This window comes from Nocardia sputi (assembly GCF_023501985.1).
The window spans coordinates 55,756-113,426 of sequence record NZ_JAMFLC010000006.1 but is presented as its reverse complement, the minus strand read 5'-3'; the positions used below and the strand labels follow the sequence as shown (position 1 = coordinate 113,426).

50 protein-coding genes, 1 tRNA gene and 8 pseudogenes (2 of these 59 only partly in view) are annotated in these 57,671 nt (G+C 66.3%); 23 read left to right on the top strand and 36 right to left on the bottom strand.

What is annotated here, in order from left to right; translation table 11 throughout:
* From M8859_RS11690 to M8859_RS11670, 5 genes are all read right to left on the bottom strand, one after another.
* Positions 1–748 carry the 5' portion of a TauD/TfdA dioxygenase family protein gene (locus M8859_RS11690; protein ID WP_159926700.1) on the bottom strand. Its footprint begins 56 nt before the window's first position, so the window shows 748 of its 804 coding nt (coding positions 1–748); the start codon lies at positions 746–748; the stop codon falls past the left edge of the window.
* A gap of 25 nt (positions 749–773) precedes the next feature.
* Entirely contained in the window at positions 774–1,799 is a 1,026-nt protein-coding gene (locus M8859_RS11685) for an L-tyrosine/L-tryptophan isonitrile synthase family protein (RefSeq protein WP_195070688.1), read from the bottom strand.
* 392 nt (positions 1,800–2,191) lie between these two features.
* Entirely contained in the window at positions 2,192–3,337 is a 1,146-nt protein-coding gene (locus tag M8859_RS11680) for an acyltransferase family protein (RefSeq protein ID WP_195070689.1), read from the bottom strand.
* Between the two features lie 4 nt (positions 3,338–3,341).
* On the bottom strand, positions 3,342–4,520 hold the full coding sequence (locus tag M8859_RS11675; RefSeq protein WP_249644210.1) for an acyl-CoA dehydrogenase family protein: 1,179 nt from the start codon (positions 4,518–4,520) through the stop codon (positions 3,342–3,344).
* An 11-nt stretch (positions 4,521–4,531) separates the two neighbouring features.
* Positions 4,532–5,347, bottom strand: coding sequence for an SDR family oxidoreductase (locus M8859_RS11670; RefSeq protein ID WP_159926692.1), 816 nt, complete (start codon positions 5,345–5,347; stop codon positions 4,532–4,534).
* A gap of 289 nt (positions 5,348–5,636) precedes the next feature.
* Between M8859_RS11670 and M8859_RS11665 the strand changes: the two genes are divergently transcribed.
* Positions 5,637–6,926, top strand: a complete 1,290-nt coding sequence (locus tag M8859_RS11665; RefSeq protein WP_195070692.1) for a cation:proton antiporter — start codon at positions 5,637–5,639, stop codon at positions 6,924–6,926.
* Positions 6,923–7,630 (top strand): HAD family hydrolase, encoded by a 708-nt coding sequence (locus tag M8859_RS11660; RefSeq protein ID WP_249644209.1) that lies wholly within the window; start codon positions 6,923–6,925, stop codon positions 7,628–7,630. Before M8859_RS11665 ends, M8859_RS11660 begins: the two co-directional genes overlap by 4 nt.
* Positions 7,631–7,671: 41 nt before the next feature.
* Here M8859_RS11660 and M8859_RS11655 read toward each other — a convergent pair whose 3' ends face one another.
* The gene (locus tag M8859_RS11655; protein ID WP_249644208.1) at positions 7,672–8,676 is read right to left on the bottom strand and encodes a GlxA family transcriptional regulator; all 1,005 of its coding nucleotides are present in this window, start codon (positions 8,674–8,676) and stop codon (positions 7,672–7,674) included.
* A gap of 52 nt (positions 8,677–8,728) precedes the next feature.
* Between M8859_RS11655 and M8859_RS11650 the strand changes: the two genes are divergently transcribed.
* Positions 8,729–9,988 (top strand): KasA/KasB family beta-ketoacyl-ACP synthase, encoded by a 1,260-nt coding sequence (locus M8859_RS11650; RefSeq protein ID WP_159926684.1) that lies wholly within the window; start codon positions 8,729–8,731, stop codon positions 9,986–9,988.
* Between the two features lie 18 nt (positions 9,989–10,006).
* Here M8859_RS11650 and M8859_RS11645 read toward each other — a convergent pair whose 3' ends face one another.
* The 3 genes from M8859_RS11645 to M8859_RS11635 form a co-directional block, all read right to left on the bottom strand.
* A complete protein-coding gene (locus tag M8859_RS11645) occupies positions 10,007–10,414 on the bottom strand; it encodes an ArsR/SmtB family transcription factor (protein ID WP_195070695.1) in 408 nt (135 codons plus the stop codon).
* Positions 10,414–11,070: an SRPBCC family protein gene (locus tag M8859_RS11640; protein WP_159926680.1), complete on the bottom strand. Its 657-nt coding sequence runs from the start codon at positions 11,068–11,070 to the stop codon at positions 10,414–10,416. Before M8859_RS11640 ends, M8859_RS11645 begins: the two co-directional genes overlap by 1 nt.
* 117 nt (positions 11,071–11,187) lie before the next feature.
* Positions 11,188–11,925, bottom strand: a complete 738-nt coding sequence (locus M8859_RS11635; RefSeq protein WP_249644207.1) for a TetR/AcrR family transcriptional regulator — start codon at positions 11,923–11,925, stop codon at positions 11,188–11,190.
* Here M8859_RS11635 and M8859_RS11630 point away from each other — a divergent pair.
* Positions 11,918–13,219: a lipase family protein gene (locus M8859_RS11630; RefSeq protein WP_159926678.1), complete on the top strand. Its 1,302-nt coding sequence runs from the start codon at positions 11,918–11,920 to the stop codon at positions 13,217–13,219. The two genes, M8859_RS11635 and M8859_RS11630, sit on opposite strands and share 8 nt — an antisense overlap.
* Before the next feature lie 752 nt (positions 13,220–13,971).
* A complete protein-coding gene (locus M8859_RS11625; RefSeq protein WP_159926676.1) occupies positions 13,972–15,195 on the top strand; it encodes an alkane 1-monooxygenase in 1,224 nt (407 codons plus the stop codon).
* Positions 15,196–15,218: 23 nt separating this feature from the next.
* Here the strand turns inward: M8859_RS11625 and M8859_RS11620 are convergent, their stop codons facing one another.
* Positions 15,219–15,971 carry an MBL fold metallo-hydrolase gene (locus M8859_RS11620; protein WP_255466225.1) on the bottom strand — a complete coding sequence of 251 codons (753 nt, stop codon included), beginning with the start codon at positions 15,969–15,971 and terminating at the stop codon, positions 15,219–15,221.
* An 864-nt stretch (positions 15,972–16,835) separates the two neighbouring features.
* Here M8859_RS11620 and M8859_RS11615 point away from each other — a divergent pair.
* Together M8859_RS11615 and M8859_RS11610 are read left to right on the top strand one after the other, a co-directional pair.
* Positions 16,836–18,020 carry a cytochrome P450 family protein gene (locus tag M8859_RS11615; protein WP_236565548.1) on the top strand — a complete coding sequence of 395 codons (1,185 nt, stop codon included), beginning with the start codon at positions 16,836–16,838 and terminating at the stop codon, positions 18,018–18,020.
* Positions 18,021–18,193: 173 nt separating this feature from the next.
* Positions 18,194–18,267: transfer RNA gene (locus tag M8859_RS11610), tRNA-Pro, on the top strand.
* An 85-nt stretch (positions 18,268–18,352) separates the two neighbouring features.
* Here M8859_RS11610 and M8859_RS11605 read toward each other — a convergent pair.
* Entirely contained in the window at positions 18,353–19,168 is an 816-nt protein-coding gene (locus M8859_RS11605; RefSeq protein WP_249644206.1) for a site-specific integrase, read from the bottom strand.
* 61 nt (positions 19,169–19,229) lie between these two features.
* Here M8859_RS11605 and M8859_RS11600 point away from each other — a divergent pair, with 61 nt between their 5' ends.
* Positions 19,230–19,640, top strand: coding sequence for a hypothetical protein (locus tag M8859_RS11600; RefSeq protein ID WP_159929450.1), 411 nt, complete (start codon positions 19,230–19,232; stop codon positions 19,638–19,640).
* A 202-nt stretch (positions 19,641–19,842) separates the two neighbouring features.
* Here M8859_RS11600 and M8859_RS11595 read toward each other — a convergent pair whose 3' ends face one another.
* Positions 19,843–20,133: a helix-turn-helix domain-containing protein gene (locus tag M8859_RS11595; RefSeq protein WP_236565692.1), complete on the bottom strand. Its 291-nt coding sequence runs from the start codon at positions 20,131–20,133 to the stop codon at positions 19,843–19,845.
* Between the two features lie 1,617 nt (positions 20,134–21,750).
* Between M8859_RS11595 and M8859_RS37625 the strand changes: the two genes are divergently transcribed.
* On the top strand, positions 21,751–21,846 hold the full coding sequence (locus tag M8859_RS37625) for a tetratricopeptide repeat protein (protein ID WP_159929448.1): 96 nt from the start codon (positions 21,751–21,753) through the stop codon (positions 21,844–21,846).
* A 343-nt stretch (positions 21,847–22,189) separates the two neighbouring features.
* Here the strand turns inward: M8859_RS37625 and M8859_RS37620 are convergent.
* The 4 genes and pseudogenes from M8859_RS37620 to M8859_RS11575 all read right to left on the bottom strand — a co-directional run.
* Positions 22,190–22,312 (bottom strand): annotated as a pseudogene (locus M8859_RS37620) (transposase); the annotation flags it as partial.
* 256 nt (positions 22,313–22,568) lie between these two features.
* Entirely contained in the window at positions 22,569–23,030 is a 462-nt protein-coding gene (locus tag M8859_RS11585; protein WP_321209866.1) for an Rv1443c family protein, read from the bottom strand.
* A gap of 598 nt (positions 23,031–23,628) precedes the next feature.
* Complete coding sequence (locus M8859_RS11580; RefSeq protein WP_159929444.1) at positions 23,629–25,356, bottom strand: ABC transporter ATP-binding protein; 1,728 nt, start codon at positions 25,354–25,356, stop codon at positions 23,629–23,631.
* Complete coding sequence (locus M8859_RS11575) at positions 25,353–27,092, bottom strand: ABC transporter ATP-binding protein (protein ID WP_308221188.1); 1,740 nt, start codon at positions 27,090–27,092, stop codon at positions 25,353–25,355. The genes M8859_RS11580 and M8859_RS11575 overlap by 4 nt, the downstream gene beginning before the upstream one ends.
* 160 nt (positions 27,093–27,252) lie before the next feature.
* Between M8859_RS11575 and M8859_RS11570 the strand changes: the two genes are divergently transcribed.
* Positions 27,253–27,849 carry a TetR/AcrR family transcriptional regulator gene (locus tag M8859_RS11570; RefSeq protein ID WP_159929442.1) on the top strand — a complete coding sequence of 199 codons (597 nt, stop codon included), beginning with the start codon at positions 27,253–27,255 and terminating at the stop codon, positions 27,847–27,849.
* 276 nt (positions 27,850–28,125) lie between these two features.
* Here M8859_RS11570 and M8859_RS11565 read toward each other — a convergent pair.
* Positions 28,126–28,356 (bottom strand): annotated as a pseudogene (locus M8859_RS11565) (leucine zipper domain-containing protein); the annotation flags it as partial.
* Between the two features lie 654 nt (positions 28,357–29,010).
* On the opposite strand from M8859_RS11565, the gene M8859_RS11560 reads away from it, so the two are divergent.
* Entirely contained in the window at positions 29,011–30,237 is a 1,227-nt protein-coding gene (locus M8859_RS11560) for an MFS transporter (protein ID WP_249644204.1), read from the top strand.
* A 207-nt stretch (positions 30,238–30,444) separates the two neighbouring features.
* On the opposite strand, the pseudogene M8859_RS11555 reads toward M8859_RS11560, so the two are convergent.
* The 4 genes and pseudogenes from M8859_RS11555 to M8859_RS11540 all read right to left on the bottom strand — a co-directional run bounded on the left by M8859_RS11555 (position 30,445) and on the right by M8859_RS11540 (position 34,028).
* Positions 30,445–31,976 (bottom strand): annotated as a pseudogene (locus tag M8859_RS11555) (ISL3 family transposase).
* Positions 31,977–32,054: 78 nt separating this feature from the next.
* Positions 32,055–32,191 (bottom strand): annotated as a pseudogene (locus M8859_RS37880) (IS256 family transposase); the annotation flags it as partial.
* Positions 32,192–32,733: pseudogene (locus M8859_RS11545) on the bottom strand (DEAD/DEAH box helicase); the annotation flags it as partial. It abuts the pseudogene before it with no gap.
* 212 nt (positions 32,734–32,945) lie between these two features.
* The gene (locus tag M8859_RS11540) at positions 32,946–34,028 is read right to left on the bottom strand and encodes a hypothetical protein (protein ID WP_195070708.1); all 1,083 of its coding nucleotides are present in this window, start codon (positions 34,026–34,028) and stop codon (positions 32,946–32,948) included.
* Positions 34,029–34,040: 12 nt separating this feature from the next.
* On the opposite strand from M8859_RS11540, the gene M8859_RS11535 reads away from it, so the two are divergent.
* Positions 34,041–34,355, top strand: coding sequence for a hypothetical protein (locus M8859_RS11535; protein WP_195070709.1), 315 nt, complete (start codon positions 34,041–34,043; stop codon positions 34,353–34,355).
* Positions 34,356–35,076: 721 nt separating this feature from the next.
* Here the strand turns inward: M8859_RS11535 and M8859_RS11530 are convergent.
* Positions 35,077–35,937: an alpha/beta fold hydrolase gene (locus tag M8859_RS11530; protein WP_249644203.1), complete on the bottom strand. Its 861-nt coding sequence runs from the start codon at positions 35,935–35,937 to the stop codon at positions 35,077–35,079.
* 155 nt (positions 35,938–36,092) lie between these two features.
* Here M8859_RS11530 and M8859_RS11525 point away from each other — a divergent pair, with 155 nt between their 5' ends.
* Positions 36,093–36,575, top strand: a complete 483-nt coding sequence (locus M8859_RS11525) for a hypothetical protein (RefSeq protein ID WP_159929432.1) — start codon at positions 36,093–36,095, stop codon at positions 36,573–36,575.
* A 201-nt stretch (positions 36,576–36,776) separates the two neighbouring features.
* On the opposite strand, the gene M8859_RS11520 is transcribed toward M8859_RS11525, so the two are convergent.
* The 3 genes and pseudogenes from M8859_RS11520 to M8859_RS11510 all read right to left on the bottom strand — a co-directional run bounded on the left by M8859_RS11520 (position 36,777) and on the right by M8859_RS11510 (position 39,430).
* Entirely contained in the window at positions 36,777–37,157 is a 381-nt protein-coding gene (locus M8859_RS11520) for an IS630 family transposase (RefSeq protein WP_249644202.1), read from the bottom strand.
* Between the two features lie 187 nt (positions 37,158–37,344).
* Positions 37,345–37,569, bottom strand: a pseudogene (locus M8859_RS11515) (helix-turn-helix domain-containing protein); the annotation flags it as partial.
* A gap of 169 nt (positions 37,570–37,738) precedes the next feature.
* Positions 37,739–39,430 carry a hypothetical protein gene (locus M8859_RS11510; protein ID WP_159929430.1) on the bottom strand — a complete coding sequence of 564 codons (1,692 nt, stop codon included), beginning with the start codon at positions 39,428–39,430 and terminating at the stop codon, positions 37,739–37,741.
* 278 nt (positions 39,431–39,708) lie between these two features.
* On the opposite strand from M8859_RS11510, the pseudogene M8859_RS11505 reads away from it, so the two are divergent.
* A pseudogene (locus M8859_RS11505) lies at positions 39,709–40,704 on the top strand (ISL3 family transposase); the annotation flags it as partial.
* Between the two features lie 74 nt (positions 40,705–40,778).
* The gene (locus M8859_RS37240) at positions 40,779–40,877 is read left to right on the top strand and encodes a hypothetical protein (protein ID WP_249644201.1); all 99 of its coding nucleotides are present in this window, start codon (positions 40,779–40,781) and stop codon (positions 40,875–40,877) included.
* A gap of 254 nt (positions 40,878–41,131) precedes the next feature.
* Here the strand turns inward: M8859_RS37240 and M8859_RS11495 are convergent, their stop codons facing one another.
* The 3 genes from M8859_RS11495 to M8859_RS11485 form a co-directional block, all read right to left on the bottom strand.
* Positions 41,132–41,644 carry a nitroreductase/quinone reductase family protein gene (locus tag M8859_RS11495; protein ID WP_249644200.1) on the bottom strand — a complete coding sequence of 171 codons (513 nt, stop codon included), beginning with the start codon at positions 41,642–41,644 and terminating at the stop codon, positions 41,132–41,134.
* 169 nt (positions 41,645–41,813) lie between these two features.
* Complete coding sequence (locus M8859_RS11490) at positions 41,814–42,128, bottom strand: putative antibiotic biosynthesis monooxygenase (protein ID WP_249644199.1); 315 nt, start codon at positions 42,126–42,128, stop codon at positions 41,814–41,816.
* Positions 42,129–42,209: 81 nt separating this feature from the next.
* On the bottom strand, positions 42,210–43,574 hold the full coding sequence (locus M8859_RS11485) for an amidase family protein (RefSeq protein WP_249644198.1): 1,365 nt from the start codon (positions 43,572–43,574) through the stop codon (positions 42,210–42,212).
* Positions 43,575–43,692: 118 nt separating this feature from the next.
* Between M8859_RS11485 and M8859_RS11480 the strand changes: the two genes are divergently transcribed.
* Positions 43,693–45,441, top strand: coding sequence for an oxidoreductase (locus M8859_RS11480; RefSeq protein WP_159929411.1), 1,749 nt, complete (start codon positions 43,693–43,695; stop codon positions 45,439–45,441).
* Complete coding sequence (locus M8859_RS11475) at positions 45,438–46,307, top strand: polysaccharide deacetylase family protein (RefSeq protein WP_195139826.1); 870 nt, start codon at positions 45,438–45,440, stop codon at positions 46,305–46,307. The genes M8859_RS11480 and M8859_RS11475 overlap by 4 nt, the downstream gene beginning before the upstream one ends.
* Positions 46,308–46,323: 16 nt before the next feature.
* Here M8859_RS11475 and M8859_RS11470 read toward each other — a convergent pair whose 3' ends face one another.
* Both M8859_RS11470 and M8859_RS11465 read right to left on the bottom strand, forming a co-directional pair.
* Positions 46,324–47,922 (bottom strand): helix-turn-helix domain-containing protein, encoded by a 1,599-nt coding sequence (locus M8859_RS11470; protein WP_159929407.1) that lies wholly within the window; start codon positions 47,920–47,922, stop codon positions 46,324–46,326.
* Positions 47,923–48,001: 79 nt separating this feature from the next.
* On the bottom strand, positions 48,002–48,562 hold the full coding sequence (locus M8859_RS11465; protein ID WP_201295364.1) for a TetR family transcriptional regulator: 561 nt from the start codon (positions 48,560–48,562) through the stop codon (positions 48,002–48,004).
* 182 nt (positions 48,563–48,744) lie between these two features.
* Between M8859_RS11465 and M8859_RS11460 the strand changes: the two genes are divergently transcribed.
* Complete coding sequence (locus tag M8859_RS11460) at positions 48,745–49,974, top strand: alpha/beta fold hydrolase (protein WP_159929403.1); 1,230 nt, start codon at positions 48,745–48,747, stop codon at positions 49,972–49,974.
* A gap of 132 nt (positions 49,975–50,106) precedes the next feature.
* Here the strand turns inward: M8859_RS11460 and M8859_RS11455 are convergent, their stop codons facing one another.
* Together M8859_RS11455 and M8859_RS11450 are read right to left on the bottom strand one after the other, a co-directional pair.
* Positions 50,107–50,304, bottom strand: a complete 198-nt coding sequence (locus M8859_RS11455; RefSeq protein ID WP_201295363.1) for a hypothetical protein — start codon at positions 50,302–50,304, stop codon at positions 50,107–50,109.
* 125 nt (positions 50,305–50,429) lie between these two features.
* Positions 50,430–50,891 (bottom strand): MarR family winged helix-turn-helix transcriptional regulator, encoded by a 462-nt coding sequence (locus M8859_RS11450; RefSeq protein ID WP_159929401.1) that lies wholly within the window; start codon positions 50,889–50,891, stop codon positions 50,430–50,432.
* A gap of 79 nt (positions 50,892–50,970) precedes the next feature.
* Here M8859_RS11450 and M8859_RS11445 point away from each other — a divergent pair.
* The 5 genes and pseudogenes from M8859_RS11445 to M8859_RS11425 form a co-directional block, all read left to right on the top strand.
* A pseudogene (locus M8859_RS11445) lies at positions 50,971–51,531 on the top strand (NADPH-dependent FMN reductase); the annotation flags it as partial.
* Between the two features lie 9 nt (positions 51,532–51,540).
* On the top strand, positions 51,541–51,942 hold the full coding sequence (locus M8859_RS11440) for an ester cyclase (protein ID WP_249644215.1): 402 nt from the start codon (positions 51,541–51,543) through the stop codon (positions 51,940–51,942).
* A gap of 5 nt (positions 51,943–51,947) precedes the next feature.
* Positions 51,948–52,898: an NADP-dependent oxidoreductase gene (locus tag M8859_RS11435; RefSeq protein WP_249644197.1), complete on the top strand. Its 951-nt coding sequence runs from the start codon at positions 51,948–51,950 to the stop codon at positions 52,896–52,898.
* Positions 52,895–53,827, top strand: a complete 933-nt coding sequence (locus tag M8859_RS11430; RefSeq protein WP_249644196.1) for an NADP-dependent oxidoreductase — start codon at positions 52,895–52,897, stop codon at positions 53,825–53,827. The genes M8859_RS11435 and M8859_RS11430 overlap by 4 nt, the downstream gene beginning before the upstream one ends.
* 28 nt (positions 53,828–53,855) lie before the next feature.
* A complete protein-coding gene (locus tag M8859_RS11425) occupies positions 53,856–54,179 on the top strand; it encodes a GNAT family N-acetyltransferase (RefSeq protein WP_159929393.1) in 324 nt (107 codons plus the stop codon).
* 436 nt (positions 54,180–54,615) lie between these two features.
* Here M8859_RS11425 and M8859_RS11420 read toward each other — a convergent pair whose 3' ends face one another.
* The 4 genes from M8859_RS11420 to M8859_RS11405 form a co-directional block, all read right to left on the bottom strand.
* Positions 54,616–54,936 (bottom strand): Atu4866 domain-containing protein, encoded by a 321-nt coding sequence (locus tag M8859_RS11420; RefSeq protein ID WP_195070713.1) that lies wholly within the window; start codon positions 54,934–54,936, stop codon positions 54,616–54,618.
* A gap of 162 nt (positions 54,937–55,098) precedes the next feature.
* Complete coding sequence (locus M8859_RS11415) at positions 55,099–56,472, bottom strand: amidohydrolase family protein (protein ID WP_249644195.1); 1,374 nt, start codon at positions 56,470–56,472, stop codon at positions 55,099–55,101.
* Positions 56,473–56,496: 24 nt separating this feature from the next.
* Entirely contained in the window at positions 56,497–56,904 is a 408-nt protein-coding gene (locus M8859_RS11410) for a flavin reductase family protein (protein ID WP_195139828.1), read from the bottom strand.
* 22 nt (positions 56,905–56,926) lie between these two features.
* Positions 56,927–57,671, bottom strand: the 3' portion of a protein-coding gene (locus M8859_RS11405; RefSeq protein ID WP_159929385.1) for an SDR family oxidoreductase. 35 nt of this gene lie beyond the right edge of the window; 745 of the gene's 780 nt are visible here — the last part of the coding sequence; the start codon falls outside the window, past its right edge; the stop codon is at positions 56,927–56,929.

The following is a 57,671-nucleotide window of genomic DNA, read 5'->3' as shown; positions in this document are numbered from 1 at the left end:
TGCCGTGCAGCAGAGCGTGGTTCTCGACCACGACGATGTCGCCGGTCCGCCACTGGTGGGCATAGCAGTAGCGCGCGTCGTGCAGCCGCTCGCGCAGGTCCTCCATGACGCGCACCCCGTCCTCGGCCGAGATTCCCTCGACGGTCAAGAACAGCGGATTGGCGTAGCGCGCCGGATCCAGCGGCTCGGCGTATCGGATCGTCGTCTCGCCCGTGACGGGATGCGTTCCGAGCAGCGGCCATTCGGCCGAGCCACCGTAGTGCGCGAGTTTGTCTGTCCGGTATGTGATCGTGGTGCGAGCCCAGAGCTCCTTCAGATCTTCCGGCGCCTCCCGGTAGACCTGAACGCTGTCACAGAACACGGTCTCGCCGCCGGCGCCCTCTCCTCGCACGCACTGGAAGAGGAAGAACCGCGGCACGTGCTCGGCGAACGCCCCGTCCCAGTGGAACGGGACATCGTCCCGGTCGAAAAGGTAGTTGTCGGGAGTGTCCCGGACCACCAGATCGAGAATCGACCCGAAGTTCCACTGAAGGATCTCGCCGGCCGCGCGGCAGTAGTTCTCCAGTTCCGGTTTGCCGAGCAGGCCGAATCCGCGCAACACGACCACTTTCTCGCTGAGCGTCGTTGCGAGCAGCTCCTCGATCGGCACGTCGGCGAGGGTCTGCCCCTCCGTCGCGGACGCCACGAGACGACCGAACGGCCGAAGCCGCTGCCCTCCCAGCAGCAATTCGCTCGAACTTTTCGTCATGACCTTATGACCTTCCTTACACTCGCTAGGAATCGGTTTGCGGCGTCCTGCCGAGGACGAAGTGACTGGGGCGACTGTTGCGCCATACCAAGCGAGCGCCCAATTCCTCGGCATACATCCGCTTGACCAGCGTGTGGCTGGTTCCGTCGTCGAGCACCACGCCGTGCCACGGCGTCAGCCAGCTGTCCTGGGTCCGCAGGAGATGGAAACCGATCTTCTCGGAATGATTCGCCTGCGGATGAATCGACAGTCGCACCGCCTCGGTGAAGATCTGCGCCATCAGGCGGCTCCACGCTTGGCTGCGCTGCACCACTTCGTACGCCGTCTCCTTCGACCGGTTCCGCCGTTGGGTGGCGGACAGGTCGGGCAGCAGCACGGCATTGTCCTCGACCATGAAACGGTGGATTCCGTTGAACATTCGCCGTGCGGCAGGATCGGTGCGCACCGCTGCGCGTAGTGCGCCGATGCCGTCCGAGTACTCCGCCAGCAGACGCCGCCTGCGTTCGTCCCAGGTCATCTCGGGCATCGCGTCCCGCAATCCGTACAGGCCGATGGAGCCGCCGCCGGTCGACCGGATCATCCGGCGAAGCTCCGCACCGTAGTGATCGACGTGCACGTCCGGGATTCCGAGCGTGTCGCTGAAGACATGGCCGTCGGAACAGATGGTCACGATCGCGCCCGGCCGGTAGACCGACGAGATCTGGTCACAGAATCCCTGCAGCGACTCGATCGCCAGTGCCTCGGCCATGTCGGGCAGACGACCGAGCGTCTTGCGGCGGTTACGCGACTTCGCCGGGAACGCCGGAATGACGAAATGGACCGGCGTACCGGCCTCGATGTACCGGATCACCTTGGGCAGGTGCGGTGCGAAACACTCCGCGCACGGAGCCAGCTCACACACCGACTTCGGCTCGGCGCTTCGCCGGCGCGCGAAGACCATGCGAAGTATCTCGGTGGCAACCGATTCCGCGTCATGGTCGTGTCTGGAGTAGGACTGTTGTCGCCCGAGCTCTTGGAGACGCTCGGACCCGTTGTCGACAGTCGTATTCATTACTACCTTCCGAACATACGACACAACGAGCGCACACAACCGGACCGCACGGCGCATTTCCGCGATTCACGCGGACCGGACCGTCGGTGAATTGTCTGCGATCAGAATGCCTGAGCGGGATTCGAAATCAGGAAGGAGAATCCGTTCGAAACCCCGTATATGCGAACCCTAAAAGTTCATAACCAGATGCGATTCACGTAATTCATTTGATCGAACACCCCCCATATTCAGAACTCGTTCCCTGACTCAGAACACATCCCAGGATACCGCCGAGGCGGCGGCGAGGCAACCGAATTGTTCCCACCGTCGATAAAACGTGAATCGGAGGCCCGTGGCGCACCACGAGCCTCCGACCGGAAAATTTCCGCTGATTTCGAGCGCGATCCGAAGGTCTAACCGACCACCCTTTCTTCGACGCTGGGAGCTCGCCTCGGCCGAGCGAACCGACGCATAGCAGGTGCTTCCACGAAGGTGAACAACATCCAAGCGGCGAGGATGTTCAAACAGAATAAAAGGAAGATTATCAGCACGGCGACCGGCACACTGAACGTGGCGGCATCCATGAGGCGGCGGACATAGAACAAAGTGACGCCCTGACAGATATAGAAGGCGAAGGAGATTTCACCGAGCTTGACCGAGAGCCGGCTCGACAGGAACCGTGACGTCCCCTCGATGTCGGACTGGGCGGCCGATCCGATCAGCAGGGCGAGCGGAACCGCGGTCGCCAGGACGAAGCCGACGTAGAACGGCGTGTACATCGCCACCACATAACCCACCCCGACCGCGGCCACCGCGGCCCAGAGCGGAATCCGTATCCATCGCCCTTCCATTACGATACGCGCCACGAACACACCGAGGAAGAATTCGAACAGACGCGACGGAGGAAAGAGGTAACCGAACCACAGCTGCAGAACGGGAATCGGCGTGAGTTCGGATTTCTCGGAGCCGGGGACGACGAAGGCCGTCAAGAGGACGATCACGGCAATGCCCGCCACCATGGCGGCGGCTCCGTGCCACAGATACTTCCTGTCGATTCGCAGCACCGCCGGTATCACGAATGGAAACAGAACATAGAACAGCAGCTCACAGGACAACGTCCACGACGGCGTGTTGACTCCTGCATTGATGTAGTTCTGCGGGAACCACGCATGGAGGAGGAAGAGATTCGGCAACCAAGCTTTCCATGGCGTGATAGCCGCGGCGAAAAGAACCATCGACGCCACCCAGAGCGTGAGGTGGTTGGGGAATATCTTGACCACTCGTCGCCGGATGAACTGCAATTTGCTCGATCCCGGTTTCCACGACCAAGTCAGGACGAAGCCGCTCAAAATGAAGAAGAAGGACACCCCGAGGAATCCCAACTTCCCTACAGCCCACGCCGCGTCGTACGCGACGTCCGGATCGGCGAAAAGATTGACCGGCTTGTAGGGAGGTATCGGCGAGTTCGGCAGCATCACGTGGAAAACGAACACCGAGAGCGCCGCGAAGAACCGCAGTCCGGTCAGGGACGGCAGCCGTTTGCGCTTGTCGATTTCCATCGGATCAGCCCAGCCCTACGACGAACGGGAACTCCGGCCTGCCGCCCATCAGGAAGGCTCCGGTGGACTGGATCACCTGGTCGTGCGCGATGATGTGCCGCGCCATCGTGTTCATGTCGCGCAGCCAGATATCCAGCGGATCCGGCCGGTAGATCGAATCCGTACCCACCAGCTCGCACAGGCGGGAGACGATCCGCAGCGCGGCGCGGAAAGCATGGGTCCTGGCCAGCGCGGTCGCGATCCTCGTGTCCGGTGGCAATTCCGCGAAACGGTTGCCCTCCAGAGCGTCCCACAGTGCCTCCACCGTGTTGACGACGGCGCCGCGCGCGACGATGTACTCCATCTCGCACTCGCCCAGCAGGTACTGCGCACGGTAGTTGTCCGCCCATTTCTGCCCGGCCGCGGGCACTGTCTTGCCGTCCGCGAGTCCGCGGACGTAGTCCAACGCGGCGCGCGCCGTACCCAGCGGTACACCGGGCATGATCCGGGCCAGCGCTTCGGGCTCGGCCAGCTTCCCGCTACAGCTCTTCCTTTCGCCGAACGCGAAGGAATAATGCTCGGGGACGAAGAGGTCCTCGACCGCGTAGTCGTTGCTTCCGCTGCCACGAAGACCTGTGGTGTCCCAGGTGTCGAACACGGTGACCTGATCGCGGCGCATGAAGAAGAGCCGGACGACCGGCCTGCCGTCCGCGGTCGCCTCCGGGATTCCTCCCGATGTCACGAATGCCCCGCCGATGACCAGGTCGGCATGCGTGATCGCGCTGCCGAACTTCCATCGTCCGGTCAGTTGATAACCACCGGGGGTGCGCTCGGCACGGCCGGCCGGGAAGATCAGACCCGCCGTGATCAGGTCCTGGCTCGGCATGAGCTCCGCGATCGCCTGCTCGTCGAGATATCCCGCGTAGATGCCGGTGGCGGCGCCGATCATGGCACACCACCCGGTCGCCGTGTCGCCGTACGACAGGGCCTCGACCACTTCCAGCTGCTCGAGGGAGGTCAAGCCGGGACCGCCGATCTCCGAGCTGAAACCCATTCGGTAGACGCCGATCTCGCGGAGTCGCTCCACGATGTCCACCGGAAGCTTGCGCTCGGCATCGATCTCGCTGCGGCGTGCCGCCAAATCGGGCGCCAGGGAACGTACCGCCTCCAGCAGGGAGGTCGCCGAAATTGTTGCTGCAGTCATCGTTCGATTTCCTATGCCAGAGAGGTTTCGTGCGATTCGGACCGATCGCGCAGGAGCAGCTCGATCGCCGAGGTGGTCTGCTCGGGTCCCAGCGCGGAGTAGCCGCCGTCCACGGTCCACTCGGCGCCGGTCACGAAGCTCGCCCTGGACGAAGCGAGAAAGGCGGCCACCTCACCGATTTCCCGGGCATCGGCCGCCCTGCCCAGCATGTGGAATCGGGAGGCCACCGCGTCGGTCCGCGCCCGGTCCCCTTCGGTGATCTCATCCATCACACGCGACCAGGTCCAGCCCGGCGAGACACTGTTGACGCGGATCCCGTCACCGGCGTATTCCAGCGCGAGACTTCGGGTCAGTTGCAGCAACCCGGCCTTGCTCACCGGGTATTGCACTCGCCCGGCCTGCGCGATCCGTCCACTGGGCGAGGTGAAGTTGACGATGGACCCTCCCGCGTCTCGCAGAGCGGATCGCGCCTGTCCGCACAACATCGCCGTACCGACGACATTGGTGTTCAGCACCTCCAGCCACTGTGCCCGCATGTCCGCGGTGGAGCCGTCGTCGCCGTAGACGCAGGCGATGTTGACCAGAGCGTCTATCCGGCCGTGCCGGTCGACCGCGGTCGCGACGAACGACCTGATGGACGAATCGCTGCGGAGATCGATCGGCACGAAGACGGCGCGATCGCCGATACCGGCGGCCGTCCCCTTCCCGCCGTCCGCATCGATGTCCCCCAGCACAACATTCGCGGAATACCCGGCGAAGACCCGAGCGACCTCCGCGCCGATTATGGTTGCCGCACCGGTTACGAGTACCGTCTTACCTTCGAACAACGTCGACTCCCCTCAGCTGCGCCCTCCGACTGGCTCCAGCCATAGATCGAAGTATTCACAACCAAAAGAGCGACCAGCCAGTCCGATTCGCGACAGACATGCACTCCTTTGCGCCACACGCTCCGGACCCCGTACCGAACGTGGCGTAGGTCACTCTCCCCCCTCATTCGCCGCGCGGTTGCGATATCGTCTCGATGCAGGTAGTCCATCTTTCGGGGGTTTCCGCACCGCGGTTCGACGTACGGACAGACCGCCTGCGAGGGTCGAATCCGACCTCGCGATCTCCTCAATGCCGAACGGAGTCGAGGCGTTGCCGAGCAACCAAATGATCTTGTTATTGCTGGACCTCGTACTCATCGTGGCCGCGGCCCGGCTGCTGGGATGGCTGGCCGAGAAATGCGGCCAACCCCCGGTTATCGGCGAGATCGTGGCAGGAATACTCGCGGGGCCGACGATCCTCGGCGCGGAGCTGTCCGCAGCGGTGTTTCCGCACGACATCCGGTCGTATCTCACGGCTTTCGCCAATGTCGGCGTGATGATCTTCATGTTCTCGGCAGGCCTCGAGATGGATCTCCGCTCGCTCGCCGGTCGCAGGCGGTCGGTCACCGCTGTGGCGGTTTCGGCCTACGTCGTTCCCTTCGCGCTCGGTTCCGCGATCGCGATCTGGGCGCTGGCACGGCACGGTGAAGGAAATCGGCTGACATTCGCCCTCTTCATCGGGTGCGCGTTGGCCGTGACGGCGTTTCCGGTGCTGGCCCGCATCCTGCACGACCGCGGGCTGCTGGGCACCCGCCTGGGCCAGTCGGCGATGACCAGCGCCGCATTCGACGACGTACTCGCCTGGTGCGTTCTGGCGGTAGTCATCGGTATCGCGCAGCCCGACCTCGATCACCAGTGGCGGATACTACTGTTCATCCCGCTGGTCATGGTGTTGTGGTGGGCGGTGCGTCCGGCGCTGTGCCGTATCGCCCGCAGCGGGTCCGAGAAGAACACCGGCAACATGGTATTCATCGGCGTCGCGGGCGCTCTGCTATTGGGAGCCACCACCGAGTGGCTGGGCCTGCACCTGATCTTCGGCGCGTTCCTGTTCGGTGTGGTCTTCCCCCGGCCGCTGCGCACGGCCGTCGAGGACGGCGCCCGACTGCTGAGCAGTATCTTCCTGCCTGCTTTCTTCGTGGTCGCCGGCCTGCAAGTGGATCTCGGCGCGCTCGACCGCGCGGGCGTCGTCGAGTTCGTCGCGATCATGTTCGCCGCCCTCGTTGGCAAGCTGGGCGGCACCTACGTGGCGGCCCGCTGCGGCGGAATCGACCGGGTGGAGTCCGCGGCCCTCGCCGCGCTGATGAACACCCGGGGGCTGACGGAGCTGGTGATCCTGAACATCGGACTGACGATCGGCGTCATCGGCCAGCAGTTGTACTCGCTGCTGGTCATCATGGCCTTGGTCACCACCGCGATGACGGCACCGTTGCTGAGAATCTGCGGCGTCACCCGCGCGGTGCGGCACGGTGACCCACCGTCGGCTACAAAAGAGCCGGAACAGGAGGTCGACGCCGCCGCGCAGACCGAGGCTCGAGCATGACGCCGCCCAGAGAGCAGGACCCGGGATCCTTCCCCGCGCCGGAGCTGATCGATCGAAAGGTCGCTGTCCCAGCTGTTTTCGTCGACGTCGATGAAACGCTGGTCCGGAGCGTAACCTTCCTGTCCCTGTTCGTCTTCGACGCGCGGCGCCGGGGGCACGGCGCCGAAGCCGACGCCGTGCTTCGAGAGTTCCGGACGCTTCGTGCGGCAGGCATGAGCCGCGGCGAATCACATCGGTGGTTCTATCGGCACTGGGTCGGCCGTGACACCGCCGACCTGCGGCGTACCGGAAAAGACTGGTTCGCCTCCAGTTCCGCGGACCCGGCTTTCTTCAATGCCGCCGTGCGGCGACGACTGGACGAGCTCTCCCGCACCGGCAGTCGCATCGTGCTGGTCTCCGGCTCGATCGCCCCGGCGCTGGAACCGATCGCCGAAGCCGTTGGCGCGGCAACGGTTCTGTGCACGAAGATGGAGACGGCCGCCGGAAAGTACACCGGCGACGTCCTCGCGACGATGGTCGGTACCGACAAGTCCGCCGCCCTGCTGCGGTATGCCGAACAAGCGGCCATCGATCCGAAGGCGTGCATGGCCTTCGGCGATCATCATTCCGATGTCGCGATGTTCGAGCTGGTGGGTCATCCGGTCGTCGTCGGCGACACCGACCCACGACTGCGCGATTATCCCGCGCAACGGCTTCCCGGCTAGGGCCCGAGCCCCCGGCCGAGCAGTTCCCGGAGGCGCGCCGTTCAGTTCCCGACCGTGAACATGCGCCGGTACTGGCCGGGGCTGACACCCAGATGACGTTTGAACACCGCCCGGGTGTTGGCGGGGTTGCCGAGGCCGACGCGGTAGCCGATCTGATCGACCGGGAGGCCGGTGGTCTCGAGCAGCTCTCGAGCCTGATTCAGGCGCGCGCTGGTGATCCACACATGCGTGGAGGTTCCGGTTTCTTCGCGAAAGCGCCGGATGAAGCTACGGCGCGAGAGATTGGAACGCCTGGCGAGGTCCTCGATCGAATGCCTGCGATCGAGGTTCGCGAGAATCCACGCGCGTGTCTCGGCGAGCACGCCGGAGGAGGTCTGCGGCGAGAACTGCCGGGTGTACTGCGCTTGGCCGCCCTCACGGACCGGCGGCGCCACCAGGTCGCGGGCGCGTTCGTTCGCGGCCGCCGCGCCGACGTCCTTGCGCACCACGTGCAGGCAGAGATCGATTCCGCTGGTGACCCCCGCGGAGGTCATCACGTCGCCGTCATCGACGAACAATCGATCGGAATGAACGTCGATGTCGGGGTATCGGCGCTGAAGCAACGGCGCGGCGCGCCAGTGCGTCGTAGCGGGCCGGCCGGCCAGCAGGCCCGCCGCGGCTAGCGCGAAAGCGCCGGTACAGATCGACAACATTCGCGCACCCCGTGCGTGGGCGTCGCGAAGCGATCGGATCACGGGGTCCGGCAGTGGCTGCTCGTAGGTGGAATAGCCGGGCATTATCACCGTATCGGCATGGCGGAGAGCCTCCAGCCCGGCCGTCGCCACACACGACAGCCCAGGAATCGAGGTCGGCACGGTCGGCGATACCGCGCACACTTCGAGGCGATAGTGGGGGTCCGAACCGAACACGTCGATCGGAATCGCGGCGTCCAGAACCACTACTTCGTCGGGAATGACGACCGTCACACGACGCGTTCCCCCATCCGGTTGCATGGCCCGATCGTAGCGGTGATCGGCACTCGGGCTACTACCCCGCGGTTCCGGCACGCGCATAGCCTCGCTGGAGCATCTGAGCCGACGAGCCGAAAGAAGGGGTTTGATGTCCGATTTGGCGGACTTCTCTACCAGCAACGGAGGATTCCGGGGTGTGGTCGTGACTGCTATCGAGATGTCGACCGCTGTCGGCGCCGACACCGACGCCACCTGGAAAGGACTCCTCGCCGGCGAAACCGGGATCGCCAAGGTACAAGACCCCGACTTCGAGCGCTTCAAGGTTCCCGTCGACATCGGCGGCCAGTTCAAACTGGATCCGACCGACGAACTCAGCCGCGTCCAGAAGCGACGCATGTCGTATGTCCAGCAGATCGCCTACGTCATGGGCAACCGGATCTGGGACACCGCGGGCCGGCCGGAAGTCGATCTCGATCGACTGGGCGTCTGCATCGGCACCGGCCTCGGTGGCGCCGACACGATCATCGAGTCCAACGACCAGATGCGGGAGGCGGGCTACCGCAAAGTGTCCCCGTTCGCGGTGCCCATGGCCATGCCCAATGGCGCCGCGGCGGTGGTCGGGCTGGAACTCGGCGCGCGAGCCAGCGTGATCACGCCCGTCTCCGCGTGTGCTTCCGGATGCGAGGCGCTGGTGCACGCGTGGCGTTCGATCATCCTGGGCGAAGCCGACATCGTCGTGGCGGGGGGCGTGGAGGGCCGGATCAATCCGCTCGCGGTGGCCGGGTTCTCGATGATGCGGGCGCTGAGCACACGGATCGATGAACCCGAGCGCGCGTCACGCCCGTTCGATCGGGACCGAGACGGTTTCGTCTTCGGCGAGGCCGCGGCCCTGTTCGTGCTGGAGTCGGAGGACCACGCACGGGCTCGGGGGGCGAAACCGCTGGCTCGCCTGATGGGCGCGGGCCTCACCGCCGACGGGTACCACATGGTTCTCCCGCACCCGGACGGCGCGGGAAACATTCGAGCCATGCGTCGTGCGCTCGAAACGGCGGGGGTGAGCGCTTCCGACATCGATCACGTCAACGCCCATGCGACAGCCACTCCCTTCGGCGACCTAGCGGAGGCCAGGGGAATCCGAGAGGCGGTGGGCGGCCACGCATCGGTCTACGCGCCCAAATCCGCTCTGGGCCACTCGGTGGGCGCGGTGGGCGCGGTGGAAGCCGCCCTGACCGTGCTCAGCGTGCGGGACGGCGTGGTGCCGCCCACGTTGAATCTCGACAATCAAGATCCCGAGATCGATCTCGATATCGTCCACGGCAGCGCCCGGACTCAGAAGATCGAGTACGCGCTGAACAACTCGTACGGTTTCGGTGGCCACAACGCGGCCGTCGTGTTCGGCCGCTGCTGACGGAGTCGTTGCGTGCGGTCACCCGTAACGGGCTTGTCCGTCGGCATCCGCTGTGCCGGTTCGATCGGGCTCGGCGCCGCGGCGTGCTCGTTTTCCGCGAGCGATCTCCGTCGCGAGAGCGTCGAGCGGTTGGGCGAACCGATGTAGCGGGTCCGTCAGCCCGGTCAGCCAGGCCCGGGCGGCGTCGACGCTCGCGGGGTCGAGGGTGTACAGCCGTCGAGTGCCCTCGGCGCGGACGTGCACCAACCCGGCATCGCGCAGCACCTTGAGATGTTGTGAGACGCCGGGCTGGGAAATCGGCGTGTGCTCTCGCACGGCCGCGACCAGCGCACCCGCGGGCTGCTCGCCCGCCGCCACCACTTCGAGGATGAACCGGCGAACCGGGTCACCCAGTGCCTCGAAGATCTTCGCTGGGGACCTGTCCATCAAACCTGAGAGCCGCCTTCCGAGGCGCCGGTATAGAACGCGACGGTTCGCAGCGCCGCCGCGTTCGCGGCAGCCGGGTCGTCACCGCCGCCCACTGCGGCCTCTGCCCAGCCGAGAGCCGCCGTGCGGATGAAGGCCGCTCCCTCGGGCGTCGTCGGAAACGCCATGGCCTCGGCCTGGTCCACCCGAACTCCGCTCGACAAATGCAGCCCCAGTCCCATCAGGCCGAGATCCCACCCGACGCCTACAGCACCCGGTCCGTACTGCGACCAGAACTCGGGATCGACCGGAGCCTCGTGTACCAACTCCAACTCGGTGCCGTCTCCGGAAGGCGTGAGATCCACCGTCAGCCAGGAGATCTGCGGCCCCATCTCCCATGTCACGGCGAACCGCCTCGGCGCATCGCACTGTTCGACGACACCGTTGGCATTGCCCTCGAGCTGATAGCGGCCGCCGACCCGCAGGTCACCGCTGACGGGCAGGAACCAGCGTGGGATCCGCTCGATGTCGGTGAGGGCGTCCCAGAGATCCGCCTGATCGGTCGGATACGTGCGCCGGGCGACAGCGATCCTGGTCGGCGTGCCGTCGCGAGATCCGGTGCGGACCTCGCGGGTCACGAGCCCGGCGATGGCGGCGGGATCGGTCAGCAGTGGCATGACATCCTCCTTGATAAGCCTTGACTTATATTAGGCTCCGATGCGGCGAACGCAATACCCCCGGAGCCCTTCCGGCATCGGCGCGCGTACGACCGGAACACATGCCCACCGAGCACTTCAGCCGTTGCGGGTCAACCCCGCGATCGCGCGCAGCGCCGAGATCATCCCCGTCACCGGGATGCCGGGATCGATCGACCGGAACAGGCCCAGCCCGACACCGAGCGCCAGCACCGCGACCGCGGCCTCGGCCCGCGATCGCTGGATTTCGAGGTCGTCCGGGGTTCCCAGGGCCGCGCCGACCATGCCGACGATATTGTCGAGCCGGGTCGCGAGTTCGTCGCGGAGGTGGTCATCGCGCCGAGCATGGACACTGAACTCCAGCTCCAGTTGCGTCCAGTTCGGATCACCGACAACCCGTTCGGCCCATTCCGTCATCCGTTTCAGACGGTCGGTCGCCGTAGGCGCCGCGATGATTTCGGCGACCTCCGCCGCTCGCTCGGCGTGAATTTCGTCGAGCACCGCCAGGCACAGGTCGTCTTTGGTGCGGAAGTTCGAATACACCGCCCCTTTGGTGAAACCGGCGGCCTTCGCGACCTTGTCCAGAGTCGTCGCCTGATACCCGTCCCGCAGAAAAAGCCGTTTTGCGGTGGCCATCAATTCGTTGCGCGTACGCGCCTGGCTCTGCGCTCGAGTCGGCCGCGAACGCCCTGTCCCCCGCAGCGGCCGACACTCATCGATATTCCCAGACAATCCATACCCCTTACAGATACTCTCAGTATCCGATTCTAGATGCCATGGGTATCCCAATCGCAGGAAGGATCGCATCGTGAGGAGTCGAATACTCAGATTGGCCACAGCCCTGACGGGAACCCTCATCGTGGCCGGGAGCGGGGCGGTCTCGGCCCCACACGTGTGGGCGGAACCAGCCGCGGAAGCGGTGGCGGGCGACGAGTTCTACATTCCACCGGCGTCGCCCGGGGGCGCGCCGGGCTCCATCATCCGGACCGAAGCGTCACGGCTGGCGATTTCCGTCCCGGGAATCGGCGGATCGATCCCGGCTTCGTCGACCCGCATCATGTACGTCAGCAGCGATACCCACGACGCCAGGACGACGGTGGTCGGTACATATCTGGAGCCGGCAGCGCCGTGGACCGGCCCCGGTGAGCGCCCGCTGATCGCGTACGCGGTCGGCACGAAGGGGCAGGGCGACCAATGCGCGCCTTCGAAACTGCTCGCGCAATTCATCCAATACCAGCCTCCGTTCGACGTCATCGTGGAATACGACGTACTGGCGCTGTACACGCTGCTGGCCCGCGGCATGGCGGTGATGGTGACCGACTACCACGGGCTGGGAACGCCCGCGGTGCACGACTACCTCAACCGTAAAGCTCAGGCCTACGCCCTGCTCGACTCCGCGCGTGCGGCGCTGCAATTGCCGGGCACCAGCCTCAACCCCGGCTCGCCGGTCATTCTGTACGGGTACTCCCAGGGCGGCATGGCGTCCGCGGGCGCGGCCGAATTGCAACCTGCTTATGCCCCTGAGCTGAACGTACAGGGCGCTTACATCGGCGGGCCGGTGGTGGACGACCAGTACTTCATCGGGTTCAACGATGGCCGAGCCCCACTCGGACCGGCTTTCGCGTGGATCCTCAACGGCATCGCGGCCAACTATCCCGAAACCCGCCCGGTGCTCGAGTCCGAACTCAACGACACCGGCAAAGCGATCCTGCGGGAGTCCATGGAGAAGTGCGCCGTACCGCTGGGACTGGCACAGCAGTTCCCGAACACGTCGCAGTGGACCACCAGCGGGCAACCGCTCACCGCGGTGATCGATCAGTCCCCGGTGTTGAAGTCGGCGTTCAGCCAGCAGCGGGTCGGCACGCTCACCCCGCGGGTTCCCGTCCTCATCTCCTCGAGCCCGAGCGACGAGGGTGCGCCTTATGTGCCCGTTCGCGAGATGGCCGCGGGGTGGTGCGCCAGCGGCGTGCCGGTGCAGTTGAACGCGAACGTCGAGCTGCCCAGTGTCATCACCGGGTTGCGGGCCACCCACGTGCTGGCGTTCTTCCCCTCGCTGGTCGGATCGCAGCAGTGGATCACCGAGCGGCTCGCCGGACAGCCCGCACCGACCAACTGCGGGGCCCTGCCCTGATTTGCGAAAACACGCCCGACTCGGATACCGTCGGTATCTCGATCGGAGACTCGGCGCAGCGCCGCGCGCAATCGCGCAGCATCGGCTCGTAGCGCCGCGATCTCCATGCACGGTGGTCGGCCGCGGTTCGGTTTCACGACCGAGCCGCGGCCGACCTGCCTGCCAGGGTCGTCACAGATCCCCGCACGGCAGGCGAGTTCCGCCAGAAGGTCCAGCCCGAGGCGTCCCAGCTCCAGAGCCGGTGGGCTGATTGCAGGAAATTTGCTGTTTGAGGTATCGCGTGACTGGTCGAGATCGGCACAGAAAGGGTCGCATGTCGGAGTTGGCTCACCCCCGCCGACCTGAGCCGCTCAGGTGCGCACACCGGTGATACTCGGAGATCCGGCGCGGATCCATCCGTGTCCGACACCGCGTCGCCGACTGCCGGAAGACCGGAAGTCGATGCCTTACTGTCGAAATATTCACCTCGACTATGCCACCGACGACGACCGGCCGACGACGACCGAGCTCGCCGAATCCGGTCACCGGGCACCGAACCGGACACCAGTCGCACGAGGTCGCTACCCCCGGCAGGTCGCGGCCGACCTCGCCGCACCGAATGATCGTGAGTCGGACACTGCCCGCTCAGAGGGCGCTTTCGACAATTTTCCGCCATCCAGCGAACTTCCAGTTATCCTGGATGAGCGTGCAAAAAGTCCGCGTTGTCCGCAGTCAGAACTGTCGGTTGAGTGTCCTCCTGATGGATCGGCGAGATGACTATGACGATCTTCGAGCACACGAAAGCCCGTGATCCCAAGCGATACCTGTGGCTTCTGGGTTTGATCGCCCCGGGTTGCGCCTTGCTTCCCTCCCAACTGGTGTTGCTCACCGGGTTGGAGGTGTTCTGGTGGATCGGCCCCATCATCGTGCTGGTTGTGATTCCACTGTTGGATTGGGCGGTCGGCGACGACGGAAGCAATCCTCGCGACGAGGATTACGAGGCGCTGTCCAACGACCGCTATTACCGGTGGTGCACCTTTATGTTCCTGCCGATGCAATTCATCGGCCTGCTCATCGCCGGATATCTGTGGAGCAGCCACGAGTTGAGCCTGGCCGACAAACTGGGCTTGGCCGTGACTCTCGGCTTCGTCTCCGGTATCGGCATCAACGCCGCGCACGAACTCGGGCATCGCGCCGAACGCCTCGAACGCTGGCTGGCCAAGATCGCGCTCGCCCAGTCCGGGTACGGCCACTTCTTCGTCGAGCACAACCGCGGCCACCACGTTCGCGTCGCCACACCCGACGACCCCGCCAGCGCCCGCTTCGGGGAATCACTGTGGCAATTCATGCCGCGCACCATCGTGGGCGGATTCCGTTCCGCCCTCGAGCTGGAGCGTCAGCGCCTGGCCCGCAACGGCAAACCCTGGTTCAGCCCCACCAATCATCTTCTGCAAGCCTGGGCGATGAGCGCGGCGTTGTTCATCGGCTTGATCGCGGCCTTCGGCCCCGCCATCATCCCCTACCTCGCCCTGCAAGCACTCATCGGCGCAGGTCTGCTGGAAACCGTGAACTACGTCGAACACTATGGATTGCTGCGCGCCCGCCGCCCCGACGGCCGCTACGCACGCTGCTCACCGCGCGACAGCTGGAACAGCGACCGTCTGGTGACGAACATCTTCCTGTTCCACCTCCAGCGCCACAGCGACCATCACGCCAACCCCGGCCGCCGCTACCAGACCCTGCGCAGCTCCGAACAGGCCCCCCAGCTGCCCGCCGGTTACGCCACGATGGTCGTGCTCGCCATGATTCCCCCGCTGTGGCGCGCGGTCATGGATCACCGCGTCTTCGCCCATTACAACGGCGACATCACGCGCATCAATATGCAGCCTCGCAGGCGGCGGCTCCTGCTGCCGATCCGGCATGCGCGCAACGACGCGCAGCCTGCCGCGGACCCCCGCGCCCACAGCATGAGCCAGTCGACCCAGTCGGACCGATGACGGGCGGCGAGAGCCGCCGAGCCTCAACGGCGCAGGCGCTCGAACTCCGTCGCGCAGTGCGCGGAGAACACCGTCACCGTGTCGGCATTGTCGCGGACGAGTTCCCGTAGCCGCTGCTGGTTGTCGATGCGAGACGGGCGCCGAGTGTCCATCGCCCACTGAAAGGCGCGTAGCCCCGGGGGCATCGACGGCTTCTCGGCCATCTGCCCGTGGAAGGTATAGGCGTCCCCGGCGTGCAACAACCAGCCGTTCCCGGTGTCCACAGCGACTCCGACGTGACCGCGTGTGTGTCCCGCCAGCGGAACAACAAGAATCTCCGACGGCAGACCGCGCAGTTCGCGCACCGCCCGGAAGCCGAACCAGCGCTCCTCCCGGCTGTCGGACTCGTCATAGACCGACCACTTGGGTCCGTGCTCGAACTGCACCGGCCGATACCGGATCTTTTCGCGACGGCCGTACGCCCCTTCGACAGCCTCCAACTCGTCCCGGTAGACATGCACGGCCGCCCGGGGGAAGTCGGCGAGCCCGCCCGCGTGATCGAGATCGAGATGCGTCACGATGATGTCGCGGACATCGTCGCGGGAGAATCCCAGCGCTTCGACCTGACGCGCGATCGGCTGGTCGAGAACCGGATTCGACCGGCGGATGAGTTGCCGCCCCACCCAGACATCCGGCCGAACCAGTGCCTGCTCGCCGTAACCCGTATCGACCAGGGTCAACCCAGCAGAGTGCTCGACCAACAAGCAATGACACGCGCCGGCTGCTCTGCGCAGCACCCCCGGGCGGCCATCGAACAAGCGGCCACCCGAAGGACGGGTTCCCCCAGCATCCAAGTGATGGACACGCACCAGTCCCACTCCTATCCGTGCCGGCCACGCTACACGCCTATTTCGAATGCGGCGAGCCTGAAGGCGCCGAATCGACTGTCGCACTTCGACTACCGGCATCACAGTTGTCCCTGCTATCGATGCGTGCACCGTGAGTGCGTCAGCGCCCCGGTGCTCATGATCCCGCAACCGAAGCGACGGACAGCGATCCCATCGACGGTCGTGCAGATACCGTCATCGGACGCGATTGACGCGCACGATCGCGGTCACCGGCGGCTGGCACCACTTCTTTCGAGGGCGCTGCCTCACTGGCTGAATGGTCCACTGCCGGACCGGACCGCTGTCCCAGATTGTTCGCGCTGCGAACGATGACGGAAATGAGTATGCTCCCTCAGCGTTAGTCGAATTACGCTGCGATCGAATACGTTTGGGCAAACCAATCGGTTTGACCACCGGGTTCGGCCGCGGCGCCAATTGCCGACGGCATAGCAGGGGAGTTCAGAAGTGTCGAGGTCGTACCGGGCACGCGGATCGTCAGGATCCACGACGCGCCCAGCGGGCCGGCGACGATCCGCGCCACCCGCGTGTCATCGGCCTCCCGTACTCGGCTTCCCGCGGTAGCCGACTCAGCTATTCCTCGCACGGCCGGACCCGCCTACGCCAGAGAAGCCGTACGGATCCTGTCGATGATTCCGTATTCGCTTTTCAGGAGCCTGTTGTGACTATTTCGTCGTCTCTCGTGCTGGGAGCGAGACCACCGGGACGTCCGGCGCTCCGCCCGTCCGCGCCGCTCGATCGCTACGGTGCGCGCCGGTGAAACTGTATTCGGACGAGTTCGCGGCCGACCCCCATGCCGCCTACCGGCGAATGCGCACCGATCACGGCCCGCTGGCCCCGGTCGAGGTAGCACCGGGAGTGCCGGCGACATTGGTCATCGATTACCGCACGGCGTTGAGCGTCCTCACCGATCCTTCCCGTTTCTCGGCTGATCCGAGCCAATGGGAAGAAAGTGCTGCCACGCGGTGTCCGGTGCCGTGGGCGATGCGGTGGCGGCCGGACGCGTTGCGCACCGCGGGAGACGCGCACTCCCGCTACCGAACGGCTGTGACCGACAGCCTCGATCGGATCGACCTGCACGCGCTGCGTCACACGGTCGAACGCACCGCGGTGTCGCTGATCAACGGTTTCTGCGCGGACGGTTCGGTGGATCTGCTCAGCGAGTACGCGATCCCGCTCACCGTCGGGGTGCTCGAGCAGGTACTGGGATTTCCGCCGGAGACCCGGCAGAACGCGTACACGGCGATGACGAACTTGCGCGACGCCGTCGACGAGACCTCGGTGGAATCCGGTCATCGAATGCTCACCTCGGCGATGCTCGAGGTGATCTCCGCCAGACGGGTAGCACCGGCCAGGGATGTGGCGTCCTGGCTCGTCCAGCATCCGGCTCGATTGAGCGAGACCGAACTCGTGCATCAAATGGCCATGTTGTACACGACGGGCGCCGAACCGACGTGGAACCTGATCGCGGTCACCGTACTGTTGCTCGTTACCGACGAACGCTTCGGTGGTGAACTGCTCGGCGGAGCGCTGTCCACCCGGGACGCGATCGATGAGGTGCTGTTCACCGATCCCCCCGAGTCGATTTCCTGCATCAGATATCCGCGTCAGCCCCAGATCGTCGGGAATATGTGGCTGCCGCAGCATCAACCGGTGCTGATCGGTTTGGCGGCATGCAACAACGATCCCGCCGCGGTGGCCGACGATCGCCAAGGCAACCGTTCGCACCTGGCGTGGGGCGCCGGGGCACACACCTGCCCCGCCCAGTCGGTCGCCATGGTCGTCGTCCAGGAAGCGCTCGACCAACTACTGGACGCCCTGCCGGAGATCCGGCTGGCGGTCCCCGCCGAGGAATTGCGGTGGCTACCGAACTCCTTCCACCGCGCCCCGGCCACCGTCCCGGTGACCTTTCCCCCGTCCCCACCTCTACCTTTCCCTTGACACGACGCCTCCGCCGCGAAGAAGGCCGCGCCATCGCCGACAAGTAGTCCGCTTGCCCACCACCTACCCCTCCGCACCGGTCGACCACCCCCCACAACACACTCTGACTAGGCGATTAGCACCGCCCCCACCTCGTGCGGTAATCTCTTCGAGCGCCCGCACAGCGGACGCAACGGGCTGTGGCGCAGTTTGGTAGCGCACTTGACTGGGGGTCAAGTGGTCGCAGGTTCAAATCCTGTCAGCCCGACAGTGAAAACCCCTTCCGACCAGCGTCGGAAGGGGTTTTCCCAGTTCATGCGGTAGGGCTGATTCGAGCGGTTCTCACAGAAATCTCACGTTTTCAGGCTTGTGGAGCCTCGGGCCCACCGCTCGAGCACGTCTCGATTGTCCGGAACGGTTTCCGGGACGTCGATGTAGTGCGCCTTGGCCACTGCGCGGGTGTTGCCCAGTTGGCGGGCGGCGCGTCCGGGGTCGCCGTAGGCGTGGTCGACGGCGGTGGCCGCGCCTTTGCGGAACGTGCGCGGGGTCACCCAGGCGAAGTTCTCCCCGCGCGCCGCACGCCAAGTGCGGCCGAAGTTGTTCGGGTTGCGCAGCGACCCGTTTCGGGCAGGGAACAGCAGTCCCATCGGGTTGGGACGGTCGCCGACTTCCAGGTCCTTGACCGACTCCCGGACCGCCTCGACGGTGTGGGCGGGCAGCAGGATGCGCCGCCACCCGTTGTCGGACTTCGGGGCGGGTTTGCGCACCCATTTGCCCTTCACCTCGACCAGGGTGCCGGTCACGTCCAGGTAGGGCTCGGGCGCGTCCAGATCGATGTCCTCGAGCAGCAGCGCGAAGACCTCGTGCGGGCGGATTCCGGTGCCGGTGATCACGTCGACCACCCACACCACCGTCCAGTCCCGCGGCGGGCCACAAGTGTAGGCCGGGGTGCCGGGTATTGCCTCACCGGCCGCCCACGCCCGGACCTGGGCACGGAACGCCGGTAGCGCGTCCTGGTCCTGCACCTTGCCGCGGGCCGGCGGCTTGCGCCGGGTGAACGCGGCGACACCGTCGACCGGATTGCTGTCGAGCACGCCATGCCGCACGGCGATCGCCATCATCGCGCGCAAGATGATCTTGTGCTGCTTGGCTTTCCGCCGCAGCCCCATCCCGACGAGTCGTTTGAGGTGACGGTCGAGCTCTCCAGCGGTGGCCTGCCAAATCTGGAGATTGCCGACCGAGTTCTCGATCTTGATCGTCTTCTTGTTCGCGCGCTTGTCGGGTGGAGACGTAGACCTCGCGGCGATAGTCCTCGACGTTGCCCGGGGTGTAGGCGTCATCCGCCTCCATCTCCATGATCAGCTCGGCCGCCAAATCGATCAGCTTGGTGTTGCGCGTGATCCGCGCGTATCCCGACTGCTGCCGGTGATCACGCATGGCTTCGGCGAGGCGGTTGCGGGCCTCGTCGGCTGTGTCTCCCATCCGTTCCAGTTGCTGCGGCCCCTGCGCGGTGTAGAAGCGAACCGTCGCACGCCATTTGCCGTTCTTCTGTTTCTTGGGCTTGCTCGGCTGGCCGAAGGTGCCAACCGGCTTCGGCAGTCTGCCTCCCATCGATCGCCTTTCAATCCGTCGAAATGCTGAGCCCACCTCGCCCCGACCGGATTACGCGCAGCCCGGCGCGCCGATCCAGATGGTTCGCGGTGGAGTTCCGAGACTTCGTGATCTAGCGGCAACAGCGCAAGAGGCATCTGTTTGCCACAGATTAGCTGTAGTGTTTTGTTGCCCGACCGAGTTGCCGACGATGACGGACGCGGTCGCCGAATCTGTCATCCGACACCAGCACTCAAGTGGACCCTGCGCTGCTTCCTCCACCGGTGGCGAGTTGCTGTTCTTCCCAAGCAACGACGTCACTGACCCGGTAACGCCGGTATCTGCCCATGCGGGCGAATCTGGGGCCGCGGCCCGCCGCAGCCCACGCCGAGAGCGTCTTCTTCGGAATCTTGAGTCGCCGAGCGACTTCCTCGGTGCTGAGCCAGATCTCGTCGCCGCTACCGTGAAGCACCGGACCGCGGTGCCGCTCCGCGCGGCCGTCATTGCTCGGCATCGACGGCTTGGACGGGGGTCTCGAAGACATGGGTCACCTCAGTTGAAAGGACCCTGCCTGCCGATTCTCACCCACCATCCATTCAAGCTTCCCGGCGACGATTGCGCCAGTGGCCATGCTGATCGGCGGGGTTGGTCACGGCCTCTCGAGGCCGCTGACGTCCCCGCGGGCTCACCCCCCGCAAACGCGAGGAGCCTCCGGCAAGAACGACATTGCCGGAAGACACCTCGCCTCGAGATGCGGGTGATGACACCGAGTCCGTTCCAGCGGACCGTAACGCCGTTGACCTAGGTTTTCCTTGAAGCCGCCTGGGGGAATCGAACCCCAGAGGCGTTGTCCGCGATCCTTGGTCAGCGAGCCGACTTCAGTGCATACTCGCCGCTCAACCGCTGTTTCACGACGTGTCGCTACGTTTCGATACGGAATGTACCACTCAGCTGATGACACGGTCATCAGCAGGCAAACACGTCGATCGCTAGCGCAGGTGATGACGGCGTCATCACCCTTGTCATCACTACAGCCTTCTTGCCGACATAATTCGGATGAAAAGCCTGGTCATCGACGCGTTCGCGCGCGTGTCGCGCACTGTACGGTCGAGATCCCCGCACTGCTCACTCTGATCCGACCGCAGTGCTCACGGCATCTCACCACACGGCAGCGCGACTCGACCGTCTCGATGATCCGCTCACCACCGCCGGGTACCTTCGCACCAGCGCCTACGGGGGGGCAGGACCAGTTCCGGCGCAGTACCTTACTTCACTGTCGCTAGGATCCGAATCGAGGACATCTGTCCAACCCTAAGCCCCAGCGCAGAGTACAAGCCCCGAAACACGAACGTTCGGGGCTGTCCCCTTTCATAGGCCCTTCCGCCGCTCTTACCTCTACCAGACTTCGTGGCGTTCGATTGAGCACGAGAGGCGAACCCGGACTTCGCCGAGCTGCTGCCCGGATTCTTCGCAGCCGCCGACTGGATTCATGACGCGGCCGCGGTGGTCATCTTGCCGCCGCCGTAGCCCTGCGCGTCCGTCGGCCCCTCTTCCGGGATACGCCTGTCCAGCCCAGCTCGCACCGATTGCTGATTCCGCCTTCGGGGCGACGGACTCAATCCGTGGTGCGTTGATCCCGATATTGGCCCACGAGATGCTGGTAGAAACTGTTCTCCGGCGACTCCAGCGAGATGGCCCGCAGGCCGACGGTAACCTTCCGGCCGACCATGCGGGTGCGCCGCATCGGCGGGTTCGGCCGCAAACATCGGTGTCTCTGCCTGTGCGATGCCGACGCCAACTGTTGATGCGCCTGCGATGCACGCAGCCGTCAGCGCGATCGTTGTGACAAGCCGCTGCCCAGCCGAAAAGGTTCGCATGTCGTCCCCTCCCTTGCACTGAAGGTATCTCCTTCACTGCTCTCGGACGCTGCTGCCGCACAACGGGTTCCATCCACAGTGGTGACTGGTGTCACAAGCTCCCGACACGGTCGCGTTCGGCAGAGTTGTGTATCTGGGACTTCGGAGCGAACGCATGAGCGTGTCGCAGCCGGGGAGTGGTTGATGAGCGCTGAAGCCGACGCGGTGTGCGGCGCTGGTTACGGAATGAAGCCGGTCCTGGAACTGCCTGCCCTGAGGGTGTTCTCCTACCGGGAGGGGGCCGAGTGAACGAGGCGATCACTTTGCACGAGCAAGTCCTCACCGACTACGAACAACTCCTCAGCCCCAACCACCCCGATACCCTTGACCGCGCGCCATAACTTCGCCCCACGCCTACCAGAAAGGACGCCGAGGAAACTCGGCTGTCCCCCGCTCCGAGCAGATCCTCACCTACCGCGAGCGAATCCTCGGCCCCGACCACCCGGACGGGGAGCACACCCACCGACTACGGGTCATTCCCGCAGACGCGGAGATGACCCCTCATTGCCGCGCCGAGCCAGCCCGGCACGGGCTAATCCCCGCGGGCGCGGGGAGCACGACGGGCTCGAGAACGTGGGCTGTAGTAAGTCCGGATCTTCCCCGCGGGCGCGGGGAGCACGAGACTCAAGTCGCCGCCGAGCCGGCGTGGCATCGCCAGCCTTCTCGAACTCATACACCGTCCAGCGCTGCACCACACAACGCTGCGAACGAACCTTCACCCTGCAACCGCTGCGGGTTGTCGCCAGCAGTGACCAGCAGTTGCGCGGCGGTGTCGGGCCCGACGCCATAGGCCGACCGCAGCGCAGGACACAGCACCGCGAGCTTCTTGGTGTGCGCCGCGTCCTTGTTCGCCACGGCGGCCAGTGTCTCCGACATCAGCCGGTCCTTCCTGACGAACCATCAGGTTCGACCCATCGGACCGAGGTCAGTTCCGCCGGCTTTCCGACACTCCCGGCGGCGGTGCGGTATAGCGGTGGTGGCCGACGGATGCGTCGCTCCTCGGCGTTTCGGCGACGGTTCCCGGTTGGGTCGGCGGTGCGAGCGTGATCGCTGCGGGTTTGTGTCATGATCGTTCGCTGTCGGCCTGTGTCGCGTTCGGGTGGGTCCGCAGCCGCCGGTGCCGGTGGCGGAACAAGAACGTCAGGGTAGCCTGCAGGGCTGCGCCCCAGTAGGGAAGCAGCCCGAGGGGTGCGCGCGGGACGAAGGACACGGAGTCGGTGATCTCGGTGCTGTTGCCGGAGGGACGTAGGGTGCGTTCGTGCACCCAGACACTCATCGACATCATGGTCGATTCCTCGCGGAACCGTGTTCCGGGATCGATCTCGGCGACGGTGATGTTGTCGAAGTCGATGGGGAGCCATCCGTATAGCAGGAGGACGCTGCGTCCCAGTCGAGTTCCGGGTGCTACGTCGTCGATAGTGCGGTCTCGGAACGTCTTGGGCACGGTCATCTTGAGATAGGGCCGCAGTTCGGCGTTGATGCCCTCGGGCGAGGTAATCGTGGCCCAGACCTGTTCGATGGGCATATCGACGGTGCTAACCATCTCGATGTGCCGGGTTCTCCGTTTGCGTGTCATCGGCTTGCGCTACCTTTCTGGGTGTGGGCCTGGTCCGGTCATTCGTAGTATCGGTGGGCTCCAGGGGTTCTGGGTATGGCTAGACGCCGTCGGCAAGGCTCAAAGGACTTGGCCGTTTAGAACTCTGCGACGACCCGACAGCCAATTGGGATACGCGAGTTGATCGCTGCTATAGGACAACGTCGGCGAGGTCGTCCGCGGGTGATGCAACCGCCAGCAAGGGGCAGAAGGGTTGGCACAACGGGGATTAGGGCTTTTCTCTTGGTCCGGAGAACACTATTTCGTCGCTACCGGGCTCTTGCGCTCGACAGCAACCGGCTGCCCGGCTGGTCCGGACTCCCTGGTGCACCGCCGGCTCTGGGCACGATGACCTTCGGCACCGAATGGGGCTGGGTGCGACCTGCGATGAACCCTGATGGCTCGCTACCCGACGCCTTGATCGGGATGAATGCGGCTGATTTCTTACCACGGTAAGTGGGACAGAGCCAATATCTGGACAGGCACCATGTCGCCGAAGTCGTCTCCTCTCTCCGGTGTATCGCGGATATCACGGGCGGATACTCCACTCGGCTGATGCGTGGCGTTCGCGCCAGAAGTCGGCGTAACGGCCGCCGGCTCGTAGGAGCGTGGCGTGAGTCCCAGTCTCAGCCAGTCGTCCGTCGTCGAGGAAGAGGATTTGGTCGGCGTGCTGGATGGTGGCGATTTTGTGGGCGATGATGACGACGGTTCGGCCTGCCGCCACGAGTTCGCTGATCCCAGCGCTGATAGCGGCCTCGTTCTCGGGGTCGAGCGCGGCGGTGGCTTCATCGAAGAGCACGATGGGCGAATTCTTGAGCAGAGCACGAGCAATCGCGACCCGCTGGCGTTCCCCGCCGGAGAGCGCGATACCGCCTTCGCCGGTACGGGCCTGCCAGCCTTCGGGGAGCCGTTCGATGATTTCATCGAGTCTGGCGGCGGCCGCGGCCCGGTGGAGTTGTGCCTCGTCGGCGTCCGGGGCGGCGATAGTCAGGTTGTCCTCGATGGTGCCGTCGAATAGGTAGGTGTCCTGGAAGACGACCGCCAGAGTGCGCATCAGATCGGGAGTGGGGATGTCACGAAGGTCGATCCCGCCGATATGGATCGAGCCGGAATCGACATCCCAGAAGCGGGCGATGAGTCGGAGCAGGGTGGTCTTGCCCGATCCTGATGGTCCGACGATCGCGGTCATGCCTCCAGAGGGGATTGTGACGGTGACGTCGTCGATGACACGAGTGTGCTCGTAGCCGAAGCGCACTCGGTTCAAGGTGATGTCGTGCTCAGTGGGAGCCTGACCGCTCGTAGGCTCGGGAAGAGGCGGCGCGTTCAGGATGGTGCCCACGCGTTCGAGGGCCACGTCTGCGACCTGGATCGCGCCGGAGAGGCTGGCGATCGCGGCGAGTGGTTCGATGAAACGTGACGCGAGCACGAGCAGCGCGATGGCCTCGGGCACGGCGAGCTCGCCGCGGGTGGCGAGCCAGGCTCCGATGACCACGACAAGGGTGAAGCCGATCTGGACGATCCCGACGTACGCGTATTGCGGCAGTGTATGTCGGGCGAGCGCGTGACGGAACGCGCGTCGTTGCTGGTCGAGAGCCTGCTCCATCGGTGCGAAGCCAGCACTGGCTCTTCCGGTGGCCCGGAGCACCGGCTGGGCTTGGGCGAACTCGATGGCGCGGGCAGCTGCTTCCTCAGAAGCCTCGTCCATGCGGCGCTGAGTGTCGTGGATGATCGGAGCCGACCAGCGCATCACAAATACGGCGGCGGGCACCGCCGCCAGGAAGGCTAGGCCGATCCGCCAATCCACGAAAAACACGCCGACGACGACCGTGGCCGGAGTGGCGATCGCCGCAATCCGCTCAGGCCAGACGTGGGAAACGATGCTCGCCGCCGAGGGGGTGTTCTGGGCCACGACGCGCGCGATGCGCCCCGGTGTCTGATTCACATACCAACCCAGCGGGAGCCGCCCGAGGTGCTCGCCAAGACTATGTTGCAGGTCGCGCATAATACGGTTGGCGGTCGGATATCCCACAGCGTGGCCCCACCACACACTCGCAAGATACGCGACCCCGACGACGGCGATCGCGAACAACCACCAGTGCACATCTCCAATGCGAATCGGGTCGGACAACAGCTCGCGCAGCAACGGCAGGAGCATGACGAGCACGAGGCCCTGAAGGACGCCGGAGAGTATGTAGCGCAGGGCGAGCGCATTGATCATGCCGCGGTGCGGCCAAATCTGGAGGATGCGGCGGATCATCGGGACTCGTCCTTCCCTCGCGGGGTCGTGACTTGAGGGGTCTGGTTCTGCGCTGTCCACATGGCCCGGTAACGGCCACCGGCGGAGAGCAATTCGTTATGGGTGCCGCGTTCGACCACTCGTCCGGCGTCGAGGACGACGATCTGATCGGCGTGCTGGATCGTGTACAACCGATGCGCGACCACGACCACAGTGCGTCCGCGGGCCAGTCTGCCTAGAGCTTCCTGGACGGCGCGTTCGTTCTCGGGATCGACATATGCGGTCGCCTCGTCCAACAGCACGATTGGGGCGTCTTGAAGGATGGCGCGAGCGATGGTGATCCGCTGCCGCTGCCCGCCAGAGAGCACGCCGCCACGACCGGCGATCACAGTGTCGTACCCCGCAGGCAGCGCCAGAATCGTCTCGTGCATCCGGGCGGCACGAGCAGCCGCCTCGACCTCGGCGTCGCTTGCGCCGGGACGTCCCAGACGGATGTTCTCCCGTATCGTGTCGCGCAACAGCACGATATCCTGGAACACGATGGCAATGCGGGCCAGCAACTTTTCCTGCTGGATGTCGCGCACATCGACACCGCCGATGGTTACTGATCCAGCACCAACATCGAAAAATCTGGGGATAAGCCTGCTGAGAGTGGTCTTGCCGGAGCCGGATGGTCCCACGACAGCGGTAACGGTACCTTGTCGGCAGAGGAGGTCCACCGATTGCAGCACGGGCTCTTCGGCGGTGTAGCCGAAGGTCACCGCGTCGAATCGAATGCTGTACGCCCTTGGGGTCTGCGGTGCGTCGGGCTCGGGAAGTACTGGCTGGTCGAGCACGTTGCGCAGGTGCTCTGCGGCGACACGAGCCTTACGGAGCTGTTGGGTGCCTTGGGCGATCGTCATGTACGGCGTGGGCAGGCTGACGCCGACGAGCAAGAAGGGCAGCAGGTCCACCGGGTCGAGCCAGCCGGCCGCGACCAATCCGGTCCCCGCTCCTGCCACAACTAACAGTACCGAGGCGGGCGAAAGGAGCAGGAGCGTGACGAACATCGCCCGCCCTGCCTCAGCGGTCCAGGCAGCGAGGGTATCGCAGAACCGGTCGATGCCCTCGGACAGACGGCGATAGGTCCGCCCGGCGCCGCCGTAGGCCTTCACGACCTGGATGCCGTCTACGTACTCGATGGTCGCGTTGTTCAATTCGACCTGGGCGGCAGTCAGCTCGGCCATACGCGCAGGCATGGTCCGGTGCGCAGCTCCCATGGCGAAGGACGCCAGGGGAAGCACCGCCAGGGTGACCAGGGTCATTCGCCAGTCCGTCGCCGTGAGATAAACCAGTGCGACGATCGGGAGCCCGATCGCGCTGGCAAGGTCGAGGACCGCGTGGGCGACCATGTGGTGCATGTCCTCGATGTCGTCCTCCATCGCCTTCTTCAGCTCGCCCGAACCACGTCCGGTGAACCAACCCAACGGAAGCACGGCCGCATGCCGCGCCAGCCGAGCGCGGAGAGAGCGCTGCAAGTCGGCATCGGCGTAATGCGTCACCAGATTCGCCACCACCATCAGCAGCAACCGCCCCGCAGCGCCGACGACACCGACCCACACCCACATCCACACGACGTCGGCCTGCTGTGCAGACGTCAACTCACGACCTATTTCGGCCACGGCCACGTAGGGAAGCAGGCCGAGCATCGAGCTGACGAAAGCCAGACCCGCCCCTAGATACAGCTGCCGGCGAACCGGGCGCAGCAGGTCGCGCACTGCGGACCGCAGGGGCCGGTCGAGCTTGTCGACCTTGTCGTCCGACACATCCGCACCTGTAACCAGCAAAGTCATCAACTGCCTCCCAATCGACTGACCGTCAGTCAATAACTTACCATATGGCACGATGGGTCAACAGACACCTGACAGGAGGCAATGAGTGGGTCGGACCAAACCTGCGGAGCAACGGCGCTCCGAACTTCTCGACGCCGCGGAGCAACTGCTCGCGCAGAAGGGCATCGCCGCGGTAACGGTCGAGGACATCACCCAGGCTGCCGGCGTCTCGAAAGGCACCTTCTACTCGTACTTCCGAGCCCGCGAGGACGTTCTCGGAGCCCTCCGCGCGCGATACATCGAGACCTTGCTCGACGCGCAGAACGAGGCGATGTCGCTCCTGCACCCTGATGACTGGGCCGGGCGCATCGAGACATGGCTCGTCGCTGGAATTCGCACCTTCCTGCTCGATCCAGCCAAGCACAACACTTTGTTCCACCTACCGCACGGATCGACCGGCGAGGAGGTCGACAGCGAGGAGGTCGGATACCGACATGTCGAGCTACTGAGGTCACTGTTGACGGCCGGACGCGACGCCGGAGGGCTCCGAGTTGTGGATCCCGAGTCCACAGCCGTGCTGCTGTACGGCTCGATCCATCACGGTGCCGACTACCTCTTCCACGCCGCGGACCCAGCGCTCACCGAGCGGGTCATCGCCGAGGTACGCCGCTGGTGCCGCTCATTCATCCTCCCCGAGCTCTAGGGACTGCTTCGGACAGATCCGGGCGGTCTCTTGGAGACCGCCCGGCGTGGGCAACCACCCCCGCCATGGGGCACCGCCTCCTTCGCGAATCGCGGGAGCGACCGCGACGGCGAGATCGTCGGCGTTATGCAGATCAGACGAGACCCTGGCCTCGCTCAGCTGACCTGCGGGCAGCACCCGCGCGAGGGTTGCGCCGAGCGCCGTCGGGTGCCGAGAGTCGGTACCGGGAATGATCAAGGTCGGCACGGTCACCTCCGCAAGGTCTTCGACGCTGCCGGTCTCGATCTGCTCGACGACCTCAGGTGGCGTCGCTGTCGATTGGCGGCGCGGCGTGGACGACCGGTCCATCGGGCCGATGTCCCTGCACCTGCGCCACCGGTTCACCCACTTGGACGTGCACGCCCGCGAGATCCCCATCTCGGCCACCACGTGTGCGATCGGCCTGGTTCGGCAGTGCTCGGCGAGTCGTCGTCCCTCGATAGACAGAGGGGCGTTGCGGTGTGTCACTGCAGGGTCCGTGAGGTGGTTGCTCGGGTTGTGGTGGTCTCGTCGGGTGTGACGTCATCTTCCAGCCTGGTGCGGTCGACAAGGACGAGAGGGACGGCGATCGCGGGAGGACGGCTCCGATGACGCCGACCCAGGTGAGGGAGGTGCCGCGAGTGAGTGCGGCTGCCGCGAGGACCGGAGTGCAGCTGATCCCGAGCTGGAAAGCCGACACCGTCATCGCCCCAGCGAGCGTCGGGGCGTCGCCTGCAATAGCGAAGACACGTCCGTAGATCGCGTGGTTCAGCACGAAGGCAGCGATCCCGAGCAGGAATACGGTGAGAATCACCGCCCACGAGTGGTGGATTGCGATGACCATGGTGACCGAACGGATCACGATCGCAACGGTTCCGCTCAGGAGCGCGACGTGCGGGCGACGGTCGGAGATGCGTCCGCCGATGGACAGGCCGGCGAAGGCGCCGATCCCGAAGAGGGCGAGGATCGCGGGGATCCAGACCGTAGGCATACCGGTGATGTCGGCGAGCACGGCCGCGAGGTAGTTGAACGTGATCATGTAGGCCGCTGTGGTCAACCGACATGGCAATAATCATTCTCGTCTGACAATATAATTGACCGACGGTCAGTCGATCTCATAGTCTCGGCTCTATGAGGAGTCTCGTGAGTGCCCCGTTGTCGAGCAGTCTGGACCACTACCCCATCACGGGCCGGCTGCGACGTTACTCGCTGATCGTCAGCCTGTACCTGGTCAGCGACATTGCGTTCTCATTCTCCTTCGGGGCGCTCACGACGATTCTGCTGAGCCTCGGCCACCCCAAGAAACTGGTGGCGCTGGCGCCGCTGTTCGGTGTGGTCTACGTGCTGCGATTCATCGCCGGTCCGATTATCGACCGGGGCCACCCGTCTCGTAAGGGGCCATACCGCAGTTGGCTGTGGGCGACTCAAGCAGCCCTGGCTGCGTCGCTCGCCGCGCTGTCTGCGGTTGATCCGGCACATGACCTGCCGCTCGTGTTTGCCGGACTGATGATCCTGCTCGTGTTCGCTGCCCTGAACGACACTGCGACGAACGGGCTCGCGGTACGGATTCTGGGACCCACCGAACGAGGGCTGGGCAACGGCATCCAGGTCGCCGCCGCCACTGCGTCGATCGTCCTCGGCACCGGCGGCGCGCTGCTTCTCTACGACCTCGGCGGTTGGCGCGTGACTCTGCTGATTCTCGGGGCGTTATTCGCGATCCCAGCCGCCATGCTGATCGGATTCCGGGAACCCGCAGGCGAGGCCCCGGCCGCGATCCAATGGTCGCGGATAGGTACCTTTTTCACCTCGACGACACGACGCACCTTCGCGCTGATCGTCGCACCTCTCCTGGTTTCCGGCGCGTATCTCGTTACTGCCGTTCAAGGTGCGCTGTTGCTGGATCGAGGATGGAGCCTGAGCGATATCGCGACGCTCCAAGGCGTCTACGCGCCGGTGGTCGGCGTAATCGCGGGCTTGGCAGCAGGCGCCGCAATCTCACGGTGGGGGCGGGCCCGTCCGCTCGTCGTAATCGGCGTCGCCGGGATGCTGTCCGTCGCGGCGACACTCCCGATCGCCATCGGCGACGCATCCGCCACCGTCGCAGCAACCGGGATACTCATGATGAGTATCGGCTATGCGGCCATCATGACCTGGATCAACACCGTCTATATGGATAACAGCCGTGCGGATTCATCGGCAACGGACTATTCGTTGCAAGCGACGATCCTCGGACTGCTTCGCATGATCGCGAGCACAGTTGGACTCGCGCTCATCCCCGGTTTCGGATACATGGCCATTGTGCTCGTCTCAATCTTCTTCACAGTTCTTGGCTTCGGCGTCGCATGGCGGCACACACGAGCCATCGCGTGAAGGTCAGTCAAGCGCCGCTCGGCCGCCGCGCGCCTCGCTCGCAGTGCGGAAAGCGCGTCCTCACTGGCCGCCGCGATTTCCAGAAGGTCTCCAAATTCCCGAGACGGATCACTGAGTTGACTCGGCCCGTGGTTCAAGGCGAGCCCGCGCGCCCGGGTCTGTCCAGCCAACGGCTCTGTCCCATTTTCGGTGGTAGCGGAACCTCGCCTATCCCAGCAGGATTCGGTGTCGGAGTAGCCGAAAGCCGGCGCGGCCGTACATCTGCCGTTTGATCAGCTTCGTTTTCGTATTGACGCCCTCGCAGGGACCGTTGGTGTAGGGCAGGGTCAAACCGGCGACGGCAGCGTCGTGGTCTTGGTCGAGGCCGGTGAGGAACGGGTTGAATTCGGTCAGGCCGGCTTCGCGGACCTGCTTGACCCAGCTGTCGAGGTCGCTGCCGCGGCGCTCGGTCATGAGTTGGGCGAACTCCCGGACGAGGTCGACCAGGGCGGTCATCTCCGGGCACGCGGCGGCGATCTCGTCGAGATGAGCGCGGCGGGGATCGGGCAGGTCGGCCGGTCGGTCAGGATCCAGCTGGCCACGCGTTTGGGCGAGATCGCGATTCGGTCGCCGTCGAGGCGTCCCTGGTTGACGTAGCGGTAGAGTAGGTTCAGCCCTCCGGCGTAGCCGAGAACTTTGATCTCGGCGAATAGTTGCAGGACCGGTACTCCGGGGTCGGCGGCGCGGCGGGCGCGCAAGTGGTCGCGGTAGGGGTCGACCAGGCAGGGCCGGTACTGCGGCGGGCGGCGCAGACGCTGCGGCTCGGGCGCACGGGCGTAGCGTTTGACCGTGTTCAGCGACACGCCCAACCGGCGTGAGCAGTCCAGCAGTCCGACCCCTCGATCGAGCAGCTCGTGCACGGCGTGCCAGCGTTGCAGGGTGGTGGCGCCGCCCTTGACCTGTCGATACTTCGGTGCTGCGGCCGACCAGCAGGCGCTGTGGGCGACCACCGTCTTCTCGACCACCTGCGCCAGCCCGTGCCACAGGTGCCAGCGGTCGCTGACCTGCATCGCGGTGGGCAGGGCCCGGCGCACGGCCTCGGCATAGGTGGTGGAGCCGTCACGGACAACGACCTGCACGTGCGGGTGCTCGCTCAGCCACACGGCCAGGGTGTCGGCTTTCCGGTCGGCCAGCACGTCGATGCGGTCGTGGGTGACCGGGTCGATCACCACCGTGCCGTAGCGGTGGCGGCGCCGCAACGCGAAATCGTCCACGCTCACCGCGGCCGGCACCGGCCGCTCGGGCAGCGGGATACCCATCAGCACCCGCGCCGCCGTGTGGCGCGACAGCCCGATTGCGAGTCGCGCCAGCAGCCGGGCTCCGGCGCGTCCGGCCAGCTCCCGCACCACCGATCGAATCTGACCGGTCAGGCGCGTGGTGCGCCGCTGGTAGCGCTCCAGCACACCGGGTACCTGCTCACGAAAGGTGTTGCGACAGCCTATGGTCGGGCACACCAACCGCCGCACCTGCACTCGCACGTGCACTGCACGGCCGTCGAGCGGCAGGTCGACGACGGTGCGCTGGTGGTAGCTGTGCACCTTGCCCGAAACAGCACCGCAGCCCGGGCAGGCCGCTGGACCACCGGGGGTCCGAGCGCGTACCCCAATCCAGGAGCCCTCGTCGCTCACCTCCTCCACCAACAACGGCGACAAACCCGAAAACATCACGCCCACAGAGACATTCACATGACCCACCGGCACATCGTGCCGTCACGCCCCTCGGGTCACCACCGAAAATGGGACCGAGCCCAGCCATCGGTGTAACTCGGTTTGATTGGGTTACTCCCGTCCAGCGCTGAGTCGGCCTTCGAAGGTGATGTCGAAAGCGTTCAACGCGGCTTTCCAGCGGGTGACCCACCGTTTCGGCCTGTTCCGGTGGGATCGAGGGCCATGATCGACAGGTAGACACACTTCAGGCGGTAGTCCGGCCGGAAATCGTGTCCCCAGTCCGAGACGCAGTGCGCCTCGTCGATCACCACCAGTCCCGCGTCCGCCGCGAGCTTCGGCAGCACCTGGTCCCGGAAATCCGGATTGTTCAGTCGTTCCGGGCTGACCAGCAACACGTCGACCGCGCCGGCGGCGACCTGCGCGTGGATCTCGTCCCATTCGGTTACATTGCCCGAGTTGATGGTGGCGGCGACCACCCGCGCTGCGCGGCCGCCACCTGGTTGCGCATCAGCGCGAGCAGCGGAAACACGATCACCGTCGGCCCGCGACCGGCCCTGCCCAGCAATTTGGCGGCGATGAAGTACACCGCGGACTTGGCCCAGCCGGTGCGCTGCACCACCAACGCCCTGCTCCGCCGCACGACCAGCGCCTCGATGGCGATCCACTGGTCCCCCCGCAGCCGCGCATCGGGCCCGGCCAGTTCGCGCAGCAGCTGCTCGGCGTGCTCGCGCAGGTTCGGGGCGGTGAGGTCGATCGGAGAGACATCGGTCGCCGCGGTCATGCGCTCCATCGTGCCCGAGGGCACCGACACATGAAGCGGCCCGGTCGCTACCGCGTTCGGCTATCGCCCTGGTGTTATCGGCCTGGGGATTCATCGCAGTCGCTGGTTTGCTCGGTGCCGTTGTCGCGGCCGATCCGTTCGGGATCGTGGTCTGTTTCGGGATTCTGATGCTGGTCGTGTGGCGAGTAGCTCGCTGGCATAGGCGGTTTCGGGCCCGGCGCCTACCTGTTCGATGGCTGCCAGACGCCGACGAAGGAGCCGCATGTCACAGGTTGGCCGGAGATCCGTGCGAGTATGCCGTCCGCGATTCCGGCCGGGTCTACCACCGAAGCATCGGCCGGGACAGCAACCGGGATCGGCTTTGCCGAAGCTAGGGCGCGACTGGTAACGGTCTGGAACAAAATCAGGTAGTCGCCCTCCCGCTCGATTTTTTCGGCTGCCGCATCAAGGCGAGCGCGGCTGTCGGCGACGAGTTCTGCCGAAAGTGGCCAATCGATGGGAAAGGGGTTTCGGATGTGCAACGCCGGATAGATGAACGGATTGTCGGGCAGCACTGCGGTGCGGGACGCGGGATACTGGTCCAGGCAGCGCACAATCTGCTCGACGTATGCCGCGGTTGCCGGGTTCGTCCGGATTCCACGCATCGCAGGTATCGACTCACCGAGGTCGGCAGTCAGTTCCCTGGCCGGCAGATCACGGTAGGGGGCCTGCAGTCGAAGTTCACTCATCCAACCGAGCGTGGCAACCAACAGGATGACGGCGGCGATGCCACCGACAATGCGGGCCCGGTCGACCACAGTCGGCAGGTCCCGCACCAGCTGTTCGATGGCCAGCAGCGCGAGGCTGCCGCCGAGCAGCGTGGGTGAGGCGTATCCCCACGACAACGACACCATGTATCCGAGCAGCACCATGCCGACTGATCGCCACGGAACGCTGCGTTGCGTCGCGGCGTGGATGCCGATGGTCAGAGCAGCGGCCCACCATAGAACGATGCCCCAGTTGCCGGCCCGCTCGAGCTGTCCGTCGACAATGACTGCCCCAAGGATCAGGCAGGCGATAGCCGACGCGATACCGCGCATCATCGGCCCTCTTGTCGTCGATGCGAGTACCGCGACGGTATATACGCCGAGAATTGGTATTGCCCCTGAGATCACACCGATACTCAGCAGGCGCTGACCGGCGGTGGCATGTCCGCCGCCGAGTTGGTCGATCATTGCCCCGAAACCGCCACCCGCAGTGACGATCACCAGGTATATAGCAGAAGGGCCGATCAAAGTGGCGAGGTCGAGGATGAGCCGCCGCACCGGATGCCGACGTTGGATCAGCAGGACGACAAGGGTGACGAGGACTGCTGGTATGAACGATTGTTTGGTGACCGCTGCGAATCCGATGGCGAAAAGACCCGACCGCACCAGCCATACCCGATCGCGTTGCCGACCCATATCGAACGCGTACCAGCCCACGGCGACAAGGAATATGCCGTCGACGGTGTGCCACGCGGTCATCGCGAACAGGTGGACGTTGATCACTGCGACCGATGCAACTACCGCAGTGCGGACCAGCCCCCACCGCAGGACACCGATGCCGGTCGTCCATGCCGCCAGCACTACCGTCGCGACGATCAGCTGTAGGCATGCCACAAAGGCCGAGGACAGCAACAGCGGTCCGGGAATCACGAAGTCGATGATGTGTAGGTACGCCGAGCCCAAAGGTCGTGCCGAGATCAGATCGCGATGCGGTATCTCGCCGTGCAGTATGCGCCATGACTGAGCAACCACAAAGCCTTGGTCGGTGGGGTTGAATCCGAACCGCTCGAGGCCGATGGTCAACGCTGTCGCGAGACCGACGATCCAAGCGGTGTGCCCGAGCCGACGTCGCCACTGGCGACCGGACGTGAATGTGGGTCCAGGCGCCAAGGCTCGGGACTCGCCCGCTGCTACCCGCTGATTCTGTTCCGAGTTGGTGACCACCGTGGACAGTCTATGCTCGGCACGGCGTAAACATCTGTCCGCAAGCCACTTTCAGCTCGCACTCCACAGAACTCCGAACCCGCAGAGCGGCGGCGATATCGGCGGTCTTGTCACCGGCGGCGAACCGCTCGGCCGCCGCCAAGCAAACCACCTCCCGCCGGACACGCCCCGCGGCCGGCAATCCCCCGCCCTGCCCGTACCTCACCGCACAGGTATCAACCCACAGCCCGAGTGATCACCAGCTCCGTCAACCGCAATCAACCGTCAAAGATCTGTAGGAGTGCATTTCCGCGCTGGTGCCACCGTTCTGCCCGCGCCATCGTCCCAGCGACAGGATCGCACGCTCTACGGAGTCCGCGCGAGCCGAGGCTGTGACCCGTCTTCACGCGGGGTGCGCGGTCGTCGTGGCCAGTTCGACGAGCCGGGCCCGGACCAAGTCCGGTCGCTCTTCGGCGATGAAGTGGCCGCAGTTCTGGGCCAGTTCGAGGCGGTAGTCGTCGGCGCGCGCCGTCTTCTCGGACGCGAGCGAGGGATGGATCGCGGCGTCGTCCACCCCGAACAGGGCGCGGATCGGTACGGTCGCGCGGCGTTGTTCGCGCCGTACGGCGGACCGGGGGACTTCGCGTAGCAGGAAAGTGCGGTAGGTGTCGGCCGCGGTGCGGGCGCAGAGCGGGTCGCGGAAGCGGTCGGCGTACGCGTGGATCACCTCGGGTCCGAACTCGTCGCGGTTGCGCACGGCGCCGACGAAGATGAGCTGTTCCAAGAAGCGGGTGCGCTGGTGGAGATACGTGCCGAACGCGGCGACCGGCGGCTGGTAGATCAGAAACCGCCAGGCGTGCGGCAGGAAACTGCGCGGTGTCTGCCACGGGTGGGCGATGTTCAGCGCCAGCAGCGCGTCGAATCGCTCCGGCTCCCGCAGCACGAGCAGGTGGGCGATGTAGCCGCCCCAGTCCTTGGCCCACCGGTGCGGCGCGGGTCCGGACCAGCCGTACCCGGGCAGGTCCGGCGCGATGATCCGCAGGTCGTCCGGCGGATCGGCGAGCAGGTGGCGGTACGCGTAATGGTGCTGTGGCCCGCCGTGCAGCGCGAGCACCGGACGTTTGTTCGCCGGACCCGCCTCGGTGACGTGGAAGCGGATGCCGCGCGCGGTGACGAATGAGCGCCGCACAACAGCAATCTCGGGTGGGCCCGCCGCCGGGTCCGATTCCGGACGCGGTGCGACGAACGAGGGACGCCAGCGCATACTCGATGGTATGTTCGCGCCCGTGCGCGAACGGCGCCGAAGCAATGGGTACCCATTCCGGACGAATACGACCAGATCGACCGACCAGTGGATGCATCGGGGAATGTCGTGCAGCCACGATCGGGAGCAGGACGTGATTAGAAGGGGAGGCTAAGTTGCCTGTTCAGTTGTGGCCAGGACGGTCGAGACGTTCGCGATTCGAGTCGATCGTCGATGATCTCGAACTGCCGCCGGATTGGACGGTGGAACCGTTCTTTGCTCGCCTGGAGCAGGTCCGCGGGCGTGAGATCGTGCATCTACCGTTGCCGGAGTATTTCCCGGTCGAGTTGTGCGGATTGTGGCTGGCCCGCTCGGTGGACGATGTCGTGCTGTATCGCCCCTGGCAGGTGCCGACGATGGCGCGGCATGTGGTGGCGCATGAAGGCGCCCACATGTTGCTCGGTCACGGCAGAGACAGCACACCGGCCGAGCTGGCGGCGCTGCTGGCTGTTGTGGATTTCGACGGTTGCCCGGATGCCGACGCGTCGACAGCCAGGAAAGCTCGTGGTGCAAGTAGCTACAGTGACCGCGACGAGTACGAGGCTGAACTGTTATCCCTATCTCCCGCTGCAACTTCCCATCGGCGAGAGTGCTCATGACGAGGCGTCAACGAGGGTTCACGCGATTCACCCGCCCGGTCTTCCCCAGCCTGTAACCCCTGGATGGAACCCGAGTCCTCGGGCTTCGCACCCCACGGTTACCCATGATGCACGTCGAGGTGGGGACGATCCACACGCACGGGATCGGGAACTACGTCACCGACATCAGCCGATTCCTCCTTTTACGAGTTCCACTGTCACTCATGCGACCTCGTGTCGCACGACCTGGTTGAGCCAGGACGATCCGGGCGTGGTGAAGTGCACGTGGAACCGGGGGTGACGCGCGAGCCATTCGTTGACGATCGGGGTCTTGTGGGTCGCCAGGTTGTCGCAGACCAGATGAACAGCCAAGTCGGCGGGTACTGCCTTGTCGATCGAGACCAGGAACTTCTTGAACTCCGCGGCACGATGGCGGCGGTGCAATTCCCCGATCACGGTGCCATCGGCGATGTTGAACGCCGCGAGCAGGCTCGTGGTGCCGTGGCGAGCGTAGTCGTGGGTGCGACGCTCGGGCATGCCCGGCATCATCGGCAACACCGGTTGCGAACGATCCAGGGCCTGCATCTGTGATTTCTCGTCCACGCACAGCACAACGGCTCGCTCCGGCGGATGTGGTACAAGCCGACCACATCCACGACTTTCTCCACGAACAGCGTGTCGGTCGACAGTTTGAATCCGTCGACCAGGTGCGGTTCAGATCGAACCGCCGCCAGATCCGCCCGATCGTCGATTTCGACAACCCGGTCCGCTCGGCCATCGATGCCCGCGACCAATGCGTGGCATCACGCGGAGTCCGCTCCAACGTCAACACCACTACCTGCTCCACCTGATCCAGCAGTATCGACGGCGGCCGACCCGGACGTGGCTCATCAGCCAGACCGGCCAGACCGTGCTCGATGAACTGGCGCCGCCACTTCGCCACAGTCATCGGCGCGACACCTACCGCAGCCGCGACATGCGCGTTCGCCGCACCCGGCTCCGCGCACCTCGGCACGATCCGGCACCGCAACGCATACGCCTGCGTCGACGTCGCCGCCCGCGCACCCCGAACCAACTCCCGACGCTGCGCCTCGGTGACCACCAAATCTGGCCCCGACCTCGGCCGCCCCGTCCTTGCGACCGCCGAATCCTACGATTAACAAACGGATTTCAAGCGCGGAACACTAGGCCTCGTCGGGAAGTTCGGGTACCGCCGATCTCGGTTGTGACAGTACGGTTTCTACCGCAACGGCGACGAAATCGCCGCCGATGGCGACTATTCGGTTGGTCGATCGGCTCCAGTAAAGGGCCGAGTAACTGGATTTGTCGCCGAACATTTCTGGGGGGAGGGCGATGTGGGTACGGTCGTTCGGGAAGTAGAGGGCGCCGACGTTGCCTTCGTCGTTGCTGCCGAATTTGAGGAGGAGGCTGTCGTCCGGTCCCGGGCGGACGTCCATGACGTTGGTCCAGGCTTCGGCGTGCCGGATTGGTTTGCCGCCTCGATGGATCTCGTGCAGGTCGCGGCCGGACTGGTAGAAAAATCCGTCGGTGCCCGCGGGCGCCGAGGTGAAGCCGACGAAGGAGCGTTGTGCGGCCATCTCGAAGGTGCGGACGCAGCCGGTGCCTGCGGGGTCGAGTTCGTAGCCGTTGCCGTCCCAGATCAGGACGGTGTTACCGTCAGCCAGTCGCGCGGCCCCGGTGACCGGGCGGGCGGCGTCGCCGAGTGAACTCTTCACCACCGTGCCCGGTGTGATGCCCGGAATCTGTTCCCAGACACCGGAGTCCGTGAGCCACAGCGGGCCGGGCAGCGGGTCGCCGAGCTGCATACCGCCGAATCTCAGCAGGTGACTCTTCACCTCGTGCAACACCACGGGGCGCGTGCCGAGGAAGTAGCACTCGTGGGAGTAGAGGTCGGCCCCGTCCGGTCCCTTGGCCGGTAGTACCCGCGGTGCATCCGTGTCACCGTCCACCAGGATCGGCGCGAACACGCGCGGGCGTGCCTTGGTGTCGACGGTGGAGTACGCCAGCCATCCGCCCTCGGAGGCCCGTGCAGCCGCGACCCAGAATTCGTTGCGCTGCAACGCCAATCGCGGCGGCCACGACTCGAGGTCCCACAGTTCCACCTGTGGTGACTTGCCGTCGCTGTGCGACATCAGGAAGCCGTCGACAATGTCGTCGAGCACACTCGCGATGGGCGATGCCGGTGCCGTCTCCACCGCTGCGGCAGTCGTGCCGTCGTTGCCGAGGTACTGCGCCCACATCAGTTCCGGATCGCCGGGGAACTCACCCGCCGCGGGCACCGCGAGATCCGTTGCCTCCCAGTATCCGAGCTTGCGATCCACCGCCGCGCGCAGCGTCGCCACGATCCCTCGGTAGTTCCGCTGGGCACCCTTGGGCAACGGCGCGAGCTGCTCCTGCACCCAGGCCAGCACCTCGGCAACATATTCGGCGGGCACATAGAGCCCCGTCGTATAGTTCCCGCCGAACCAGCCCGAGGAGAACCGTCCCCGTACCTGCGGATGCGCCGCGACCACATCGGCGAACAGCGCGTCCGGCGCGTACTCGACTTTCGGCTCGAACACCCCGTCGGGAAACACCCGTCCCGCTTCGAATGCCAGGCTCAGCGCCAGCCCCCGCTCGTAGCGGTACGGCAGCATCGAGGCGCTGAACATGACCGCTGCCACCGACACGGCCTCCGCCGCCGCGTGCCCATCCGTCCCGAGCAACAGCTCGCGTACCTGCCGCCACACGTCCGCCGCTTTCGGATGCACTCGATCCAATGCGGTCGGCTCGGTCGAACTCCCGAGCAAGCGGGGCACGAACTGCTCCCTGATCGCGTCCTCGTCCACCAGGTGCAACGTGCAGTCGTATCCCATACGTCCTCCATCTCGTCCGCCGCGCCCCCAGATGCAACCACGCCGGGACCCGATCCCGGGGCGGCGAAGTCGTCGCCCACCACAACGACCGCGGCGGCCACCCGCGCCGAGGCAGGTTGGTGTGGATCCGCGCGGGCATCGGAACCGCATGGCCGCATCGACATGTCGGAGTCCTCGCGTTCATCCGCCGACCGGGGTCGTCGGCGGGGACTGTAAATATAAAGGCTCTGGCTCACTTCCGGTGGCTGAGCGTGGTCGCCTGACGGCACGATGCGTGGGTGGGTGAGGCGGATGTTGCTGTCGGGCTGGTGTTCTCGGGTCTGTCGGCGCTGGTGATCGAGGAGGTTGTCGAGGAGGGCTGGAGGCTCGTAGTGCGGGCCCGGACAGCGCCCGGCCCGGCGGTGTGCTCACGCTGTGGTGAGGAGTCGGAGAAAGTCCACAGCTACCACCACCGGACCGTCGCCGACCTGCCCGCCGACGGTCGCGTGGTGATCGTCCGGGTACGGGTTCGACGACTGGTTTGCCCGAGACCGCAGTGCTGCAGGACTTTCCGTGAACAGGTTCCCGGGCTGCTCGAACGCTACCAACGGCGAACGACCCGACTGACCGGCCAGGTGCGGGCGATCGTGAAAGAACTGGCTGGTCGGGCTGCGGTCCGCGTGCTGGCCGCGTTGCCGGTTCGATTGTCCCGACATACCGCGGTGCGGGTACTGCTGGCGATCCCGCTGCCGCACCGGCCGGTCCCGCGGGTGGTCAGCGTGGACGACTTCGCTCTGCGCCGCCGAAACCGTTACGGCACAGCGGTCATCGACGCTGTCACTCACCAACGGATCGACGTCCTGGCCGACCGCAAGTCCGAAACCCTCGAAACATGGCTGCGGAACAATCCTGGCGTCGAGGTCGTCGTCCGCGACGGATCGGCCACCTATGCCGAAGCGATCCGCCGCGCGCGGCCCGCCGCACTGCAGGTCAGCGACCGCTGGCATCTGTGGCACGGTCTGGCCCGATCGGTGAGGGAAGTCGTCGCCGCGCACGGCCGATGCTGGGCCGCGGCCGGCCCGAAACGGCAAACACTCACCCGCGAGACCACCACGTTGGAACGCTGGCATGCGGTGCACGATCTGCTCGATCAAGGTGTCGGACTGCTGGACTGCGCCCGGCGTCTGGGCCTGGCGTTGAACACGGTGAAACGCTACGCCCGCGCATCCGAGCCGGACCAGCTGCGCCGCCCACCGTATTACCGGGCCTGCCTTGTCGACCCCTTCCGCGACCATTCGTCGAACGCCGCCTCGACCGCGAGAACCTGGAGCGATCGGCCCGGCTGGCCCTCGACGGAATCCTCGCACCTGTGATCACCGCAGTCCATCCGTTCTCCGACGCCCCGGCCGCCCTCGCTGCCGTCGAAAACGGCCGCATCTCGGGCAAGATCGTCATAAAGGTGACATGAGAAGCGCCCGGTCGGCTGACGTCAAGAGCGGACCGCACCGGCAACGTCCGCACGACAACAAATTCGGCACGGACCCTACAACTAACCATCCGCTCATCGGCATTTCAGTGCGTTGCTGACTCGAGATGGGCTCGGCCCGTCGATCTTCCGTCAGCCCGCACTGGCCGCTTCGGTTAGCGCGGTCAGCGGCATCTTCAGTATGCCGATTATGTGATGTTGTCGAGGCGCCGCGGCTGAGAGATCCCAGGGAGCGCTCAGCCCTCGCCGCCGAGGGTGAGCACGACCAGCGGCATGGGGCGGTCGACCTTGGACTGGAAGTCCGCCAGCAGTGGGTTGTTGGCCAGCACCCAGGCCACGAACTCGTCATAGTCCGCGCCTTCGAGCACCTTGCCGGTCCCCTGGTAGGTCTTGCCCCGGAGCTCGATGGTGACCCGAGGATTCGCCTTGATGTTGTACCACCACGCCGGGTACCTGCCTTCCATGAACGAGCTCACGTACATGGTGTCGTCCCGGTACTGGGGCCCCAGCGGAGTCGTGTGCCGCTTGCCACTCTTGGCTCCCGTCGTGGTGAGCAGAATGAGGTCCACGCCCGCGTAAGCACCGCCCACCTTGCCCGAGTTCTCCCTGAACTCGTTGATCACATCATCGTTCCAGTTGGCGATGCTGCCCTCCTGGTCCCCCGCCTGGTTCCACGGCGCGTTCGGATCGTTGTAGTCGGTGATATCGGCCAGATCCAGCTGTCCTGCAGTCGATTCGGTTTCACTCATGATTCGATTGTGTCGCGGAGATAGGACAGTTAAGGTCCTAACTCGATCAAAGATTGTGACGCCTTCGCTCGCGATGGCGAAGGCGCATCTCACCCTCGGCACAGGTTCACCACCAGCGGGTTTTGGCCGGTGAGATGGCGTGATCACAAGAGCTGCCGTTGTCGGCTGGTCAGCGCGTCAGCCACCCGGCGAAGCATCGGGTCAGGAAGGGCATGATCACCCACACCATGGCCGCCACCGCGACCGGCATGATGCAGGCCAGCCGTAGCGGTGTCGGGAAAGGTTGCAGCAGTGGAGCGGTGGTCGTGACCAAGCCGATGAGCATTGGGTAGAGACCGATCATGGTCAGTATCCAGAACTTCCATTTCGCCGGATGGGCGTCGGCATCGCCCGTGCCGACCGCAGCAGCATTATCGGTGGCTGCCTGCGACCGGTCGTGTGCCGCCGACACCTCGCTGTGCGTGCGTTCCTTCGTATCGAGCACTTGATTCTCCTCGGCTCTTGCGTTATCCGTTGTCATTGAGCAGACGAAGCGGCTAGCGCGACTGTGACATCGGTGAGCCTGCTACGTGTCGTTGCGCCAGTCCCGGTCCATGAGGTGGTGCACCCAGGCTGCCCGATCGAGCAGGGCCACATCGTCGCCAGCCGGCCGGGAAAGCAGAATCCCGGTGCGAGGACCTTGCCGTGATGCGGGCACCGGCAGGGTGATCCCGCAACTGCCCAGGTAGCTGAGCACCATGGTGGTGCGCAGAACAGTGGCATTGGCGGCGTCGTATCGAGCCGGGTCGGCCTGGAGGTCGGCGATGCGGGGCGGTGGTTGCCGCACGGTGGGACATAACAACATCGCGTCCCCGAGTTCGGCGGCGAAGGCCGCACGCAACCCGGGCATCGCGGTATAGACAGGGGCGACGGAGGACGATGTGCACGCGTTGCTTCCGAGCCTGCGGCGGGTGGCGGGTTCGATCGGTGCGGTGGAATCGAGCCGATGTCCGTGCAGGCCGAAGGCTTCGGCGCCGACGATCGTCCCGTGAGTGTCCATCAGCCGCTGGGCCGCCACAAGCGACGGCAATTCGCGGACCTCGACCTCGGCGCCCGCGGCACGAAGTGCGGTGACAACGGCGTCGAAGTCGGAGTCGATCTCACCGTTGGCGTCCTCCGACCATTCCCCCGCCGGCACCACGAATCGCAGTGGGAGCGTGCGCTGGTTCGGCTCGGCGGGGCGGAGTACCCGCTCCATCATGACCAGGTCTTCGACAGTGGTGGCGAAGAAGCCGACGCTGTCGAGCGTCGCGGACAGGGGCGCGAAATCGTGCGGGCCGTACCTGCCCGGACTGGCCCGGTAGCCGACGATGCCGCACAGCGCCGCGGGCACCCGCACAGATCCGGAGGTATCGGTACCCACCGCAAGGGGAACGATGCCGCGAGCGACCGCGACCGCCGACCCGGACGAGGATCCGCCCGGGATCAGCGCCGGGTCGAGTGGATTGGCGGGCGTGCCGAAGCAAAGGTTCATTCCGAGGCCGGAGAAGGCGAACTCGCTGAGATTGGTCTTGCCGACTGTGACCAGTCCGCTGTTGTGCGCCCGCCGCACGAGATGGCTGTCCATCGCGGCTGGTTCGTCGTGGAGGTGGCTTGCCGAGCCGCAGGTGGTGACGGTGCCCTGGACGTCGAAGAGGTCCTTCCACACGACGGGGACGCCGTCGAGGCGGCTGCGCAGAGCGCCGCGCACCGCGCGACGATCGCTGGCCTGGGCTTGGTAGTGGGCGCGTTCGGCGGTGAGGGTGATCATCACTGCGGCCGCATCGGGTTGCCGCGCACTGTGGATCGCAGTGGCGACCAGGTCAGCCGATGTGGTTTCGCCACGTTCACGTGCTCGCACCATGGCGGCGGCTGTGGTCGCGGCGGGTCTCGCTTGCGGACGGATACGCATGAAACCCACGCTATCCCGCCGCAGCTGTCACTGGAATGTGGAAACATCTATGTCAAAGCTAGAATACTGTGCATACACACATTTACACCGGCGGCTGTAGCTCGGTTGACTGAACACCATGACAGCGTTGAGCTACCGGGAGCCGGTGACCGTGCCGGCCAGACAGGCCAGGGCGGTGACCTTGCGAACCGGCGAGCGGTTGCGGATCACCGACCTCGACGGCGGCCAAGTGGGTGATGTCTTCGCCTACAACGCCGACGACATCACCGAGCACCACAGTGCCTCGCACACCCGCACCCACACCAGTCGACTCTTCCCCGCGCTCGGCGAATCCTTCGTCACCAATCGCCGCCGCCCGATCCTCACCTACCTGGCCGACACCTCCCCCGGGGTGCACGACATGTTGATAGCCGCCTGCGACCCGGAACGCTATGCGGCATACGGAGACCCGGACCACGCCAGCTGCGCCGACAATCTGCGCCACGCCATGAGCGACCTCGGGTACCCGGCCCTGCCAACCATCCCGCAGCCGATCAATGTCTTCATGCGGATTCCCATCACCGCCGGCGGAACCCTGTCGTGGCTGGAAGCCGCCACCGCGCCCGGCGACTCGATCACCTTGCGCGCCGAGATGGACTGCCTCGTAGTCGTCTCATCCTGCCCGCAGGACCACAACGTCATCAACGGAACTCGCCCCACCCCGCTCGCCCTGACCATCCTGCCCCCAACCACGGAGGAGAAAACGATGATCACCACTGAACTGGCCCACCCTGCTCTCGAGCCGACCGCGATCGGCGCCCTGACGCTGCGCAACCGGTTCGCCGTCGCACCGATGACCCGAATTTCCGCCGAGTCCGACGGCACACCCACCGCCCAGATGAGCGAGTACTACCACGAGTTCGCAGCGGGCGGATTCGGATTGATCATCACGGAGGGGACCTACACGGACGCCACCCACAGCCAGGGCTACTACAACCAGCCCGGCTTGGTCACCCAACGGCACATCGCGGGATGGCGGAACGTGGTTGATGCGGTACACGCGGCCGGCGCCCCGATCGTCGCGCAGCTGATGCACGCCGGTGCCATTTCCCAGGGCAACGCCTACGGCTACAACACCATAGGCCCCTCATCGATCACGCCCCCCGGCCAGATGATGCCTGACTACGGCGGCGTCGGTGGGCCGTGGAACCCGCCCCGGGAGATGACCGCACGCGACATCGAGGATGTCGTGGCCGGGTTCTCGGCCGCCGCCGAGAACGCCAGGGCGGCCGGCTTCGACGGGGTCGAGATCCACGCGGCCAACGGCTATCTGCTCGACCAGTTCCTCACCGACTACACCAACCAGCGCACCGACGAGTACGGCGGACCGGTGCAGAACCGGATCCGCCTGACCGTCCGCGTGCTGCGGACGATCCGTGAAGCGCTCGGCGACTTCCCGATCGGCGTGCGACTGTCCCAGACCAAGGTCAACGACTTCACCTACCGCTGGCCCGGCGCCGCCGCCGACGCGCGGGCCATCTTCACGGCACTGACCGACGCGACCTACCTGCACATTGCCAGCGAGGGCAAGGACTTCCTCGAGACCGCTCGCTTCCCGAGCGGATCGACCATCACCGAGCTCGCCCGTAAGGTCTCCGGCCGTCCTGTCATCGCCAACGGCGGCATGCACGCACTCCCCCAGGCCGCCGATGTGCTCACCGGTGGGCACGCCGACATGCTGTCGCTGGGCCGGGGCGCGCTGGCCAATCCCGACCTGCCACGCCGGGTCGAGACCGGGGCAGCGCTCGAGCCGTTCGACCATGCGATGCTGCATCCCATGGCCTGCTTGGACAACGCCGCCGCTTGGCGCGCACGGCGCGCCGGATGAGCGAGCGCACCTGGACCCGCGGCGCTGCCGCCGTGGCGACGCTGACCTTCGACGTGGACGCCGAGACACCGATCCTTGCCGAAGGCCGTCACTACGCCCAGCACCCCATGGTGATGTCGCATCAGTCCTACGGTCCGGACGTCGGTGTGCCGCGGATCCTCGACCTCCTCGACGAGATGGCCATTCCCGCTACGTTCTTCGTGCCCGGCTGGGTAGCAGAGCAGCGCCCCCGCCTGGCCCGCTCGATCATCGACCGGGGGCACGAGGTCGCACATCACTCCTACAGCCACCGGGCGCCCACTTCCCTGCCGCCCGGCGCCGAACGCGCGGACTTCGCACGGGCACTCGACATCTTCGCGGCGCAGGGGATCGAAATATCCGGACATCGCGCGGCGATGTGGAGCGCCAGCCGCGAAACTCTCGGTCTGGTCGCCGAGTACGGGCTGGCTTACGACTCGTCACTGATGGGTGACGACCGGCCGTACCTCATCGACAGCAGGTACGGCTTGGTGACGGAGCTGCCTGTGCATTGGTCGCTGGATGATTGGGAGCAATATGCCTACCTGCCCGAACCGCGGATCGGATCGGTCATCGAATCCCCTGCGAAGGTCGAGCAAATGTGGCGCGCCGAGCTCGATGGCATGCGCCACTACAATTGCCTGTTCAACGTGTGCATGCATCCGTTCCTCACCGGGCGGCCGGGCCGGATGATGGCGCTGCGACGCCTTATCGCGTATGCCCAGCAGTGCGCAGACGTGACCTTCGCACGCTGTCGGGATGTGGCGGCGTGGGCGCGTGAGGACACCGGCACACCACATCGACCGCTGCCGAGCTACGACGTAGATCCAGCGGTATACCCGAACTGACGCCGCGGCGGCCGGATCATCTGATAGCCGTGGTCGATCCGGCGCCCGGGCCGACGGACTCGGCCGCGAAGGCCAGCGACAAGTCGACGACGTCCTCGAGCCGGTTGACATTGCGTCCGGTCAGCTCGGTGATACGGGCCATGCGGTTGCGTAGGGTGTTGACGTGCACATGCAGGGCGGCGGCCGTCACTCCCCACTGGCCGTCGTTGGCGAGGAACGTTCGCAGGGTGTGCTCGAGTTCGGTGTGGGCGCGGGTGTCGTGCTCGCGGATGATGCCGAGAACCTGATCGGTGAACCGTCTCAGCACCTGCTCATCGAGCAGCCCCAGCAGCATCCGGAATGTCGCGATATCGGCGAAGGTGGCCGTGTCCGGGCCGTTCCGCCCGCGCAGCACCTGGCAGACTTCCCGAGCACGCACCAGCGGTTCCCGCAGGGCGCCCGCAGTCGTCACTATCTCACCCACTCCCACGACGATCCTCGAAACGCGCACGCGCCTACTTACTTCCGCGGACAGCTCGCGAGCAAAACGCGCCAACTCGTCCGCAGCTCGATCCCAGGGGCAGACAGCTACGACGTCGCGGCTTCCCGCGGCCGTGAATACCGGGATTCCGTGCATGGCGAAGAATGCGCCGACGGCGTCGGCGACATGGTCCGGCGGTGTGTGGTGGCCGACGGTCGGGGAGGATGGGGCGAGTGCGAAGACGCACAGCGGACGGTCCGCCGGCACCCCGTAGGCGCGCAGCCGCTGACTCACCTCGCCGCTGCGCCGTGGTCCCGACAGGATCATCTCCAGTAGCTCGGCTGCGAAGCGCGCCTCGATAGCATGCACCGCCTGCTGTTTGGTGACCTCCAGGCTCAGGAATCGGGCCGCTTGGGCGAGGGCCTCGCGATCGGCCGTATCCAGTTTCGTGGCCGGTTCCAGGCAGTACAAGCCGGCGTCGATTTCCCCCATCGCGCCCTCGACCAGATACAGCGCGGACGGACCGGAACTGAGCAAATCGACCTCGAGCGGCGGTGGCGTACCGTTGAGAGCCACGGCGGCGAGGCGGATCTGCTCTCCTGTCGGTTCGCAGCCGATACTGGCCAGGCAGCGACCCTTGCGGTCGACCACCATCAGCGGTAACTCCGTTTCGCCCCGCAGGATCTCGAGTACGCCCGCCGCGCCACTGCCACGGGACAGGGCGGTGGCCAGAGCATCGCCGCGGTGCACGGTCGCGGCCAGTTCCGCCTGCAGTACCTCGTTCTGGATTCGGGCGGCCGCACGGGTGAGGGCGGCGAACGGCACACTGATAGACAGCTCGATCAACGGCAGGCCACGCGCAATGCACAGCGACACGAGCTCTTCAGGAAGCACCGGGGTCTGCGCCGTCAGTCCATAGACCAGCCCGGCTGCTCCCGCCCGCGCCAGAGCGTCGATGAACAGCTCCGCCGAGACGTGCGGCAGCCATAGACCGTTGGTCAGCACCAGTTCCCCGGGACGGACGTATGGCGACGGGTCGGGCAGCTCGGTGGAGTGCAGCCAGCTGATCTCCGCCGCCAAACGGTCGGTGAGTTCCGGGGTCATCACCCGCAAGCTCAGCTCGGAATCGGCGACAAGGCGGTTGATGGTCAGCACCTATCGAAATCTACACAAAAATAGGTTCCCCTTGGATGAATAAACATCGCTCTCCACCTACGTGCTGCCGCCTCTCGGGTCAACGGTGCGCCGGTTCGATGTCTAGCGTGCGTTGGAGCTGGCTTGCCCACCAGCGCAGGTGAGCGGTCGAGTCTTGCGCCGCGGCGCCGGTGAGGCCGGCGCTGCGACGGAAGTCGCTGCCGTAGAGGGGCTCGGTTGCCATCGCCTGGTGGAGGGCGGCGACCGCGAGTCGCGTCTCGTCGAGGGGACTTCCGGGAGGCCGACTCCGATGCAGGGCGTCGACGACCGGGTCGAGCATGCCGGCACCACGGTCGCGCCATCCCGCCGCGTGCAGCGCCACCGCGAGTTCGCCGTAGCCGCCGCGATACACGGACTCGAGCGACTCGACGAGCTCGAGGACATCGGTGCCGTGCTCCAGCCATGCGGCGATGACGTCTTGAAGCGCGGCTCGAAGCCGGCCTCCACCATGGCGAAGAAGTTCGGCGAGCAGCTTCTCGCGATTGCCGAAGTGATGCGAGACGCCGGCGTCGGTCATCCCGACCCGCGCTGCCACCGCGCGCACCTGCACAGCGGCGACGCCTCCCTCGGCCAGCAGCGAAGCGGCGGCATCGAGGATCAACCGGCGGGCTTCCTCCGGCGGTCTGCGCGTTCTCGAACTAGTCACCCCGGAATCCTACCTTGACTAGCCAAGGCTGCCCCGCGTACCGTTACCTAGACAGCCCAAGGTAGACCGGAGGGGGGCATGGCGATGTTCGAAATCACCGAGCCGAGAGGGAAATTCGGCAAGGAGGTGGATCGGCGATGACAGACATGACCCTCACACTGCGCGACGTCACACTTCGAGCCACGGTGACCGGCGCGGGCCCCACGGTCCTGCTGCTTCACGCGGGCGAAGAGCGTCGCGACGTCTGGGCACCGGTCACGGAGGGGATGACCGAGTGCGGACTGCGGACGGTGGCCTTCGATCTGCGCGGGCACGGCGAGAGTTCCGGACGGGCCACCACTTTGCGGGCGATCGCCGACGACGTCATCGCGATGGTGGTTCGCGAACCGGCGCCGCTCGTCGTGGTGGGTGCCTCCCTCGGCGGGTTCGCCGCCGTCGCCGCCCTCGCGGAGTCGTCTGTCGCGCAGCGCGTCGCCGGCCTCGTGCTCGTGGACGTCGTTCCTGATGTCGACGCGGATCGGGCCCGCCGCTGGCTCGACGACCACGGGCTCCTCGCCCGCAACACCGAGCTCGCCGATGACATTCTCGCCTCCCGCTCCGAGCTCCACGGGATCATCGCGACATCGGACCTGCCCATCCTGCTCGTGCGGGGAGGACGACGTTCCCCGCTTGGCGACGCCGACGTGGACCGGCTACGCACGGCCAACAGACGCGTCACCGTTACCCGCGTACCGGACGCCGGGCATCTCGTCGCTCGCGACGCCCCCGGGGAACTCGCGCGTATCGTTTCGGCGCACGCCACCAAGTGGCTCGCCACCGACGACGTCGTCAGCCGCGCGTTCGAGCTGCAGCGCACGCTCGGCGCCGAACATATCGATCACCCAGGCGGAACTCTGTTCGAGCACCTTCGCCGGGTGCACACCCTCACGGTCGAATGGAACGCCGCGCCCCGCACCCGACTGGCGTCGATCTGCCACGCGTCATACGGCACCGACGGGTTCCGGCACGCCATGCTGCCGACCACAGATCGTCGGCGGCTGGATCACGTCATCGGCCCCGACGCCGCGGCGCTGGCATACCTCTACGGCGCATGCGATCGCTCACACACCTACCGCGAACTCGGCCGACGGCCCTTGCCCGTGACCGACAGATTCACCGGCGGCTCGAAGACGATCGAAGGAACCGAACTCCGTGACTTCGCCGTCCTGACCATCGCCAACGAACTCGACGTCGCCCGCCACGCCCAGCTTCTCCCGTCGATTCGCAGCGATATCCGTGAACTCGTCGCCGCGCTGGCCACGTACGCGCCCGACGAGGCGGCGGTAGCGCTCGCCGATGAAGTCCTCGCTCGAGCGAGCACCGAGTGAGCCCACCCGGCTGCTCGAAGCCGTCCTCATACTCGGCGATCCGCCCGTCGCCGACAGCGACGCCCACAAGAACACAGCTGAGTGTTCGAAAGGCCCGATTGGCGCGGCAACCGCCGATCTCTCAGGACTCGGTCAGCGACGGCGTGGCAGTGCGGCGATGCCGAACATCTCGTGCGCGATGCCGAAGCCCAGGTCGTCGACCAATCGCCTTTTCCATGGGCGTTGCGCGATCGCGTGGGTGAACCGGCGCGTGGTCCGTGGACGTGCGGCAATCAGCTCGGCCAGCTCCCATGCCCGTGGCGCGAGGACGCCGACCGGCTCACCCCGCACTTCTGGAACCCCGGCACCGACGACTACCTGGCGGCCGTGCAGACCTGAATGCTGCGCAGCGAGGGGAAGATAGCGCGCCAGCTCTTGGACACATCAACGATTCCGCGGAGGGGCCTCGTCGCCGTCTAGCCGTCATGGCGCTGAGCGGCGAGCAGGCGCTCGAACACGCGGGTCAGCGTCGCCTGCTCGCGCTCGGAGAGATGGTCGAAGAAGTGGCGGCGGACGGTGCCGACGTGCTCGGGAGCGGCTGCCTCGATCGCTTCGCGGCCGGCGGGGGTAATGCGCACCATCGCGCCCCGCGCGTCGTCGGCGCAGTCCTCCCGCACGACCAGGCCGCGCTTCTGCATCCGCGTGACCTGGTGGGACAGCCTGCTTCGGTCCCAGCCCACCTCGTGGCCGAGCTCGCGCATGCGGATCACGCCGTCTTCGGCCTCGGAAACGGGTGCCAGCACGGCGTAATCGGCGCCGGAGAGCCCGGCGTCGCGTTCCAGCTGGCGCTCGAAGGTGCGCTGCAGTTCGCGGGTCAGTTCCCGGTAGGCCCGCCACAGCCGGGCTTCCCGCTCGTCGAGCCATCGGACGTCGGCCATGCGAGCAGCATACCAATTTGTTGACACATCAGCAAAGTACTGCTATTTGTAGACACATCATCAAAATGGAGAGGCGGACATGACACGCATCGCGATCATCCTGGGCAGCACCCGTCCGGGCCGGAACGGGGAAGCGGTGGCGCTCTGGGTCCACGAGCTAGCCGCGGCGCGCGACGACGCCGAGTTCGAGCTGGTCGACATCGCCGAGTACCGCCTTCCACATCTGGACGAGGCCGCTCCCCCGTCGCTCGGGCAGTACGCGCACGAGCACACCAAGGCGTGGGCGGAGAAGATCGCCTCGTTCGACGGGTACGTCTTCGTCACCCCCGAGTACAACCACTCGACCTCGGGCGCGCTGAAGAACGCCATCGACTTCCTCTACGGCGAGTGGAACAACAAGGCCGCCGGGTTCGTCAGCTACGGCACCGCGGGCGGCACCAGAGCGGTGGAGCACCTGCGGCTGGTCATGGGCGAGCTGCAGGTGGCCGACGTCCGCAACCAGGTCACGCTGTCGCTGTTCACCGACTTCGAGGACTTCAGCGTCTTCGCGCCCGCCGAGCGGCACACCGCCGCGGTCGGCGCGCTGCTGGACCAGGTGGTCGCTTGGAGCCGGGCGCTGGCCTCGCTGCGCACCGATGCCAAGGACGTCGTGCGCCGCAACACCGAGCGCGTGCAGTCCGGTGGTGATTTCACCCTGTTCGAGAAGCTGTTCGCGGACGACTTCGTCGACCACACCCCGCAACCGGGCACCACGCCGGACAAGGACGGCGTCCGCGTCCTCTACCACGCGCTGCGCACGGCGTTCCCCGACTTCTCGGCGAAGATCCACTGGCAGACCGTCGACGGCGACGTCGTGACCACCTACAAGACGTATTCGGGCACCCACCGGGGCGAGTTCCTCGGCTTGGCCCCGACCGGCGAGCACGTCGAGTTCGAAACGGTCGACGCGATGCGTGTGCGCGACGGGCAGATCACCGAACACTGGGGCGTAGCCAACCTGTACTCGGTCCTGCAACAGCTCGGGGCGCTGCCCGCCCACGCGGGAAAGTGACGACGATGCCCAGAGCAGTACGGTTCTCCCGCTACGGCGGACCCGACGTTCTCGAGATCGCGGAGGTCGACCAGCCCCGCCCGGAGCCCGGCCGAGTGGTCGTCGACGTCGTCGCCGCGGCCCTCAACCCTGGAGAGATCGGTATCCGCGAAGGCGTGTTCGCCGCGATCTGGCCCGCCCGGTTCCCCGAGGGCCAGGGCAACGACTTCGCCGGACGGGTCGCCGAGGTCGGTGCCGGGGTGACCGGATTCGCACCCGGCGACGAAGTCCTCGGCTTCGCGCCGCGCGCCGCTCAAGCCGACTTCGTCGTGGCCGCTGCGGGCGCGCTCACCGCCAAGCCCGCCGGCCTCGGCTGGGCCGAGGCCGCGTGCATCGCCGGCGCGGGTGCGACCGCCTGGGCCGGCGTGGAGGCCGTCGACCCGCGACCCGGCGAGACGGTCGTCGTCTCGGCCGCGGCCGGCGGTGTCGGGGTGGTCACCGCCCAGCTGGCCCGGCTGCGCGGGGCCACGGTGATCGGGACCGCGAGCGAGGGCAACTTCGGCTTGCTGCGCGGTCTCGGCATCCATCCGGTGACCTACGGCCCCGGGCTGGCCGACCGGCTGCGCGCCGCGGCACCGCAGGGCGTCGACGTGTACCTGGACACCTTCGGCGCGGGGAACGTGAACACCGCCATCGCACTGGGTGTCGGCCCGGACCGGATCAACACCACAGCCGAGGGCCGGGCGGTGCAGCGCTACGGCGTCCACTCGGCTGCGCAGGAGCAGGCCGACGACCCGGTCGTCTGGGCCCGCCTGGCCGCCCTCGTCGCGAAGGGCGAGATCACCATCCCCATCGCCGCCGTCTACCCCCTGGAGCGCGTCCGCGACGCCTACCGGGATCTGGCGACCCGGCACGTCGGCGGCAAGCGCGTCCTGGCGGTCGAGCCGCTGCCCGAGTTCGAAGGAGACCACCGATGAAGGCACTGCTCACCCGGGCCTACGGGCCGCTGGAAGATCTGGAGATAGCCGAGGTACCGCGGCCGGAGCCCGGCGCGGGGCAGCTCCTTGTCCGCGTCGAGGCCGCCGCCGTCAACCCGGTCGACATCGCGCTGGTCACCGGCGCGATGCGCGACGACCTGCCGGTGCCGCACCCGTTCGTGCCCGGCGTCGACGTCAGCGGCGTCGTCGTGGCCGTCGGGCCCGGCGTCGGCGGATTCTCGACCGGGGACGCGGTCGTCGCGTGGAACGGGGTGCCCTCCGGCGCCTTCGCCGAGTACGCCCTGGTGCGCGCCGACGATTCCGCCGCCGTGCGGCCGGCGGGGCTGGATGCGCGCCACGGAGCCGCGCTGCCGACCGGGGCCCTGACTGCGGCGGCGCTGCTCGACGAGGCCGGGCCCGTGCCGGGTGTCACGCTGCTCGTCGTCGGCGCCACCGGCGGTCTCGGCGGCTACGCCGTCCAGCTCGCCAAGCAGGCCGGCGCGACCGTAATCGCCACCGGCCGGGACGGAGACCGTGACTATCTGGCGGACCTGGGCGCGGACGGGGTGATCGACTACCGCGCCGAGAACGTCGCCGAGCGCGTGCGGCACTGGGCGCCCGAAGGCGCCGACGTGGTGCTCGACGTCGCCCAAGCCGGCCCCGCGCTGGCCGCCTCTGCGGCGGCCGCCAGACCCGGTGGCATGGTGGTGTCCCCCCTCGGCGGCCCGCAGGCGTTCGAACGGGACGTCCGGGCCGTCTACACCGGAACGACCACGCCCGCCGGTCGGCTGGCCGGGCTCGCCGCGCAGGCGTCCGCCGGCACGCTGCGGGTGGAGATCGGCGCGCAGTACCCGTTCGTCCAGGCGCGGCAGGCGCTGCTCGATTTCCGGGCCCGGCACGTCCGCGGCAAGGTCGTCGTCACCTTCTGAGCCCACCACTGCCCGAAATGGAGAGACCATGACCACCACTGTGCGCCGCAACGACGGCGAGAGCCGGTACGAGATCACAGTGGACGGTGAGCTGGCCGGGCTCGCCGCCTACGCCGACCACGACGGCCGACGGATCATGTATCACACCGAGGTCTTCGACGCCTTCGCCGGCCGCGGCCTGAGCAGCACCCTCGTCGCCGGAGCCCTCGCCGACGTCCGCGACACAGGCACCAGGGTCGTCCCGGTCTGCCCGGTCGTCGCCGCCTACCTGCGCAAGCATCCCGACCAGAACGACATCGCCGACCCCGTCGAACCCGAGACGCTGCGCTGGCTGCGGGCGGCCCTGAGCTGAAACGGACGCGAACGCAAGAAATGGCTTATGCCAGATACGGGTTCTGATCCGGGTAGCGGCGAGCTGCGATCTTATGAACCGGTGTCCAGGTCAGGGCCAAGACGGCCGCTACGACGACGACCACGATTTCGACGCTTCGGTGATTCATCGACGCGGGTTCCCTACGGTTTTTCCTGGCGGGCGATGGTGGCCGACTCGACCAGAGGGTCCTGACCGCGGTGCCATCCCCGTCGGTGCGGCGGTCGAGGATGGCGCCGGCGGTGTCGGTGTCGGCAGGAGTAGCGGTGGAGGGTGAGGTGGGCGGCAGTGCGGTGGGGGCGGCAGCCGTTTGCCACAATGAGCGCCAGGGCCGCATACACCAGGATGGTGAGGACGATCTGGGCCATGGCTTGTCCCTTCTATGGGGTGGTACCGGGTTGCCGTCCGGCGGGCGCGGTCAGCTTTCGCGATAGAGCACCAAGTGCTCGTGGTGGAGCACGCCGTCTCGCACGTTGCCGGTGGCTGTGAAGCCCAGGTCGTCGTGGTAGTCGATGTGGGCGCCGGTCACGGTGTAGCGGCCGGTGTAGGCGCGTTTGCGGCCGTCGCGTTCTTCTTCGTAGCGGCCGCTCGCGAGAAGTTCCTGGCGGATGCGGCCGTCGGCCGTGACCCACATGCCGACGTACGGGTGGGGGGCGGATGCCGATCGGCCGCTACCGATGGCGGCGAAGGCGAGCAGTGTTGTGAGCAGTCCGAGCAGATGCCGGGTGCTTAAGTACATGGGAGGGGGTCCTTCGAGCGGTGGTGGAGGGGGTGGACGGAACCGGCCGACTCGAATTGCCGACCGGTCCACAGGGGCGGGGTCAGCGGCGGGTGAGGCGGTAGCCGGCAGGCGGATGCCGATTCACCGGGGCCGCGCTGATCCCGGCGCTGGTGCGGCCGGTCATGAGGTGTGGACGGCGGCCAGGATACGGTCGCGGGAGGCGTGCACGTCTTCGCGTAGAGCGGCCAGGTCGAGGTCGAGCACGGTCCCGGCCCACTTGCGGACCTGGCCGGCGATGAAGACGGCCTCGATGTTGCGTGCGTCGGAGCCGAGGACGAGGGTGCCGATGGGGTCGTTGAGCGGCATGTTGTTGAGGTCCTCGGCGCGCACGACGAGCACGTCGGCCTGCTTTCCCGGGGTGAGGGAGCCGGTCACGTCGCCGAGGCCGATGCTCTTGGCGCCCTGCAGGGTGGCGAAGTCGAGCACGTCGTGCACGCCGATCCGGGCGGCGGGCTGATCGCCGGTGCCGTAGGCGGCATGGACGGCGCGCATGCGCTGGATGGCGTGCAGGGCGCGCATCTGCGTAAACATGTCGCTGGCCAGTGCGACTTCCACGTCGATGCTCAGGCCTGGCCGGATGCCGACGGCGAGCGCCTCGTCGATGGCCGGGATCGCGCTTTCCAAGCCGATCTGCGCGTCCGAAGTCGGAGCGAGCGCGACATTGGTGCCGGTGTCGGCCATCGCCTGCCAGGCCTGTGGGGTCAGGCCGGTGCAGTGGATGAGGGAGACGTCCGGGCCGAGCAGACCTTGCTCGGCCCAGCCGAGGATGGCCTCGGAGGAGGGCAGGCCGAAGACGGCGTCGATGCTGACTCCGATGCCGAGGTCGCGGGCGGTGCGCGCGAGGCGTTCGCCGTAGGCGAGGTCGGGGCCGGCGACCTCGTCGGTGGCCAGAGCGGCCAGGCGCAGAGTGAGCAGTCCGCCGGAGGCGAAGTAGGTGTCGTGTAGGCGGGTCAGGTCGGCCGGCCATTGGCCGTCCCAGGTTCCGAAGTGTGGGCGCATGGATGCGTGCACGCCCCGGATGCCGGTCTCGGCCAGTGCGCGGATTGCGGCGTCGGAGTGGGCGGCGGTCCGGGAGTTGTGGGAGAAGTCGAGCATGGTGGTGATGCCGCTGTCGATGGCGGTCAGCGCGGCCAGGTGGGTGCCGATGTACATGTCGTGTGGCTGGTAGGCGGGGGCTATACCGGCCAGGGTGGAGGTGACGTACTGGCCGAGGTCGTTGACATCCGGCATGATGCGGCGTAGTTGCGCCTCCCAGGCGTGACGGTGGGTGTCGACGAAGCCGGGGGCCAGGATGGCTCCGGTGACGTCGATGACCAGGGCGTCGTCGGCCGCGAGGTCCGAGCCGACGGCGGCGATCCGGTCGCCTTCGATGAGCAGGTCGGCGCCGGGTAGGACACCCGCCTCCGGGTCCATGCTGACGACGGCGGCGGCTCCGGTGAGCAGGATACGGCGGCCGGAGGTGTGGCGGCGCAGGTCGTCCAGGGTGGCGTTCATAGTGCTTCCTTCAGCGTGCGGGGGTCAGGCGTGGGTCAGGTACTGCCACTTGGTCATGCGGTGCCGCAGGTCCACGGTGGCGGCGTTGGCGGAGAAGGTGCCGTTGCCGCGGTGGTGGAATTCGCCCGCGCCGCGCTTGCCCGGATCGATCCAGGCCCGCCCGGCTCTGAGGATCCACAAGTGGTGGTCGTCGGCGAGCCGGTCGTCGGCCACCGTGCATTCGACGTTGGCGAAGCATTCGGCGACGAGCGGCGCCTCCACAGTGGCGGCGGGCATGGGCGTGAAGCCGAAGCGGCGCCATTTGTCGGTGTCGCGGCCGGAGATGTTGCCTGCGTCGACCACTTGCTCGGCCAGTTCGATGGACGGGATCGCCAGCACACATTGCCCGCCCTCGCGCAAGGCGGCGTGGCTGTGGTAGCCGGGTAAGGCCAAGACTTCATCGAGTCAGGTCGCGTCAAACGGCCTGCGCGGTGGGCAGGATGGTGATCTCGGTGAGGTTGACGTGGCGGGGTGAGGCGGCGATGAACGCCACTGTCTCGGCCACATCGACCGACTGCAGCGGGTCGATCTCGGTGAGCAGCCCCTCCATGAGGGCGCTGGCGTCGGGGTCGGTGACGTGGCTCGGCAGCTCGGTGTCGACCATGCCGGGCTCGATCGTGGCCACCCGGACGTTCTTGGGGCCGAGCTCGACACGCAGCAGTCGGGTGAGGTGGCTGATGTAGGCCTTGGTGCCGGAGTAGACGGAGAACTTCTCCAGGATCCGGGTCGCCGCGATCGAGGAGGTGGTGATCAGGTCCGCAGGCCGGCCCGCCTCGGCGGCGGTGGTCAGGTGCGGCAGGAAGGCACCGATGACGTTCATGACGCCGGTGATGTTCAGGTCGATCTGACGCTGCCAGTCGTCCTGCTTCAAGTCGGTGATCGGTGAGATGAGCTGGACGCCAGCGTTGTTGACGACGAGGTCGGCCGTACCGAGCCGCTCGGCGATCTCGGCCGCCGCATCGTTGACGGCTTGCCGGTTGGTGACATCGACGGCGATGGCGATCGCCGTGCCGCCGGCGGCGCTGATGGACGCGCTCAGGTCGTCGAGCTTGTCCTTGCGGCGGGCCAGCACGGCGACGTTCGCGCCGAGTTCGGCCAAGCGCAGGGCCGTGGCTGCGCCGATGCCGCTGGAAGCGCCCGAGACCACGGCGACGCGACCT

Coding starts and splice junctions, on each gene's coding strand:
- M8859_RS11685 (WP_195070688.1), bottom strand. CDS start 1,799: ATGAATACGACTGTCGACAACGGGTCCGAGCGTCTCCAAGAGCTCGGG.
- M8859_RS11680 (WP_195070689.1), bottom strand. CDS start 3,337: ATGGAAATCGACAAGCGCAAACGGCTGCCGTCCCTGACCGGACTGCGG.
- M8859_RS11675 (WP_249644210.1), bottom strand. CDS start 4,520: ATGACTGCAGCAACAATTTCGGCGACCTCCCTGCTGGAGGCGGTACGT.
- M8859_RS11665 (WP_195070692.1), top strand. CDS start 5,637: ATGCCGAACGGAGTCGAGGCGTTGCCGAGCAACCAAATGATCTTGTTA.
- M8859_RS11660 (WP_249644209.1), top strand. CDS start 6,923: ATGACGCCGCCCAGAGAGCAGGACCCGGGATCCTTCCCCGCGCCGGAG.
- M8859_RS11650 (WP_159926684.1), top strand. CDS start 8,729: ATGTCCGATTTGGCGGACTTCTCTACCAGCAACGGAGGATTCCGGGGT.
- M8859_RS11645 (WP_195070695.1), bottom strand. CDS start 10,414: ATGGACAGGTCCCCAGCGAAGATCTTCGAGGCACTGGGTGACCCGGTT.
- M8859_RS11640 (WP_159926680.1), bottom strand. CDS start 11,070: ATGCCACTGCTGACCGATCCCGCCGCCATCGCCGGGCTCGTGACCCGC.
- M8859_RS11625 (WP_159926676.1), top strand. CDS start 13,972: ATGACTATGACGATCTTCGAGCACACGAAAGCCCGTGATCCCAAGCGA.
- M8859_RS11605 (WP_249644206.1), bottom strand. CDS start 19,168: ATGGGGCTGCGGCGGAAAGCCAAGCAGCACAAGATCATCTTGCGCGCG.
- M8859_RS11595 (WP_236565692.1), bottom strand. CDS start 20,133: ATGTCTTCGAGACCCCCGTCCAAGCCGTCGATGCCGAGCAATGACGGC.
- M8859_RS11585 (WP_321209866.1), bottom strand. CDS start 23,030: ATGCCCATCGAACAGGTCTGGGCCACGATTACCTCGCCCGAGGGCATC.
- M8859_RS11580 (WP_159929444.1), bottom strand. CDS start 25,356: ATGATCCGCCGCATCCTCCAGATTTGGCCGCACCGCGGCATGATCAAT.
- M8859_RS11530 (WP_249644203.1), bottom strand. CDS start 35,937: ATGCGCTGGCGTCCCTCGTTCGTCGCACCGCGTCCGGAATCGGACCCG.
- M8859_RS11510 (WP_159929430.1), bottom strand. CDS start 39,430: ATGGGATACGACTGCACGTTGCACCTGGTGGACGAGGACGCGATCAGG.
- M8859_RS11495 (WP_249644200.1), bottom strand. CDS start 41,644: ATGAGTGAAACCGAATCGACTGCAGGACAGCTGGATCTGGCCGATATC.
- M8859_RS11485 (WP_249644198.1), bottom strand. CDS start 43,574: ATGCGTATCCGTCCGCAAGCGAGACCCGCCGCGACCACAGCCGCCGCC.
- M8859_RS11480 (WP_159929411.1), top strand. CDS start 43,693: ATGACAGCGTTGAGCTACCGGGAGCCGGTGACCGTGCCGGCCAGACAG.
- M8859_RS11475 (WP_195139826.1), top strand. CDS start 45,438: ATGAGCGAGCGCACCTGGACCCGCGGCGCTGCCGCCGTGGCGACGCTG.
- M8859_RS11460 (WP_159929403.1), top strand. CDS start 48,745: ATGACAGACATGACCCTCACACTGCGCGACGTCACACTTCGAGCCACG.
- M8859_RS11450 (WP_159929401.1), bottom strand. CDS start 50,891: ATGGCCGACGTCCGATGGCTCGACGAGCGGGAAGCCCGGCTGTGGCGG.
- M8859_RS11435 (WP_249644197.1), top strand. CDS start 51,948: ATGCCCAGAGCAGTACGGTTCTCCCGCTACGGCGGACCCGACGTTCTC.
- M8859_RS11430 (WP_249644196.1), top strand. CDS start 52,895: ATGAAGGCACTGCTCACCCGGGCCTACGGGCCGCTGGAAGATCTGGAG.
- M8859_RS11425 (WP_159929393.1), top strand. CDS start 53,856: ATGACCACCACTGTGCGCCGCAACGACGGCGAGAGCCGGTACGAGATC.
- M8859_RS11420 (WP_195070713.1), bottom strand. CDS start 54,936: ATGTACTTAAGCACCCGGCATCTGCTCGGACTGCTCACAACACTGCTC.
- M8859_RS11415 (WP_249644195.1), bottom strand. CDS start 56,472: ATGAACGCCACCCTGGACGACCTGCGCCGCCACACCTCCGGCCGCCGT.